This is a genomic window from Ruegeria sp. HKCCD7255 (assembly GCF_013031565.1).
Classification (GTDB): domain Bacteria; phylum Pseudomonadota; class Alphaproteobacteria; order Rhodobacterales; family Rhodobacteraceae; genus Ruegeria.
Window position 1 is genome coordinate 450,087 of record NZ_WQAG01000002.1, and the last position, 55,108, is coordinate 505,194.

The 55,108-nt window shown below is 57.6% G+C and carries 61 protein-coding genes and 1 tRNA gene (2 of these 62 only partly in view); 29 read left to right on the forward strand and 33 right to left on the reverse strand.

The window, feature by feature from the left end:
* The 9 genes from GOX45_RS05940 to GOX45_RS05980 form a co-directional block, all read right to left on the reverse strand.
* On the reverse strand, positions 1-30 hold the 5' end (the start) of the coding sequence (locus GOX45_RS05940) for an ABC transporter substrate-binding protein (RefSeq protein ID WP_171098938.1). The gene continues 1,122 nt to the left of window position 1, outside the view; 30 of the gene's 1,152 nt are visible here — the first part of the coding sequence; its start codon is at positions 28-30; the stop codon falls past the left edge of the window.
* A 29-nt stretch (positions 31-59) separates the two neighbouring features.
* The gene (locus GOX45_RS05945) at positions 60-1,943 is read right to left on the reverse strand and encodes a long-chain fatty acid--CoA ligase (protein ID WP_171098940.1); all 1,884 of its coding nucleotides are present in this window, start codon (positions 1,941-1,943) and stop codon (positions 60-62) included.
* Between the two features lie 5 nt (positions 1,944-1,948).
* The gene (locus tag GOX45_RS05950; protein WP_171098942.1) at positions 1,949-2,722 is read right to left on the reverse strand and encodes an ABC transporter ATP-binding protein; all 774 of its coding nucleotides are present in this window, start codon (positions 2,720-2,722) and stop codon (positions 1,949-1,951) included.
* Positions 2,719-3,483, reverse strand: coding sequence for an ABC transporter ATP-binding protein (locus tag GOX45_RS05955; RefSeq protein WP_171098944.1), 765 nt, complete (start codon positions 3,481-3,483; stop codon positions 2,719-2,721). The genes GOX45_RS05950 and GOX45_RS05955 overlap by 4 nt, the downstream gene beginning before the upstream one ends.
* Positions 3,480-4,577 carry a branched-chain amino acid ABC transporter permease gene (locus tag GOX45_RS05960; protein ID WP_171098946.1) on the reverse strand — a complete coding sequence of 366 codons (1,098 nt, stop codon included), beginning with the start codon at positions 4,575-4,577 and terminating at the stop codon, positions 3,480-3,482. The genes GOX45_RS05955 and GOX45_RS05960 overlap by 4 nt, the downstream gene beginning before the upstream one ends.
* A 4-nt stretch (positions 4,578-4,581) precedes the next feature.
* Positions 4,582-5,457 carry a branched-chain amino acid ABC transporter permease gene (locus tag GOX45_RS05965; protein ID WP_171098948.1) on the reverse strand — a complete coding sequence of 292 codons (876 nt, stop codon included), beginning with the start codon at positions 5,455-5,457 and terminating at the stop codon, positions 4,582-4,584.
* 42 nt (positions 5,458-5,499) lie between these two features.
* A complete protein-coding gene (locus GOX45_RS05970; protein WP_171098950.1) occupies positions 5,500-6,528 on the reverse strand; it encodes a zinc-binding dehydrogenase in 1,029 nt (342 codons plus the stop codon).
* A 167-nt stretch (positions 6,529-6,695) separates the two neighbouring features.
* A complete protein-coding gene (locus tag GOX45_RS05975; protein WP_171098952.1) occupies positions 6,696-7,253 on the reverse strand; it encodes a hypothetical protein in 558 nt (185 codons plus the stop codon).
* 214 nt (positions 7,254-7,467) lie between these two features.
* Positions 7,468-7,557, reverse strand: a tRNA-Ser gene (locus tag GOX45_RS05980).
* A gap of 123 nt (positions 7,558-7,680) precedes the next feature.
* Here GOX45_RS05980 and GOX45_RS05985 point away from each other — a divergent pair.
* From GOX45_RS05985 to GOX45_RS06030, 10 genes are all read left to right on the forward strand, one after another.
* Complete coding sequence (locus tag GOX45_RS05985; RefSeq protein ID WP_171098954.1) at positions 7,681-8,523, forward strand: DUF2059 domain-containing protein; 843 nt, start codon at positions 7,681-7,683, stop codon at positions 8,521-8,523.
* Positions 8,523-9,326 carry a DUF2059 domain-containing protein gene (locus GOX45_RS05990; RefSeq protein WP_171098956.1) on the forward strand — a complete coding sequence of 268 codons (804 nt, stop codon included), beginning with the start codon at positions 8,523-8,525 and terminating at the stop codon, positions 9,324-9,326. The genes GOX45_RS05985 and GOX45_RS05990 overlap by 1 nt, the downstream gene beginning before the upstream one ends.
* 209 nt (positions 9,327-9,535) lie before the next feature.
* Entirely contained in the window at positions 9,536-10,177 is a 642-nt protein-coding gene (locus tag GOX45_RS05995; protein ID WP_171098957.1) for a 50S ribosomal protein L21, read from the forward strand.
* An 11-nt stretch (positions 10,178-10,188) separates the two neighbouring features.
* Positions 10,189-10,458, forward strand: coding sequence for a 50S ribosomal protein L27 (gene rpmA / locus GOX45_RS06000; protein WP_171098959.1), 270 nt, complete (start codon positions 10,189-10,191; stop codon positions 10,456-10,458).
* An 84-nt stretch (positions 10,459-10,542) separates the two neighbouring features.
* Positions 10,543-11,046 (forward strand): GNAT family N-acetyltransferase, encoded by a 504-nt coding sequence (locus GOX45_RS06005; RefSeq protein ID WP_171098961.1) that lies wholly within the window; start codon positions 10,543-10,545, stop codon positions 11,044-11,046.
* The gene (locus GOX45_RS06010) at positions 11,043-11,651 is read left to right on the forward strand and encodes a LysE family translocator (protein ID WP_171098963.1); all 609 of its coding nucleotides are present in this window, start codon (positions 11,043-11,045) and stop codon (positions 11,649-11,651) included. Before GOX45_RS06005 ends, GOX45_RS06010 begins: the two co-directional genes overlap by 4 nt.
* Positions 11,648-12,184, forward strand: coding sequence for a GNAT family N-acetyltransferase (locus tag GOX45_RS06015; RefSeq protein WP_171098964.1), 537 nt, complete (start codon positions 11,648-11,650; stop codon positions 12,182-12,184). Before GOX45_RS06010 ends, GOX45_RS06015 begins: the two co-directional genes overlap by 4 nt.
* Before the next feature lie 37 nt (positions 12,185-12,221).
* Positions 12,222-13,256: a GTPase ObgE gene (gene obgE, locus GOX45_RS06020; RefSeq protein WP_171098967.1), complete on the forward strand. Its 1,035-nt coding sequence runs from the start codon at positions 12,222-12,224 to the stop codon at positions 13,254-13,256.
* Positions 13,244-14,350: a glutamate 5-kinase gene (proB, locus tag GOX45_RS06025; RefSeq protein WP_171098969.1), complete on the forward strand. Its 1,107-nt coding sequence runs from the start codon at positions 13,244-13,246 to the stop codon at positions 14,348-14,350. The genes obgE and proB overlap by 13 nt, the downstream gene beginning before the upstream one ends.
* A gap of 48 nt (positions 14,351-14,398) precedes the next feature.
* Positions 14,399-15,661 carry a glutamate-5-semialdehyde dehydrogenase gene (locus tag GOX45_RS06030; protein WP_171098971.1) on the forward strand — a complete coding sequence of 421 codons (1,263 nt, stop codon included), beginning with the start codon at positions 14,399-14,401 and terminating at the stop codon, positions 15,659-15,661.
* Here GOX45_RS06030 and GOX45_RS06035 read toward each other — a convergent pair.
* Positions 15,658-16,254: a histidine phosphotransferase family protein gene (locus GOX45_RS06035; protein WP_171098973.1), complete on the reverse strand. Its 597-nt coding sequence runs from the start codon at positions 16,252-16,254 to the stop codon at positions 15,658-15,660. The two genes, GOX45_RS06030 and GOX45_RS06035, sit on opposite strands and share 4 nt — an antisense overlap.
* Positions 16,255-16,296: 42 nt before the next feature.
* Between GOX45_RS06035 and GOX45_RS06040 the strand changes: the two genes are divergently transcribed.
* The 5 genes from GOX45_RS06040 to tsf all read left to right on the forward strand — a co-directional run bounded on the left by GOX45_RS06040 (position 16,297) and on the right by tsf (position 20,099).
* The gene (locus tag GOX45_RS06040; protein WP_008756567.1) at positions 16,297-16,479 is read left to right on the forward strand and encodes a DUF3553 domain-containing protein; all 183 of its coding nucleotides are present in this window, start codon (positions 16,297-16,299) and stop codon (positions 16,477-16,479) included.
* Between the two features lie 103 nt (positions 16,480-16,582).
* Positions 16,583-17,338 (forward strand): GNAT family N-acetyltransferase, encoded by a 756-nt coding sequence (locus tag GOX45_RS06045; protein WP_171098975.1) that lies wholly within the window; start codon positions 16,583-16,585, stop codon positions 17,336-17,338.
* Between the two features lie 4 nt (positions 17,339-17,342).
* Positions 17,343-18,179: a 1-acyl-sn-glycerol-3-phosphate acyltransferase gene (locus GOX45_RS06050; protein WP_171098977.1), complete on the forward strand. Its 837-nt coding sequence runs from the start codon at positions 17,343-17,345 to the stop codon at positions 18,177-18,179.
* A 166-nt stretch (positions 18,180-18,345) separates the two neighbouring features.
* Complete coding sequence (gene rpsB / locus GOX45_RS06055) at positions 18,346-19,146, forward strand: 30S ribosomal protein S2 (protein ID WP_171098979.1); 801 nt, start codon at positions 18,346-18,348, stop codon at positions 19,144-19,146.
* A 77-nt stretch (positions 19,147-19,223) separates the two neighbouring features.
* Positions 19,224-20,099, forward strand: a complete 876-nt coding sequence (gene tsf / locus GOX45_RS06060; RefSeq protein WP_171098981.1) for a translation elongation factor Ts — start codon at positions 19,224-19,226, stop codon at positions 20,097-20,099.
* 390 nt (positions 20,100-20,489) lie between these two features.
* Here the strand turns inward: tsf and GOX45_RS06065 are convergent, their stop codons facing one another.
* The 3 genes from GOX45_RS06065 to GOX45_RS06075 all read right to left on the reverse strand — a co-directional run bounded on the left by GOX45_RS06065 (position 20,490) and on the right by GOX45_RS06075 (position 22,819).
* Positions 20,490-21,245: a LuxR family transcriptional regulator gene (locus GOX45_RS06065; RefSeq protein ID WP_171098983.1), complete on the reverse strand. Its 756-nt coding sequence runs from the start codon at positions 21,243-21,245 to the stop codon at positions 20,490-20,492.
* Positions 21,242-21,691: a type II 3-dehydroquinate dehydratase gene (gene aroQ / locus GOX45_RS06070; RefSeq protein ID WP_171098986.1), complete on the reverse strand. Its 450-nt coding sequence runs from the start codon at positions 21,689-21,691 to the stop codon at positions 21,242-21,244. Before aroQ ends, GOX45_RS06065 begins: the two co-directional genes overlap by 4 nt.
* A 126-nt stretch (positions 21,692-21,817) precedes the next feature.
* Positions 21,818-22,819, reverse strand: coding sequence for an NADPH:quinone oxidoreductase family protein (locus GOX45_RS06075; RefSeq protein WP_171098987.1), 1,002 nt, complete (start codon positions 22,817-22,819; stop codon positions 21,818-21,820).
* Between the two features lie 123 nt (positions 22,820-22,942).
* Here GOX45_RS06075 and GOX45_RS06080 point away from each other — a divergent pair, with 123 nt between their 5' ends.
* Both GOX45_RS06080 and GOX45_RS06085 read left to right on the forward strand, forming a co-directional pair.
* Complete coding sequence (locus GOX45_RS06080; protein WP_171098989.1) at positions 22,943-23,761, forward strand: SDR family NAD(P)-dependent oxidoreductase; 819 nt, start codon at positions 22,943-22,945, stop codon at positions 23,759-23,761.
* An 11-nt stretch (positions 23,762-23,772) separates the two neighbouring features.
* Complete coding sequence (locus GOX45_RS06085) at positions 23,773-24,798, forward strand: phosphotransferase family protein (protein ID WP_171098991.1); 1,026 nt, start codon at positions 23,773-23,775, stop codon at positions 24,796-24,798.
* Here GOX45_RS06085 and GOX45_RS06090 read toward each other — a convergent pair.
* Positions 24,782-25,387, reverse strand: a complete 606-nt coding sequence (locus tag GOX45_RS06090) for a 2-hydroxychromene-2-carboxylate isomerase (protein ID WP_171098993.1) — start codon at positions 25,385-25,387, stop codon at positions 24,782-24,784. The genes GOX45_RS06085 and GOX45_RS06090 overlap by 17 nt on opposite strands.
* A gap of 120 nt (positions 25,388-25,507) precedes the next feature.
* Here GOX45_RS06090 and GOX45_RS06095 point away from each other — a divergent pair, with 120 nt between their 5' ends.
* Positions 25,508-26,713, forward strand: coding sequence for a serine hydrolase (locus GOX45_RS06095; RefSeq protein ID WP_171098995.1), 1,206 nt, complete (start codon positions 25,508-25,510; stop codon positions 26,711-26,713).
* Between the two features lie 35 nt (positions 26,714-26,748).
* Positions 26,749-27,618, forward strand: coding sequence for an acyl-CoA thioesterase II (locus GOX45_RS06100; protein WP_171098997.1), 870 nt, complete (start codon positions 26,749-26,751; stop codon positions 27,616-27,618).
* Here GOX45_RS06100 and GOX45_RS06105 read toward each other — a convergent pair.
* From GOX45_RS06105 to GOX45_RS06160, 12 genes are all read right to left on the reverse strand, one after another.
* Entirely contained in the window at positions 27,615-28,382 is a 768-nt protein-coding gene (locus GOX45_RS06105) for an SDR family oxidoreductase (protein WP_171098999.1), read from the reverse strand. The genes GOX45_RS06100 and GOX45_RS06105 overlap by 4 nt on opposite strands.
* Before the next feature lie 102 nt (positions 28,383-28,484).
* Complete coding sequence (locus GOX45_RS06110) at positions 28,485-29,714, reverse strand: acyl-CoA dehydrogenase (RefSeq protein WP_171099001.1); 1,230 nt, start codon at positions 29,712-29,714, stop codon at positions 28,485-28,487.
* A 122-nt stretch (positions 29,715-29,836) separates the two neighbouring features.
* Positions 29,837-30,526 carry a phosphate regulon transcriptional regulator PhoB gene (gene phoB / locus GOX45_RS06115; RefSeq protein ID WP_171099003.1) on the reverse strand — a complete coding sequence of 230 codons (690 nt, stop codon included), beginning with the start codon at positions 30,524-30,526 and terminating at the stop codon, positions 29,837-29,839.
* 11 nt (positions 30,527-30,537) lie between these two features.
* Positions 30,538-31,239: a phosphate signaling complex protein PhoU gene (phoU, locus tag GOX45_RS06120; RefSeq protein WP_171099005.1), complete on the reverse strand. Its 702-nt coding sequence runs from the start codon at positions 31,237-31,239 to the stop codon at positions 30,538-30,540.
* 16 nt (positions 31,240-31,255) lie between these two features.
* Positions 31,256-32,053, reverse strand: a complete 798-nt coding sequence (pstB, locus tag GOX45_RS06125) for a phosphate ABC transporter ATP-binding protein PstB (RefSeq protein WP_305851942.1) — start codon at positions 32,051-32,053, stop codon at positions 31,256-31,258.
* 12 nt (positions 32,054-32,065) lie between these two features.
* Entirely contained in the window at positions 32,066-33,397 is a 1,332-nt protein-coding gene (pstA, locus tag GOX45_RS06130) for a phosphate ABC transporter permease PstA (protein ID WP_171099008.1), read from the reverse strand.
* Positions 33,394-34,866: a phosphate ABC transporter permease subunit PstC gene (gene pstC, locus GOX45_RS06135; RefSeq protein ID WP_171099009.1), complete on the reverse strand. Its 1,473-nt coding sequence runs from the start codon at positions 34,864-34,866 to the stop codon at positions 33,394-33,396. Before pstC ends, pstA begins: the two co-directional genes overlap by 4 nt.
* Positions 34,867-34,958: 92 nt before the next feature.
* Positions 34,959-35,999, reverse strand: coding sequence for a substrate-binding domain-containing protein (locus GOX45_RS06140; protein WP_171099012.1), 1,041 nt, complete (start codon positions 35,997-35,999; stop codon positions 34,959-34,961).
* Between the two features lie 155 nt (positions 36,000-36,154).
* Positions 36,155-37,201 (reverse strand): ATP-binding protein, encoded by a 1,047-nt coding sequence (locus tag GOX45_RS06145; RefSeq protein WP_171099014.1) that lies wholly within the window; start codon positions 37,199-37,201, stop codon positions 36,155-36,157.
* Positions 37,202-37,219: 18 nt separating this feature from the next.
* The gene (locus tag GOX45_RS06150; protein WP_171099016.1) at positions 37,220-37,753 is read right to left on the reverse strand and encodes a gamma carbonic anhydrase family protein; all 534 of its coding nucleotides are present in this window, start codon (positions 37,751-37,753) and stop codon (positions 37,220-37,222) included.
* Entirely contained in the window at positions 37,750-38,391 is a 642-nt protein-coding gene (gene gmk / locus GOX45_RS06155; RefSeq protein ID WP_171099018.1) for a guanylate kinase, read from the reverse strand. Before gmk ends, GOX45_RS06150 begins: the two co-directional genes overlap by 4 nt.
* Before the next feature lie 17 nt (positions 38,392-38,408).
* A complete protein-coding gene (locus GOX45_RS06160) occupies positions 38,409-39,299 on the reverse strand; it encodes a YicC/YloC family endoribonuclease (protein ID WP_171099020.1) in 891 nt (296 codons plus the stop codon).
* Positions 39,300-39,595: 296 nt separating this feature from the next.
* Here GOX45_RS06160 and GOX45_RS06165 point away from each other — a divergent pair, with 296 nt between their 5' ends.
* Positions 39,596-40,216, forward strand: a complete 621-nt coding sequence (locus GOX45_RS06165; protein WP_171099022.1) for a PAS domain-containing protein — start codon at positions 39,596-39,598, stop codon at positions 40,214-40,216.
* Positions 40,217-40,269: 53 nt separating this feature from the next.
* Here the strand turns inward: GOX45_RS06165 and GOX45_RS06170 are convergent, their stop codons facing one another.
* Positions 40,270-41,640, reverse strand: a complete 1,371-nt coding sequence (locus GOX45_RS06170) for a class II 3-deoxy-7-phosphoheptulonate synthase (RefSeq protein ID WP_171099024.1) — start codon at positions 41,638-41,640, stop codon at positions 40,270-40,272.
* 167 nt (positions 41,641-41,807) lie between these two features.
* On the opposite strand from GOX45_RS06170, the gene GOX45_RS06175 reads away from it, so the two are divergent.
* Positions 41,808-42,812 carry a GlxA family transcriptional regulator gene (locus GOX45_RS06175; RefSeq protein WP_171099026.1) on the forward strand — a complete coding sequence of 335 codons (1,005 nt, stop codon included), beginning with the start codon at positions 41,808-41,810 and terminating at the stop codon, positions 42,810-42,812.
* A 5-nt stretch (positions 42,813-42,817) separates the two neighbouring features.
* Here the strand turns inward: GOX45_RS06175 and GOX45_RS06180 are convergent, their stop codons facing one another.
* Positions 42,818-43,345, reverse strand: coding sequence for a GNAT family N-acetyltransferase (locus GOX45_RS06180; protein ID WP_171099027.1), 528 nt, complete (start codon positions 43,343-43,345; stop codon positions 42,818-42,820).
* 81 nt (positions 43,346-43,426) lie between these two features.
* Entirely contained in the window at positions 43,427-44,518 is a 1,092-nt protein-coding gene (locus GOX45_RS06185) for a PQQ-dependent sugar dehydrogenase (RefSeq protein ID WP_171099029.1), read from the reverse strand.
* A 162-nt stretch (positions 44,519-44,680) separates the two neighbouring features.
* Between GOX45_RS06185 and GOX45_RS06190 the strand changes: the two genes are divergently transcribed.
* From GOX45_RS06190 to GOX45_RS06220, 7 genes are all read left to right on the forward strand, one after another.
* Positions 44,681-45,862: an ABC transporter substrate-binding protein gene (locus tag GOX45_RS06190; protein ID WP_171099031.1), complete on the forward strand. Its 1,182-nt coding sequence runs from the start codon at positions 44,681-44,683 to the stop codon at positions 45,860-45,862.
* A 127-nt stretch (positions 45,863-45,989) separates the two neighbouring features.
* The gene (locus tag GOX45_RS06195) at positions 45,990-46,778 is read left to right on the forward strand and encodes an ABC transporter ATP-binding protein (protein WP_171099033.1); all 789 of its coding nucleotides are present in this window, start codon (positions 45,990-45,992) and stop codon (positions 46,776-46,778) included.
* Between the two features lie 108 nt (positions 46,779-46,886).
* Positions 46,887-47,600, forward strand: coding sequence for an ABC transporter ATP-binding protein (locus tag GOX45_RS06200; protein WP_171099035.1), 714 nt, complete (start codon positions 46,887-46,889; stop codon positions 47,598-47,600).
* A gap of 2 nt (positions 47,601-47,602) precedes the next feature.
* Positions 47,603-48,025 (forward strand): hypothetical protein, encoded by a 423-nt coding sequence (locus GOX45_RS06205; protein ID WP_171099037.1) that lies wholly within the window; start codon positions 47,603-47,605, stop codon positions 48,023-48,025.
* Entirely contained in the window at positions 48,025-49,035 is a 1,011-nt protein-coding gene (locus GOX45_RS06210; protein ID WP_171099039.1) for a branched-chain amino acid ABC transporter permease, read from the forward strand. Before GOX45_RS06205 ends, GOX45_RS06210 begins: the two co-directional genes overlap by 1 nt.
* Positions 49,032-50,345 carry a branched-chain amino acid ABC transporter permease gene (locus GOX45_RS06215; protein WP_171099042.1) on the forward strand — a complete coding sequence of 438 codons (1,314 nt, stop codon included), beginning with the start codon at positions 49,032-49,034 and terminating at the stop codon, positions 50,343-50,345. Before GOX45_RS06210 ends, GOX45_RS06215 begins: the two co-directional genes overlap by 4 nt.
* Positions 50,346-50,507: 162 nt before the next feature.
* Complete coding sequence (locus tag GOX45_RS06220; RefSeq protein ID WP_171099044.1) at positions 50,508-50,759, forward strand: hypothetical protein; 252 nt, start codon at positions 50,508-50,510, stop codon at positions 50,757-50,759.
* A 14-nt stretch (positions 50,760-50,773) separates the two neighbouring features.
* Here the strand turns inward: GOX45_RS06220 and GOX45_RS06225 are convergent, their stop codons facing one another.
* Positions 50,774-52,321, reverse strand: coding sequence for a helicase HerA-like domain-containing protein (locus GOX45_RS06225; protein ID WP_171099045.1), 1,548 nt, complete (start codon positions 52,319-52,321; stop codon positions 50,774-50,776).
* Between the two features lie 462 nt (positions 52,322-52,783).
* Here GOX45_RS06225 and GOX45_RS06230 point away from each other — a divergent pair, with 462 nt between their 5' ends.
* Positions 52,784-53,356 (forward strand): invasion associated locus B family protein, encoded by a 573-nt coding sequence (locus GOX45_RS06230; RefSeq protein ID WP_171099047.1) that lies wholly within the window; start codon positions 52,784-52,786, stop codon positions 53,354-53,356.
* Positions 53,357-53,402: 46 nt separating this feature from the next.
* On the opposite strand, the gene GOX45_RS06235 is transcribed toward GOX45_RS06230, so the two are convergent.
* The 3 genes in view from GOX45_RS06235 to lpxD are tightly spaced (at most 32 nt apart) and all read right to left on the reverse strand, a layout consistent with a single transcriptional unit that may run on beyond the window.
* Positions 53,403-54,611 (reverse strand): beta-ketoacyl synthase, encoded by a 1,209-nt coding sequence (locus GOX45_RS06235; RefSeq protein ID WP_171099049.1) that lies wholly within the window; start codon positions 54,609-54,611, stop codon positions 53,403-53,405.
* An 8-nt stretch (positions 54,612-54,619) separates the two neighbouring features.
* Positions 54,620-54,877 carry an acyl carrier protein gene (locus GOX45_RS06240; RefSeq protein WP_171099051.1) on the reverse strand — a complete coding sequence of 86 codons (258 nt, stop codon included), beginning with the start codon at positions 54,875-54,877 and terminating at the stop codon, positions 54,620-54,622.
* A gap of 32 nt (positions 54,878-54,909) precedes the next feature.
* A protein-coding gene (gene lpxD, locus GOX45_RS06245; RefSeq protein ID WP_171099053.1) for a UDP-3-O-(3-hydroxymyristoyl)glucosamine N-acyltransferase crosses the window boundary here: on the reverse strand, positions 54,910-55,108 show its 3' portion. 893 nt of this gene lie beyond the right edge of the window; only the last 199 of its 1,092 coding nucleotides appear in the window; its start codon lies beyond the right edge, outside the window; its stop codon occupies positions 54,910-54,912.

Consider the following 55,108-nt stretch of genomic DNA (forward strand, 5'->3'; position numbering starts at 1 on the left):
AATGGCCAATCCTGAAATGATGTTTTTCATGTTTCTCCTCCCGTTGGGCAAAGCCCTGATTAATCGTACATGGTTTCGATCAATTCTGCGTTGTTCTTTTCCACCAAGCTCCGCTTGAGCTTCATTGTGGCGGTCAGTTCGTCGTCATCGGCGGTGAGCAATACGTCGATCAGGCGGAAATCCTTGATCTGTTCGACCCGCGCGAAATGCTTGTTAACTTGGGCAACTTCGGACGCGATCAGGTCACGTACCTCGTCGGCTGCACAGAGTGAGGCAAAGTTTGAGAAGGGGATCTTTTGCTCCTGCGCAAATTTCTCGACGTTTTCCTGATCGATCATGATCAGCGCCGTCAGGTATTTGCGGCGATCCCCGATCACAATGGCATCCGAGACATAGGGGCTGAATTTCATCCGGCTTTCGATTTCAGCCGGGGTGACGTTCTTACCGCCTGCGGTGATGATGATATCTTTGAGACGCCCGGTGATGGTGACAAATCCGTCTTCGTCCACATGGCCCATATCACCGGTACGCAACCAACCATCTGCGGTGAATGTCTCGGCTGTCTTGGCGTTGTTGCGCCAATAGCCCTGAAATATGTTCAGGCCTTTGATCTGAATCTCGCCATCTTCCGCAATGCGCAACTGATTGCCCGGGACAGGTCGGCCGATCGTACCCAGCTTGTTGTCGGTCAGCGTGTTGAGCGTGGCGACACCTGATGTTTCGGTCATGCCGAACCCTTCGACAATCGGCACACCGATGGCCCAAAACCATCGCAGCAAATCCGGTGAGATCGGTGCTGCCCCTGATCCACCACGCCGGAGTTTGTCCATGCCCAGCATACGCCGCAAATTGCGCAGAACCAGACGATCCCAAAGCCAGAACCGTGCTGCGACACCGGCAGGAACCGACTGGCCGGACATAATGTAGTCGGCCCGCGCGAGGCCTGCTTTCACAGCCAATCCAAAGGCCCCGCGCCCCGCGGGCGTCGCCTCTTTGGCCATGAACTGGACCTGTGAATAGATCTTCTCCCATACGCGGGGCACGGCTGTGAAGGTGGCGGGCGAAACCTCTTGCAGGTTGGCAAATACCGTTTCCGGGCTTTCGGCAAAGTTCACAGTGCTTTTGGACGCCAGAGGCAAGTAGATCGACACAACGCGTTCCAGGATGTGGCACAGCGGCAGAAAGCACAGCTGTTCATCGCTTGCTTGACTGGGCAGGGAATGCGCGCCCGCCTCAATGCTTGCCATGATGTTTTCGTTGCTGACCATCGCGCCTTTGGGCATGCCCGTCGTACCCGAGGTATAGACCAGGATCGCGGTATCCTGCGGCGTCGTGCTGGCGATTTCATCCTCGAACGCCTGCGGTGAGTCTTGATCGGCCTGTTGCCCCAAAGCATAGAGATCATCGATCATCATGCAGCGCGGATGGTTCAGATCGTGCAGCCCTTCGTCTTCCAGGATCACTACGCGCAACAGGTCGGGCAGGGCGTCTTCCACAGCCAGGAACTTATCCAGCTGTTCCTCGTCTTCAACAATCAGGAACCGGCTATCGCTGTCTTTGACGATGTATTCCAGCTGGCTGGCCGAATCCGTCGTATAGATGCCCGATGCGATCCCGCCGACGCCTTGGATCCCCATATCCAGCCAGGCCCATTCCTTACGGTCCTCAGACAGGATTGAGACGACCTCACCCCGTTTCAATCCAAGCTTGCGCAGGGCCAGACCGATCCATTTGGCGTGGGTCCAGTAATCGCCCCAGGAATAGGGTTTCCAGATGCCATAGTCTTTTTCGCGATGGGCGGTCCGATCGGTCAGATCGGCGCAGCGTTTCTGGAACAACTGACCAATCGTGGTGCAGCCATCCACGCAAACCGGGCGCTGACCGGGGGTGGCGTTGTAGGACACGCCATCGATCAGCTGTTGCGCAGGCAAGCTGTCATGCATCCCGGTCACCTCCACGTCTTTTTCCGCTTCCAGCGCCGGTTCTCGCGACTGCCTTCTTCCTGCACACCCAGATAGAAGTTCTGAATGTCCTCTGATGCCCGCAGCTCCTCTGCCGCGCCGTCCATGACGATGCGACCGACTTCCATCACATAGCCATGATGGGCCAGCTCAAGCGCTGCATTAGCGTTCTGTTCGACCAGCATCATGGTCATGTTCTGCTCGGCGTTCAGGCGTTTCAGGATGTCGAAAATCTCTTGCACCAAAAGGGGCGACAGGCCCAAAGATGGCTCGTCGAGTAGCATGATACGCGGGTTGCCCATCAAACCACGACCAATCGCCAGCATCTGTTGCTGCCCGCCGGACAGGGTTCCGGCCTCTTGGGTGCGGCGCTCTTTCAGGACAGGGAAATAGCTGAACACCAGCTCTCGGTCCCGCTCGACCTGCGCCTTGTCCGTCAGGGTATAGGCCCCGAGGCTGAGGTTTTCGTCGACAGTCATCAACGCAAAGACTTCACGGCCCTCGGGGACATGCACGATGCCACGCTGCACCACCTTATGCGGCTCGGATCCCTGTATCTGCGTGCCGTCAAAAGTAATCGTGCCCTTTTCTGGGTCCATCACGCCCGAGACGGTTTTCATCAGCGTCGTCTTGCCTGCGCCATTGGCGCCCAGGATCGATACGATCTGACCGGGATGCACATCCAGAGACACGCCACGAATGGCCATGATCGGGCCGTAGAAGCTTTCGATATTGCGGATTTTCAGGATTGGCTCGCTCATGAGGCCTTCCCCAGATAGGCCTCGACCACTGCCGGGTGTGACTGCACTTCGGATGGCGTGCCCAACGCCAGCATCGCCCCATCTGCCATGGCCAGAACACGGTCGGACACGCCAGACACCAGGCCCATGTCGTGCTCGACCATCAAAACGGTGATCCCCATTTGCCGCCTGATGTCGTCGATCCACCACCGCATATCGGTGGTTTCCTCGACCGACAGCCCCGAGGCGGGTTCGTCCAACAACAGCAGCTTGGGGTCGGTGGCCAATGCCCGCGCCACCTCGACCACCTTGCGCACGCCGTAAGGCAAGCCCGAGATCATCTTGTCGCGAAACGCCTGAAGATCCAGAAAATCTATGGTCTCTTCAACCTTTTCACGGTTCTCCAACTCCTGCTTGCGGGCTGCGCGTGTGAAAAGGATGTTCTGCACCAGGTTGGTATTGCGATGCCGGTGGCGTCCGACCAGAAGGTTTTGCAATACGGTCGCGTGCTCAAAGAGTTCGATGTTTTGAAAGGTGCGCGCAACGCCGAACGCCGCCACATCCGAGGGTTTGACCGCCAAAAGATCGTGCCCGTCAAAACAGATCTGGCCCGCAAACGGGTCGTAGAACCGCGAGATCAGGTTGAAGACCGTCGACTTCCCGGCCCCGTTGGGCCCGACAATGGAAAAAACCTCGCCTTCGTCGACTGAAAAGGACAGATCATCCACCGCAGTCAGCCCGCCGAATTTGAGCGTTACGTTTTCAAATTCCAACAGGCTCATCTCAGACGCTCCGTCTTGAGATAGGATTTCTGCCGTTTGAACATGTCCTTGCGGTAGAAGGGGAACAGCTCGAACCAGGTGCGGATTTTCAACCAGCGGCCATACATGCCCATCGGTTCAAACAGGATGAAGGCAATCAGGATCATGCCGAAAATCCCAAACTCCAAGCCGGGGATCGCAACCGTACTGCCCCCGAATACCGCACCGACGTATTCCTTTGAGATCGACAGGAATTGCGGCAGAAACCCAATCACGATGGCCCCCAGAAACGCGCCGTGGATTGATCCCAGCCCTCCGATCACTATCATCAGCAGCAGCTGGATCGAGATGAGGACGTTGAAGGTCTCATTGTTGAACGCCCCGGCATACATGCCCATCAAGGCCCCAGCCCATCCCGTGACGGCGCAAGACAACGCGAAAGAGATGGTCTTGGTGCGTGAGATATCGACCCCCATCGCTTGTGCAGACACCTCGGAATCGCGCACGGCGATGAAGCTGCGCCCCAGCGGTGTGCGCAGCAGGTTGATATAGCCCAGCGTCACCAATACCGCGACCGCCAGAACCAGCCAGAAGAACAAGTCTGGCGTGCCCCAGCGATCGACCGTCAGGCCCAGAATATCGACACCGCCCAGGTATTTGCCTGCAACACCTCCGGTGATCGGTTCGGCCAGAACGATGATGTCATCCATCAACACGGAAAGGGCCAGCGTGAAAATGGCTAGATAGATGCCGTGCAGGCGCAGGGCAGGGATGGCGACTGTTACTCCGGCAATTCCGGTCAGTAGACCGGCAACAGGGAAGGCGATCAGAAAGGGCACACCGGCTTCGATCAAAGCGACATTGGCGTAGCATCCAACCGCCAAAAAGGCCGCATGGCCCAGGCTGGCCTGACCCGTATGACCGGTCAGGATCATCAGGCCAAGACCGGCAATGGCCCAGATCAAAACATTGGTCAACTCGCCCAGATAGAAGTCATCCAGCCACCACGGGGCCGCGATCACGGCTGCCAGCAGGATCAGATAGAGGCTGAGTTGATAACCATCCTTCCAGGGGCGGATGTCTTGCATGTAGTCGGTTTTGAACACGATCCGCATGGGGTTAGACCTTCTTGATCCGAACCTGACTGAACAGGCCATGCGGGCGGAAGATCAACACGGCCAGCAGCAGGGCATAAGGTGCAATCTGGCTGTATCCGGCAGCGATATATCGGCTGGCAAAGGGCTCGATCACACCCACGATCAGCCCGCCGGCCAAGGCACCCGGCAGGCTGCCAAATCCGCCGATGACCGCCGCTGCAAAGGCCTTGATCCCCAACAGGCCTGTGGTCGGATCAACCGAGCCTTTGGCAGCAAAGAGGATCCCGGCGATCCCGGCGACCACTCCGGCCAGAGCCCAGATCAGACCCTGAACGCGCTTGACCGGAATACCCATGTAGTATGCCGCCAACTGGTTTTGCGAGGCACCCTGCATGGCAAGGCCCAGCTTGGTCTTGTTGAAAAAGACGTAAAGGCTCCAGGTCAGCAACACGGTGACAACAATCACCGCCACGTCCTCGAGCCCCAGCACCAGACCGCCAAACCGAATATCCTTGCCCGCCAGAGGGTTCTGCAAACTGTGCGGCTCGTGCCCCCAGATCAGACCCGCGACAAAGCGGATCACAAAACCCATGGCAATGGTCAGGATCACCACGGCTGTCTGACTTTCCCCAAACAAGCGGCGAATGATCAGGCGGTCAACCAGATATCCGAACAGCGCCATGATCCCCAACGAAATCGGCAGCGCCAACCAGAAAGGCAGACCCATATATTCGGTATTGGTCAGCCCGATGGTGACGAAAGCACCCAGCATCATGAAATCGCCCTGCGCGAAATTCACCGCTTCGGTCGCTTTGTAAATCAGCACAAACCCAAGAGCGATCAGCCCATAGACACAGCCATTGGCCAGCCCGCTGATCAGCAGCTGCGCATTGTCCAAATTTTTCCTCCCATTTGCCGGATTGCCCGGCCCTCGGGACTACTATGGCGTGATTATCACCTTGCCGTCACTCTTTTTCAGTGCAGAGACCAGATTTGACACAAGGTCACGCAGTCCAAGACGTTCCGAGATATCGGTTTTCCAGCGCCCATCGGCAAACCGCGCCTGAACTTCGCCCACCACACGCATCTGATCTGCGGGTGGCGTGGACATCATCCATTTGGTGAGCCAGAACCCCTCGATCTGCTTGCCCTGAAAGATCAACTGACCCATCTGGGTTAATTGCGGCATCTCGGTGCTGAGCTTGCCATAGCAAACCCAGCGTGCACCGTTGGGCATGGCGCAGAAGATCTGTTCGGACAGCTGATCTGCCACCGCATCCAGGAACACGCGGGGCTTTAGCGTGGCGCTGAGGGCTGCGAATTTCTGCGCCACGTCATCTACTGTCGTGACCAGCACTTTGGCGGCACCGAGGTCGCGCAGAGTGTCTGCGGCTTCGGCCCGACGTACCAATGCGATGGGTTTCAAACCCAGATCGCGCCCAAGACTGCACATCAGCTTGCCAAGCTGACTGGTCGCGGCGGAAACAACAAAAGCGTCGCCCGCATTGCGCGCAATATCGACCATCGCCATTGCGGTCAGCGGATTGACGATCTGCGCCGCGCCGTCTTCGTCGCTGATCTCGGGGCGCAGTGGGATGCACATCATCGCCTGTGTCACCACATATTCCGCCCAGGCGCCCGAGCCTGCCGCCACAAAGGCCACGCGCTGTCCGATCAGCCCTTCGGCGCCGTCTCCGGCTGCGACCACATCACCGCAGCCTTCAAACCCGGCAGGCATGCCTTTGACGCGGGGCTGCCCGTATTCGCCCTTGATGAAATGAATGTCTGACGGGTTGACCGAGGCCGCCCGCATCCGGATCAGAACCTGACCCGCCGCAGGCTCGGGCAGGGGAACCTCTGCCTCTGCCAACCAATCGGAGGCATCCTCAATCACTGGCCCGGTGGCCGAAGCGGAATATCCGTCATGGGTTTGAACAACAGCAAACATCGAAGCGGGCAGGGTGGTCATAGGGTGATCCTTCGTTTCTGACGTGACCGCACTCTCCGATGCACATCATATCGGACGGTTACGTTGGACAGGTTGAGAAGGAGTCAAACAAACGCGCTGCAGAGCGTCAACCGGTCAAGCGCGTGACCTGAAGGCAAGGACCGGCCGCACCGGCCGGCCCAAGTGATTTATTGCGGTTGCGTCAAAAGCTGCTGCAACTCCTGCATCTTTGTGACCAAGGTCTCGGGTGAGGCTTTGATCTCATCCAAAATCACAATCGCCTGGGTCTTGATCTCTTGCGCCAATGCGCTGTCCCGCACCGACGCGACCATGCTGTCATAGTCGAACTGTCCCGTTGTCAGCGTACCGTCTTCGATCCACGAATTGAACAGATCCTGACCCTGTTGCGACAGCGCTGCAATTTGGTCGCCTGCCTCGGTTGCGGCGTCTTCGACCTGCGTCGCAACAGATGACGCGCCTTCGCTGATCTGATCTGCTGCTGCATTTGCAGTATCGGTCACAGCGTCTTGCGCCGCCTCTGCGGTCTCGGTGGCCTGATCAACGGCACTGTCCAGCGCGTCGCTTACCGCCTGGCGCGCAGCTTCGGTCGTTTCACCAGCAGCTTCACCTGCGTCCTGCGCTGCGGATTGAATCTCTTCCGCCGGTGTTGGTTCGGGTTGGTTCAGGTAGTAATACGCGCCTGCGCCGATGGCAGCTATGGCGACAATCAAAAGTATGCGTGACATGGAAATGCTCCTTAGGGGTGAGTTGCGAGGGTTCCATCGCCCCAAAAGTAGCGAGTCGAAAGGGGAAAACCGATGCGCCGCACCCCTATGTCCGAATTGGGCCAGTGTCTGCTGATCACCCGGCAGCACAGCGGCAAAAACACGCCATGTCGCTCGCGGCATATTGAAACTGTCGTGCCATTGAAACAATCGCAGCGCACTCGCGCTGATCAAATGGCGGAGAGACAGGGATTCGAACCCTGGGTGGGCTTGCACCCACAACGGTTTTCGAGACCGCCCCGTTCGACCACTCCGGCACCTCTCCGCGGGGGTCTGTGAGGGGGGGATTTAGTGAGGAACGGGCAGGGGCGCAAGCAGAAAATTCCCCAAATTTCCCTTTGTGGGTTTTTCCATTGCCAGCCAGCCGAATAGGCCTAAGCTTGCCAGTATGACAAACCTTGCTCGCCACCTGCTTTCGCCCTTTATGCTCACCTGCGCCATAGTTTTTGCTCTGACCGTTCCAGTGTCAGCCGCAAATCGGGACAGGATCGAGGCCTTTCTGACCACCACCGGCTTTGACGTTGCTTTGGAAAGCATCGCGCTGGCCTCTGCCTCGGCGCCCGAGATGCTTGGCATTGATCCCGACGGGTTCGGATCGGATTGGGCCCGCCTGACCGAAGAAGTGTTCGACACGCAAGAGATGCATGAAACTGCCGTATCGATCCTAGAGCAAACCCTGAGCGACGAGGCCCTGAACCACGCGGTCGAGTTCTATGCCTCGGATCTGGGACAGCGGCTGGTCGTGGCTGAAAACGCCTCGCACATGCAAGAAGATGATGCAGCCACTCAGACGGAAGGGCAGAAGATCGTGGCCGATCTGATTCAACAAGGCTCGGACCGGGTGGAAAGCCTGAAACGGATGAACCGCGCGGTGGATGCCAGCGGGACGTCTCTTCGGGCGTTGCAGGAAATTCAAGTGCGGTTTTTGATGGCCGCAAGCGCCTCGGGCGTGATCGAGCTGCAACTAAGCGGCGATGAGCTGCGCGAGATGATGCGACAGAACGAGGGCGAAATGCGCCGGTCGCTGCAACTGTCGGCCCTGGCCGGTGCCGCCTATACCTATCAGGATTTCTCTGACGCCGATGTTGATGCCTATGTCGACGCATTGGAACAGCCGCTGATGCAAGAGGTCTATGAACTTCTGAACGCCATCCAGTACGAAATCATGGCGATGCGGTTCGAAGTTCTGGCCACACGGATGGCCGAACTGCGCCCGGCACAAGATATCTGATGCGGCTTGTCGCTTTACTGATCGCTGCGCTGCTTTGCGCCGGGCCGCTGGCCGCCAGTGACAATCTTGAGCGTTTGGCAAAAGCCATGCACTTGGCAGACGTGGCGGAAATTCTCCGGACCGAGGGGCTAGAGCAGGGAAAGGATCTGAACGAAACCCTGCTGAACGGGCGGGCCGGGCAATATTACGAGGAACAGATCGACCTTTTGTTCGATGAAACACGCCTGCATGATCAAATCGCGTCCGCTTTGGATCGAAAAATGACCGATGCGCAGATCGAAAAGGCTGCGATTTTCTTCGAATCCGAACTTGGGCAGTCCATCGTCACCCTCGAAAACGCGGCCCGGCGTGCGTTTTGGGATGAGCAGATCGAAGACTATGCGATTGCCTCTTATCGCGACGCTGACCGCGACAGCCCGTTCTATCGGCTGATCGAAGAGTACATCCGCCTGAACAATCTGATTGAACTGAACGTTCAAGGCTCGATGAGCGCGCATTACAACTTCTATCTCGGTCTGTCCGAGGGTCGCGACTCTTTTGCAAGCAGTGACAGTTTTCTGCTGGGGTTGCTGGACGATGAAGTTTCGAAAGCGGAAACGACAGAATGGCTCTTTTCCTTCCTACTGATGGCCTACCGTCCGCTGAGTGAGGCCGAACTGCGTGAGAACATCGCCTTTTCGCGGACCGAGACGGGGCGCGCTTTGAACAGGGCCTTGTTTGCAGGCTTCGATGACATATTCGACGGCATCTGGTACCAGCTGGGAACGGCCGTTTCGAAAGAGATCAACGCATCCGATCTGTGAGACCCATTTAGGGTTGACTTTACCCTCCAATCTCTGGATAAGCGCGCATCCCGGCCGGTTTTCCGCGCCGGGTAGCGTTATTATTTGACCCACGGCCATTAGGCCAAAGGTCAGTCACACAGCCCGAAAAGGGCGCGCTGTTCGAGGTGGCGAAAGCCGACAACACTCGTAAGGGGACCACAGAACGCGGTTTGGAAAAGGAAAGACGCATGTTTGCGGTCCTCAAGACTGGCGGCAAGCAGTACAAGGTTCAGGCGGGCGATATGCTCCGTGTTGAAAAGCTGGCTGCCGATGCAGGTGAAACAGTTCAATTCAACGATGTTCTGATGCTGGGCGGTGACGCTCCGGTTGTCGGTGCACCTTTCGTTGAAGGCGCAGGCGTTCAGGCCGAAGTGATCGAACAGATCAAAGGTGACAAGGTCATCAAATTCGTCAAACGCCGTCGTAAGCACAGCTCGAAGCGTACCGTTGGCCACCGTCAGAAGCTGACACTGGTCAAGATCACCGACATTCTGTCGTCGGGCGCTGACAAGTCGGGCGTCAAAGCCGCAACCGGTTCGGTCTCGGCCACTGCCGTCGAAGCTGCCGCTCCAAAGAAAGCGGCCCCCAAGAAAGCAACCAAGGCCGAAGCGCCTGCCGCTGCTGAAGCGGGTGCAGACGATCTGAAGAAATTGTCGGGCGTTGGACCCGCGCTTGAGAAAAAGCTTCTCGACGCAGGCGTGACCACATTTGCTCAGATTGCGGCATGGACGGAAGAAGACGTTGCTGCTATGGACGAGAAACTGTCGTTCAAAGGCCGGATCGAGCGTGAAGGCTGGATCGAACAGGCCAAAGAACTGGCTAAAGGCTAAGGAGAGAGAGAATGGCACATAAAAAAGCTGGCGGTTCCTCCCGTAACGGTCGCGACTCAGCGGGTCGTCGCCTTGGCGTGAAACTCTATGGTGGCCAGGCGGCCATCGCGGGCAACATCATCGTACGTCAGCGCGGCACCAAGTTTTGGCCGGGCGAAGGCGTAGGCATGGGCAAAGATCACACCATCTTTGCAACCACCAATGGCGCCGTGAAGTTCCACAAGGGACTGAAAAACCGCACCTTTATTTCGGTCCTGCCAGTGGCGGAGGCCGCAGAGTAAGCCGAAACCCATAAGGTTAGCAAAAAATTCATGGGGGACCGGCAGAACCAGCCGGTCCCCTTTCTCGTTTTCAGGAGCGGTCCTATGACCGAAGTGATCAAAACACAGCGTCTTGTCTTGCGTCGGTTCCGGCGCGAGGACGCATCGCGTTTGGTCGACCTCCTGAATGACCTGGATGTGGTACGTTGGGTGACCAGCATCCCTTTTCCATTCCGCATCGAGGACCCAGAAAACTTCGTCACCAATCTGGCTTCACAAGTTTATGATGCGTTTGCGATTGAAAAAGACGGTGACGTCATCGGCACTGTCTCGGGCGGCGAAGAACTTGGCTATTGGATCGGGCAACGGTATTGGGGCTTCGGCTACGCGACGGAAAGCGCGCGCGCCATCACCGCCCGGCACTTTGCGCAAAGCCGAAACGATCTGACTGCCTCATATCACTTGGGCAACACCCCGTCTTGTGCAGTCCTATCCAAACTCGGGTTCACCGACACCACGCGCAGCCAAGCGGTTGTGCGGTCGACAGGTGAAACCGTCACCCTGCAATGGATGGCGCTCTCGCGCGCAGATTGGGAGGCGGCGCAATGACGGTTGCCACCACCAGTTTCCTGATCTTTGCTGCCAGCCAGGTTGGCACGCCGGGACCCGCCAACATGGTTCTGCTGGGCACCGGTGCGCGTTATGGCTTTCGGGCGACGCTGCCATTTGTAGGCGGGGTCATCCTGGGCAAACAGCTGATCATCTGGCCTGTGGGTTTTGGCCTGCTGCAACTGGCCGAACAGGCACCGATTGTGTTTGCCGTTCTGAAATACGCGTCGGCGGCTTATATCATCTGGCTCGCTTGGAAGATCGCCAATACGCGATTGTCCAGACAAGCCTCAGAAGGTGGTGCGCCGGGCTTTTGGGCCGGGTTGATCGTGCATCCGCTGAATCCCAAGGCCTGGGCGATGATCATTGCCGGATTTACCGGCTTTGTGGCCACAGGAACGCCAAGTTTGCAAGCTACTATCACAATCGCTCTTTGTTTGTTGATTTGCCAGGTCGTGCTTCACCCGATCTGGACATTTGCGGGCGACAGGATCGCCCATGCGGTTGAAGGACGGCCTGCGGAAAAATATCTGATGTGGACCTTGGCTGGTCTCACAGTCGCGTCTGTATTTTTTGTGTTGTTCGGAGGAGGAACGCACTCATGAAACTTGAAGCCATCATAAATCAGCCGGTCATAGAAACCGAGCGGTTCGACCTGCGCCCACTGCGCCGGTCGGATATGGGGCTTATTGAACATTACGCCAGCGACGAGCGTGTCGCGCGGATGACGACAAAGATCCCGCATCCGCTGCCGCCGGGCTCGATCGAAGCAATGGTCACGCGCTCGATGGCCGAGGACCGCGATGAGGACGTCTGGGTCATTGATGACACCAAGGAAGGCGGGCCGGAACTGATCGGTCTGATCTCGCTGCAGCGGCTGGATCGCAATCAGTCCGAGGTCAGCTATTGGGTCGCGCCGCTCTATTGGAACACAGGCGTTGCGTCCAAAGCGGTTGAGGCTCTGGTGATGACCAACCCGCTGGACAATGCCAACATGTTTGCCAGCGTGTTTCAGGATAACCCGGCCTCGGCACGGGTGCTGACCCATTGTGGCTTTGAGTACCTGGGGGACGCCGAAAGCTATTCGGTGGCGCGCGACGCGAATGTGCCCACCTGGACCTATAGTAAAAAACTCTGACTTGTGGCCGGTGGGGCCTTTGCAGTAGGGGACAGTCATGAAATTTCTCGATCTTGCAAAGGTCTACATCCGGTCCGGGGCCGGGGGTAACGGCTGCGTCAGCTTTCGGCGCGAAAAATACATTGAATATGGTGGCCCCGATGGGGGTGATGGCGGCAAGGGCGGTTCGGTCTGGGCCGAGGTTGTGGATGGGCTGAACACCCTGATCGACTTCCGCTATCAACAACATTTCTTCGCCAAGAACGGCCAGCCGGGCCGGGGCCAGCAGCGCACCGGTAAGGATGGCGATGACATCATCCTGCGCGTGCCCGTGGGCACCGAGATTCTCGACGAAGACGAAGAAACCGTGATCTGCGACCTGACGCAGGTGGGCGAACGTTTCCTGCTGGCCAAGGGCGGCAATGGTGGCTTTGGCAACCTGCATTTCAAATCGGCCACCAACCAGGCACCGCGCCGCGCCAATCCGGGGCAGGCGGGGATCGACCGCACGATCTGGCTGCGGCTCAAGCTGATTGCCGATGTGGGGCTGTTGGGGATGCCCAATGCGGGCAAGTCGACCTTTCTGGCGGCCACCTCGAACGCACGGCCCAAGATCGCCGACTACCCGTTTACCACGCTGCACCCCAATCTGGGCGTTGTAGGTGTCGATAATGTGGAATTTGTTGTGGCCGATATCCCCGGTCTGATCGAAGGCGCGCATGAAGGGCGCGGCATTGGCGACCGGTTCCTTGGCCATGTGGAACGCTGCGCGGTGTTGTTGCATCTGGTGGATGGTACGTCTGAGACTGTGGCCGAGGATTACCGGACGATTATTCACGAGCTTGAGGCCTATGGTGGCGCGCTAGCGGAAAAACCCCGCATCACTGTTTTGAACAAGGTCGATGCGCTGGATGAGGAAGAAATGTCTCTGGCCAAGGCCGAGCTGGAAGAGGCGGTCGGCGGCCCTGTCATGACCATGTCCGGCGTGGCGCATCTGGGCGTGACTGAGGTGCTGCGGGCCTTGCGCGCGCAGATCGACGAGAACCGTTTGCGCCAGAAACCCGTCGAGGAGGCCGCGCCTTGGCAACCCTAACGTCGGCGCGCCGGCTTGTTGTCAAGATCGGCTCGGCGCTGCTTGTAGACCGTCATAGCGGCTTGTTGCGATCGGACTGGCTGAAGTCACTGGCAGAAGATGTCGCCTGGCTCAAAGGGCAGGGTACCGATGTCGTTCTTGTCTCGTCTGGATCCATCGCTTTGGGGCGTGAGGTTTTGGGCCTTCCGAGGGCAACCTTACCGCTAGAGCAATCGCAGGCCGCTGCCGCGGTTGGGCAAATCCGTCTGGCCGGCGCCTATGAAGAGGCGCTGACCCCGCATGACATCAAGACAGCGCAGGTTCTGGTGACGCTGGAAGACAGCGCGGATCGCCGCCGCTATCTGAACTCGCGCGCAACGCTAGAGACGTTGCTGAGCCTCGGCGTCGTGCCCATCGTGAACGAGAACGACACCGTTGCCACGGATGAGATCCGTTATGGCGACAATGATCGTCTGGCGGCTCAGATCGCGGTTACGGTTGGCGCGGATCAGTTGATCCTGTTGTCGGATGTAGACGGCTTCTATACCGGCAACCCCGTCGAGGATCCTTCTGCCACACGCTATGACCAGATCGACTCAATCACGCCCGAGATCGAAGCGATGGCGGGCGATGCCGGGTCTGGCCTGTCCAAAGGTGGGATGAAGACCAAACTTTTGGCGGCCAAGATGGCCACGGCGGCAGGCTGCACCATGGCGATCACCGAAGGTTCGCCTCTGAACCCTCTGAAATCACTTGAAAACGGCGCGAATTGCACCTGGTTCACGGCAGCGCTCGACCCGCATGCGGCGCGCAAACGCTGGATTTCAGCGATGAAGCCGCGCGGGGAAATCACGGTAGACGCGGGTGCGGCCAAGGCGCTGGCGAACGGAAAAAGCTTGTTGCCTGCCGGTATTGTCGAGGTGACGGGGGATTTTGAACGCGGAGATCCGGTTGCAATTCTCGACCCGGCAGCGCGACCGCTGGCGCAGGGCCTGACGCGATACACCGCGCAAGAGGCGGATGCCATCAAGGGGCGCAAATCCTCCGAGATCGAAGCCACCCTGGGTTATCCCGGGCGCGCGGTTCTGATCCACCGGGACGATCTGGCGCTTTGACCACCACAGGATTAGACTGAGACAGCCGTTAAGCGAAAGGCAGATGAGATGAAGGATCTAGACAATATTCCCGGCCTGATGGCCGATCTCGGTCAGCGCGCCAAGGCGGCGTCCAGCGAATTGGCATTTGCCAGCGCCGAACGCAAGCACGCAGCGTTGATTGCCGCCGCCGAGGCGGTCTGGGCCAATCGGGCGCAAATCATTGAAGCCAATCAGAAAGATCTGGAGTTTGGGCGCAACAAGGGCCTTAGCCGGGCAATGATGGATCGCCTGATGTTGGATGAAGGCCGCATCCAGGGCATGGTCGATGGCCTGCGTGCCGTGGCCGAACAAACCGACCCGGTCGGAGAGGTTATGGCAGAATGGGACATGCCCTCGGGCCTGAATATCCAGCGGGTGCGCACGCCTTTGGGCGTGATCGGAGTGATCTATGAAAGCCGTCCCAATGTGACAGCTGATGCAGGGGCACTGTGCCTGAAATCGGGCAACGCAGTAATCCTGCGCGGCGGGTCCGAGAGCTTTCATTCCTCAACCGCCATTCACGCCTGTCTGGTCGAAGGCCTGAAGGCTGCCAACCTGCCCGAAGACGCCATTCAACTGGTGCCCACCCGTGACCGGGCTGCGGTGCAGGAATTGCTGACCATGACCGAATATGTCGATGTCATCGTCCCGCGCGGCGGTAAGGGTCTGGTGGGGCTCGTGCAGCGCGAGGCGCGCGTGCCGGTCTTTGCGCATCTTGAGGGCATCGTTCATATCTATATCGATAAATCCGCTGATCTTCAAAAAACCCTGGACGTCGTGCTGAACGCCAAAACCCGCCGCACAGGTATCTGCGGTGCCGCAGAATGTCTGCTGGTGCATCAAGATGTCGCCGAAACGCTCGGACGCGACGTTGTCGCATCGCTTATTGCAGCAGGCGTCGAAGTTCATGCCGAAGGTGTGCTGGCTCTTGACGGTTCTGTGGGCGCAACCGGTGAAGATTGGGGCAAAGAGTTCCTGGACAGCATCATCGCTGCGAAACCCGTTGAAAATATCGACGCGGCCATTGCTCATATCCGCCGCTATGGTTCGAACCATACCGATTGCATCATGGCCGAAGATGACGCGGCGGCAGCCAAGTTCTTTGAGCAGCTTGACAGCGCCATTTTGATGCACAATGCCTCGACCCAGTTTGCCGATGGTGGTGAATTTGGGATGGGTGCCGAGATTGGGATTGCGACCGGCAAGATGCACGCGCGGGGCCCGGTTGGGGCCGCGCAGCTGACCAGCTTCAAATACCTTGTCCGGGGCGACGGAACGGTCCGCGCCTAAAACCGGATCACGATGCGCGTCGATGCGGTTTCCGCACTGACGCGCCACCCCATCCCGCGCGCGGTTTCTGGCAAAAGAGCGAACTGAACCTTTGCTGGGGTCACCGCCTCGGCAAAGCGCCCATTTGGCAGGCCCGACCAGAGGCCTGTGTCGATCTGGATCTTGTCGGACGTAGCGGTAATCGTCCAATCCTGGCCGTCTACGGTGACGGAAACAGATCCGCCCAAAGGCATCGCGGATTCACAGCATAACAAGGCCAGAAACGCCAGTTTCACCTGATTACGGGGGACCGGTTCCGTGACATGCCAATGCACCTTCACACGGCTGGCAATCTCGATATCGGCCAGCAAGCCATTGACCTCGGCCCGGCCCAGCGGTTGATCACTGGCTGCGCCAAATGCCACCCGAAAAAACCGGATCTTGGCACCCGCGCTTCCTACGCTGCCCGAGATTAACTCCATCTCGGGGCCCTGCATCGTGCCCACCATTTCCAACAGCTCCAACCCGTTGGTGATCGCCCCAATCGGGCTGATCAGATCGTGACAGATCCGAGAGCCGATCAACTCGGCAAGGTTGACGTCTGATGCGCCCATGCGTACCTCCTGCTGTATCTGCTGCCGGATCGGAGCCCTTGCATGACAGACCTCAATGCTATTCTTGCACCGGGCATGTATGTCCGCCACCCTGATTTCCCCGATTGGGGCGTCGGACAGGTGCAGTCCAACATTGCAGGCAAGATCACCGTTAACTTTCGCGAGCAGGGGAAAGTGGTAATCGACGGAACACGTATAGCCCTGATGCCCGTCTTTGATCCGTGAAACTGGTTTATGAATGGTTAACAAATCGCCGACGACAGCGCGGTTCTTGCGCTTGATCGGTCAATCGCGGTAACTGCGCGCAACTTTAAAACGGACACCGCCCATGCCAGAGGCTGGCTCTTCTTTCACAGTCAAACTCGCCGAAACAACCGAGGAACTGCGCGCTGCGCAAAGGCTGCGCTATGAGGTCTTTGTGCGCGAGTTGGGCGGTGGCGGCGACATGGTCGACCACGAACAGGGGTTGGAGCAAGATCGGTTTGATCCGTTTTTCGACCACATGCTTGCCATCGACAATGCGACCCAACAGGTGATCGGTGTCTACAGGCTGTTGCCCGGCGACAAGGCGGCTGAGATCGGGCAATTCTATTCCGAGGATGAATACAACCTGAGCATCCTCAAGCACAGCGGGCGCAAACTGCTGGAGCTGGGGCGGTCCTGCATACATCGCGACTATCGCGGAGGGATGGCGTTGTACCATCTGTGGAACGGGTTGGCCTCGTATGTCAGCGCACAGGACATCGAGGTTCTGTTTGGCGTTGCCAGCTTTCACGGTACCGATGTCGCTGCTTTGGCGCAGCCGCTGTCCATGCTGCACCACAACCATCTGGCACCCGAAGATCTGCGGGTGCGCGCGCAGCCTGACGTATTCCAATCAATGGACCTCGTGGCCCCGGACGCGCTGGACAGGCGTACAGCAATGGTTCAAGTGCCCGCTCTGATCAAAGCCTATCTGCGTTTGGGCGGTTTTGTGGGCGAGGGCGCCTATATCGACCATGCGTTCAACACCACCGATGTCTGCCTGATTCTAGACACCGCGCGGATGAACGAACGGCAGCGCCGTATGTATAGCGGAGCCTGAAAGCTTGAACAACGTTTCCTGGCAAAGCGAAGACGCGCCTGATCCCATCGAACTGGGCGTTCTGGGCTGGATTTTGGTGATCTTGCGCGGGCTGCCCCTGGCCATCTTGGTCTTTGGCGGGTTGATCGTCTTGTTGGCTGTCCGTCTCGTAGAACGTCCGCTCTATGGCCTGCACCGACCGGTCACGCCCTATATTTCGCAGTTTGTCTGCCGTAACGCGTTTCGCATCCTTGGCATCGGATTCAAGACTTCCGGTGCTTTGATGCAGCATCCCGGGGCCGTGGTCGCAAACCACACCTCGTGGCTGGATATTTTTGCCCTGAACGCACGCAAAAGGGTCTATTTCGTATCTAAGGCCGAAGTCGCGAACTGGCCCGGTATCGGCTGGTTGGCACGCGCCACAGGCACCGTATTCATCGAACGCAACCCCAAGAAAGCCCGAGAGCAGACCCAAATCTTTGAGGATCGCCTGAAGGCGGGACATAAGCTGTTGTTCTTCCCCGAAGGCACATCGACCGATGGCTTGCGCGTTTTACCATTTAAAACAACGCTCTTCGCGGCATTCTTCACAGAAGAGCTGCGTCAATCCATCTATGTGCAGCCTGTTTCCGTGATCTATCACGCACCCAAAGGGCAGCCGGATCGCTTTTACGGCTGGTGGGGCGACATGGATTTTGGCCCGCATCTGCTCAAGACGCTGGGGGCAAGGCGCCAAGGCTCGGTCGAGCTGATCTATCACGCGCCCGCCAGGGTCAGCGACTTTGAAAACCGAAAACTGCTAGCGGCCCATTGCGAAGAGGCCGTGCGCCACGCTCACAGCTGGGCCCGGCTTGAAAAATAAGGGCAAAAGGCCCTTGCGCTGCATGAAAACCTGCCGTATATGCGCGCCATTCAAACCCGCAGGCGGGGTTTGGGACTTTTGAGGGAGACATCCTCATCAGGACCGCCGGTTGGAGCATCCGCTTCTTTCACCCCCGCCCAGGCGTAAACCGGAAAAGGAAAATTGCATGGCTCTTCCCGAGTTCACCATGCGTCAGCTGCTGGAAGCTGGCGTTCACTTTGGTCACCAGACACAGCGTTGGAATCCCCGCATGGGCCCGTTCATCTACGGCTCGCGCAATGGCATCCACATCATGGACCTGACACAGACTGTTCCGATGCTGGACCAGGCTCTGCAGGCCGTCCGTGACACCGTTGCAAAAGGTGGCCGCGTTCTGTTTGTGGGCACCAAGCGTCAGGCCGCTGGCCCGATCGCTGAAGCTGCTGAAAAGTCGGCCCAGTACTTCATGAACCACCGTTGGCTGGGTGGCACGCTGACCAACTGGAAAACCGTTTCCCAGTCGATCAACCGTCTGAACCAGATTGATGAGGCGATGGAATCCGGCGCCGAAGGCCTGACCAAGAAAGAGCGTCTGGGCATGGAGCGTGACCAGGCCAAGCTGCAAGCCTCGCTGGGCGGTATCCGCGAGATGGGTGGCGTTCCTGACCTGCTGTTCGTCATCGACGTCAAGAAAGAGGCTCTGGCCATCGCCGAAGCCAACAAGCTGGGGATCCCGGTCGTGGCCGTGGTTGACACCAACTGCTCACCCGATGGTGTCGACTACATCATCCCCGGCAATGACGACGCAGCCCGCGCAATCGCTCTGTACTGCGACCTGGCCGCACGCGCCGCACTGGACGGTATGACCGCGCAGTTGGGTGCAGCGGGCGTTGACCTGGGCGAGTTCGAAGAAGCTCCGGTTGAAGAAGCGGTGGCAGAAGAAGAAGCCCCGGCCGAAGCAGCAGCAGAAACACCTGCCGAAGCGTAAGCTGCCCGTCACGTAAATGACATGTGGGGCAGGGTATGACCTGCCCCAATTCCGTTTGAATTGAGGAGAGCCTAAAGATGGCAATCACAGCAGCAATGGTAAAAGAACTGCGCGACTCGACCGGCGCAGGCATGATGGACGCAAAAAAGGCGCTGACCGAGACCGGTGGCAACATGGACGAGGCCGTTGATTGGCTGCGCACCAAAGGCCTGGCCAAAGCGGCCAAGAAATCGGGCCGTACCGCTGCCGAAGGTCTGGTGGCCGTGCACGTAAAAGGTGGCAACGGTGTTGCTGTTGAAGTGAACTCGGAAACCGACTTCGTTGCGAAGAACGCTGAGTTTCAGGAAATGGTTGGCAAGATCACCTATGCCGCCGAAGGCGTCGACGATGTCGAAGCTCTGCTGGCCGCAGATCTGGGCGGCAAATCGGTTGCTGACACCCTGACCGACAAGATCGCTACCATTGGCGAGAACATGTCGGTGCGCCGTATGTCGAAACTGTCAGGCGACACTGTTGTGTCTTACGTGCACAACGCAGCCACCAACGGTATGGGCAAAATCGGTGTTCTGGTTGCTTTGACCGGTGGGGACGAAGCCATCGGTAAGCAGATCGCGATGCATATCGCAGCTGTGAATCCGGCCGCTCTGTCCGAGGCAGACATGGACCCGGCGATTGTCGAGAAGGAAAAGCAGGTTCAGATGGACATCGCCCGCGAATCCGGCAAGCCGGAGCAGGTGATCGAAAAAATGATCATCGGTCGCATGAAGAAATTCGTGGCTGAATCGACTCTGCTGAACCAGCAGTTCGTCGTGAACCCTGATCTGACCGTCGAAGCTGCGGCCAAAGAAGCTGGCGCTACCGTCACCGGCTTTGTTCGCATGGAAGTTGGCGAAGGCATCGTGGTCGAAAAAGAAGACTTCGCAGCCGAAGTTGCTAAAGCGGCACAAGGCTAAGGCCTATGCGGCCTGTCTATTGATCAGGCCGCACATCTACCCAAACCGGCGACGTGGAAACGTGGCCGGTTTTTTGTTTTCAGAATCTCAGGATCACCGCACATCAGAATGGGGCTGATCCAGGACAGGGATGAAGGATAGGAAGAGGGGCCCCGCAGATGGGGATGGTCGGGACCCCTCAAAATTCCAGCCGTCGCACGCGGAAAAATACGCGCCCTAGTGCCAGATTGGTCAGAGAGCTCTGATATTGCAAAGATCCGACCGAAACGTTCCCTGGCAAAAAGCCACCACTCACGGAACATGGCCATATTGCATTGTCCCGCTGGGCGGGCCTAGTAGTGTATTCCTTACCTTAGGTAAATTAACGCTTTTTTGACGCTATTTTTGGATTTAGGCTTCAATAACGAACATTTGGTTCTGCAAAGAGGCCTTCAAAACCGCCTGTGCCGTGGTTTCGACGCTCAAAGCTTCGCGTGCCAGACGCAGGTGTTTCTCAACTGTTGCTGATGTAAGCCCCATCAGAATCGCGATGTCCTGAGTTGTTTTTCCGTCACCGACCCACTCAAGTGCCTCGCGCTGACGCTTGGTCAAAGCGCGGTTCGGAGGGTTGTAGGGCAGAGTGAGAATTTTCAGATGAGCCATATTGTTCATCAACAAAATTTCGTCACCATACTGCTGCCACATCTCGTCCAATTCTTCTTGTGACTTGTCTCCAAAATGGGCCATCGAGATCGCCCCTTTTGAACGTATCGACACCGAGGTAAAGCTGATCGTGTACCCAACTGTCGCGCCGAAAGACCTGTTGAAGTCATAAACCTCACGTTCTTTTTCGGTCATGGTGCCAGCTGACATCTTTTCCTGGATCAGCTTCCAGCTTGCAGCGCCTTCATTCTCAAGCGCCCAATGCAGCATCGGCGCATGAAAATAGAGGCCCGAACGTAGGAACCCATCCAAATATTCGGTGCAATGATTGGTGAGGATGATGAAGTCTTCAGGATCACCCAGCGACGTTTCGGTTCGGTATCGCGTATGGCCATAGAGCAGCCGGTCAAAACCATACTCAGCCATCTGCCCGCAATGGGCGGCCCAAAGCTCTTCCAGCGTTTTGGCGTAACTGATGAATTGCAGATATTCGTTCAGCTTCATGACCCATCACCTTCTGACAAGTGGACGGCCAAGGCGTCGAGCGCCATTTTGTAGCCCAGTGCTCCGAACCCGCAAATCTGTCCGATTGCGACCGGCGCAATGTAGGAGTGATGGCGGAAAGCTTCGCGTGCGTGGATATTGGACAAATGCACCTCCACCACGGGCACTTCAGCGGACGCAATCGCATCCATCAGGGCGACAGATGTGTGCGTGAAAGCCCCAGCGTTCAGAACGATGCCATCGTGAACTCCACGAGCGGCGTGAATCGCATCAATCAGCACACCCTCATGGTTGGATTGCAGATGAGAAACCTGCAGGCCCAGGCTCTGACCATGTGCAGCGCACATGTCTTCCACCATCTTCAACGTGGTGGTCCCGTAAACTTCGGGCTGGCGCGTGCCCAACAGATTCAGGTTCGGGCCATTCAGAACCAGGATTTTCTGCATTTTCACTGTCCCCATCTGTATTTTTATTAAACCTGAAACCTGAGGACGTCTAGATATCGCCGTAACAGCCTAAAATGTCTTTTTTGTTTCAGGGCAGCCGAGTTCAAACAGAATCGCGATGTCTGGTTATGTCGAATACATCGAAATGACAACTTTTCCGAGAGTTGACCTATCGGCAAGAAGCGTCAAAGCCTCACTTGCTTGTTCCAGCGGAAAACGAGCGGTGATTTTCGGTTTGATCTTTCCCTGAAGGTACAGATCGAACAATTCACCCACATTGGCTGCATGCGCCTTTGGATCACGGAACACTGACGATCCCCAGAACACTCCAACAATCTGGCAGCCTTTCAGCAGTGTCAGGTTCAACGGAATGCTCGGAATACCCGCAGGAAAGCCAACAACAAGGAAGCGTCCGTTCCAGGCCATGCAGCGCACAACAGGTTCTGCATAGTCGCCACCAACCGCATCATAGGCAACATCGACCCCTGAACCGCCTGTCAGGGACTTGATTTGTGCCGACAGTTCTTTCTGCGCCTCGCGCGTCATCTCGCGCGGGTAAATCAGCGTCTCATCAGCCCCGATGGACGTGCAGAATTCAGCCTTTTCTTTGGACGACACAGCCGCGATGACCCGCGCACCCATGGCTTTTCCCAACTCGATCGCTGCCGATCCAACGCCACCTGCGGCACCCAGAACCAAAAGTGTTTCTCGGGCCTGCAGCGCACCCCGGTCCTTTAGGGCGTGGTACGAGGTGCCATAGGTAAACAGGAAACATGCAGCCTCGTCATAGGGCATCGCTTCGGGGATTTTCACCGCAGTGGCGGCTTTCAGGCACAGATGAGTTGAAAAACCGCCATGCACCGTCAGGGCAAGCACGCGGTCACCGAGGTCAAAACCCGTAACACCCTCCCCAATCGCCACGACTTCGCCTGCGATCTCACCGCCGGGCGCGAAAGGGCGGGGCGGTTTGATCTGATAGAGATCCCGGATCACCAAAGTGTCGGGGAAATTGACACCAGCGGCGTGTACATGCACCAAAAGCTCACCGGGTTTTGGCTCCGGATCAGGTAGAGTTCTAAGCTCCAAAGTTTCCGGCCCGCCCGGTGTGACGCTGAGTAATGACTGCATCCGACCCTCTCGCCTCTTGCCTTGTATCCGTTGAACGCGTTGGATCAGACTAGAGGATAATACGGCGATTGCCAGCCAAGGGTCCGTGACGTCAATTTGGGCCCAACACAAGGAGGAGAGCACATGACACCCGAAGCCCTGTTTTCGTTGAACGGAAAAACCGCTTTGGTTACCGGTGGTGCCACAGGGATCGGGCGCATGGCCGCCGAAGCGCTGGTGCGGGCTGGAGCGCGCGTACTGATCGCGTCGCGCAAAGGCGAGGCCTGCGAAGCTGTCGCGGCTGAACTGAATGCGTTGGGCGCACCCGGTCAGGCCGAAGGTTTCGGTGGCGATGTCAGTTCTGAGGCAGGGATTGATGCGTTGGTGGAAGAGGTCAAGAGCCGCACGCAAACACTTGATATTTTAATGAATAATGCGGGCGTGTCGTGGGGTGCACCGATGGGGCAATTCCCCTATGATGCCTGGGACAAAGTCATGTCGGTCAATGTGGCGGGAATTTTCCACCTGACCCAGAAGCTGTTGCCTTTGCTGATGCAATCGGCCAGCGACGATGATCCCGCGCGGGTTGTCAATGTGGGCTCGGTCATGGGCGAAGTGCCTATGGGCGACGGGGCCTATAGCTATTCCGCGTCAAAAGCCGCCGTATTGCACCTGACCAAAATTATGGCCAAGGAATTGGCTTCGTACCGGGTCACCGTCAATGCTTTGGCGCCGGGGCCATTTGTATCGCGCATGACCGCCTTTGCGACCGCTGACGAAAAGACCCGCGAGAAGGTGGGCGACGCCGTGCCGCTGGGCCGGGTCGGGCGAGAAGAGGATATCGCAGGCTGCATGCTGTTTCTCTGCGGGCAGGGCGGCAGTTATGTTACAGGCGCGGTGATCCCGGTGTCGGGAGGGATAAATGTGCAAAGCGGCGGTAATATCTTTGCGGCAGCGCTTTAAGGGGCTGTGACATGACACAAGCCTTGGACGTTCAGGCCGTAGATGCCTATTTGCAGCACCACCTTGAGGGGTACAAAGGCCCGCTGGAGGCGGAGAAATTCGCGATTGGCCAATCCAACCCGACATTCCTGCTACGCACGCCCAAGGCGCAATACGTGCTGCGGCGTAAGCCCGAAGGCGTTTTGCTGAAATCTGCTCATGCCGTTGACCGCGAATACCGCGTGCAACGCGCGCTGGCAGACAGCAACGTACCGGTCCCCCGAATGCATCTGCTGTGCGAAGATGACAGTGTGATCGGATCTGCCTTTTACGTGATGCAGCATCTACCGGGTCGCATCTTCATGGAACCTGCGATGCAAGGCGAAACAGCTCGGACCCGCGCAGCCGTAATGGATGAGATGAACCGGGTTTTGGCCGAATTGCATATGGTCGATATCGACGCGGTGGGCCTTTCGGATTTTGGACCGCCCGGCAATTACTTCGAACGCCAGATTGCGCGCTGGACCAAGCAATACCGGGCGTCCGAGACGCAAACCATCCCGGTGATGGATCAGTTGATCACCGAGCTCGAGCAGCAGATCCCCGAGGATGACGGCCAACGCACCCTGGTGCATGGTGACTATCGGATCGACAACCTGATGTTCGAACAGGACGGCACTCGCTGCATCGGGGTTCTGGACTGGGAACTCTCGACCATCGGGCATCCCTATGCCGATCTGGCCGCCGTCATCATGCAATGGCAAATGCCGCCCGGAAAAGAAGGGCGCGGGCTGGCCGGTGTGGATCGCGAAAGCCTGGGATTGCCGTCAGATCAAGCCTTTATCGACGCATATTGCAGTAAACGCGGGCTAGCCGGGATCGACAATTTCGGCTTTTATCTGGGCTTCACCTTCTTCCGCATGGCCGGAATTCTTCAGGGCGTCTACAAGCGCGCCTTGGACGGTAACGCCTCGGATCCTGCACGAGCGCAAAAGTTCGGAAACTATGTGCCGATGTTCGCGCAGCATGCGGTTGCCGCGCTCAGATCGACTGTTTGATCTCAAGCTCGAGATTTCCAAGGCTGTTCTTGCCAAAAAACATCTCAGAACCCCAAAACAATGTCGGAACGCCAAACACACCGCGTCGCACGGCAGCCTTTGTTTCGTCTTTCACGCGCTGTTTGATCTCGGGATCAGTCATCGCGTCACGGATCTTGCGCACAGGTAACTCGTGTTCCTGCAACACATCGGTCAGAACGTTCAGATCATCAATCTTCTGCCCATGAACCCATATCGCATCAAATACGGCGTCTATATATTTGGATTCCCAAGATTTTCCTTGAGCAAAACTCGCCCCGCGCATTGCAAATTTTGTGTTTAATGGGAAATGCGGGCTCATGTGAAAACTCAAACCCCGACGCCGCGCGAACCGGTGCAGATCATGGGTCAGGTACGAGGTCTTTTGCCGGTTCTCGGAATAGGCCTGAAACGGGTTCTGATTGTTGGTCAACTTGAACACAAGGCTCAGCAGAACAGGCTGAAAAACAATCCCTGACTTTGGCCGCGGCTTCAGACCGGACAGCGCTTTATGGGCCAAATATGCGTTCGGACTGCAAAAGTCGTACATAAATTCAATGTGTTGCGACATCCTGCTTCTCCGGTTCAAGATTGTTGAGGGGCCGAATCTTTATATCCAACAGACTAGCATTTTTCATGACATGTGTTTTTGTCATGGTCACAGCAGAACACCAAACAGGCGGATTTCATAATGGGATTTGATGCTCAGAGATTGCAACTCATCCGTGCTTGGATGCAACGCTATGTCGACGAACGGAAATACGCAGGTTGCGCCCTGTTGCTAAACCGTTTTGGCACCGAAGGCTTCTTTCACAGTTGCGGTCAGCGCAGTGTTGAAAAGGATCTGCCATTTCAACGCGATACGATCGCACGGTTCTATTCTATGACCAAACCCGTCACCTCGGTTGCTCTGATGCAGCTTTTGGAGCGCGGGATTTTGCATCTGAGTGCGCCGGTCAGCGAATTTCTACCGGAATTCAAGGATATGCAGGCTCTGATTCCTGACGCGCGCAGCATCGATCAGACCGAAGCGGCCAATACGCCGACATTGGCGCAGTTGCTGACCCATACCAGCGGGCTGAGCTATCCGTTCAATTCCGGTATTCTGCCCGCCGCAATGGATGAACAAAACCTAAATTTTGCACCCGACCAGGGCCCGTTGTCGAAACGCATCCACGATCTGGCCCAGCTTCCGCTGGCGTTTCAGCCCGGAACGCGCTGGGAATATTCGGTCGGGATAGACGTGATCGGTCGCGTGATCGAAGTGGTGTCCGGCCAGACCCTAGATCGCTATTTCTCCACACATGTTTTCGACCCCTTAGGCATAAGTGAAACCGGGTTTTCGGTACCAGCCGGGGCAGGGGACCGGTTCGCTTCGCTCTATACGCCGCTGGATGGCGACGCGATGGACCTGAACACTGCTCAAAAAGGCTCGGATACGTTGCGCCTTGTGGATCGTGCTGGCGATTCCCCGTTCGAAGCCGCGACAACGTTTTCTGGCGGCGGCGGTCTTGTCGGCACCATCGACGACTACAGTCGTTTTGCCGAGATGTTGCGCGCCCCAAACAGCGACGTGCTGAGCGCAAGGATCAAAAACTTTATGATGCGCAATCACTTGCCAGGCGACATTGCCTCGATGGGACCGCGTAGCTTTGCAGAACAACCGATGGAGGGCATGGGTTTCGGCATTGGTGGGGCTGTTGTTCTGGATCCAGGGCGGCTTCAGGTGCCGGCCGCCATTGGCGATTTCAGCTGGGGCGGCATGGCGTCGACCTTTTTTTGGGTGGATCGTGCCAACGACATGACTGCCGTCTTTTTCACCCAATTGTCGCCCTCCAGCTCTTACCCGTCCCGCGCGCAGCTGCGAGCCCTTGTGCAGGCCGCTTTGGTGGACTAACGCAGACAACATACACCACGACCGGAGCGCGCCCGATGACCGAAGCTGAACGCATTCTGCTGGAATTGCTGAATCTCGAGCGGCTTGAGGTTGACCTGTTTCGAGGCGTCGGCTCCGGCGGCGAGACGCCCACGCGGATCTTTGGCGGACAGGTTATCGCCCAAGCTCTGTCAGCCGCCTACCGGACCGTTGAGTCGCGCAGTTGCCATTCGCTGCACGCTTATTTCATCCGGCCCGGAGACCCGGTCAAACCTGTTATTTATCAAGTGGATAGAGCACGGGATGGAGGCTCTTTCACCACCCGTCGGGTGGTGGCCATTCAGCATGGCAAACAGATCCTGAACATGTCGGCCTCGTTCCACATACAGGATGACGGCTGGGAACATCAGCACCCCATTCCCGATGTGAAGGGCCCGGAAGCGCACCCTCTCCGCAACACGTTGCAACAACAGTATCTGTCCCGCGTACCGGAAAAGATCCAGTCCGAACTGATGCGCGAACGACCTATCGAAGTGCGCGAAGTTGACCACCAGGACCTGTTTCACCCGGCAAAAACCGACGACCGCAACTCGATCTGGTTTCGAATGAATGCCGCCGATCAGGCCGAACCCGTAACTCAGCATCTGCTGTTGGCCTATGCCTCGGACATGAGCTTGCTGGGTTCGGGTCTGCGTCCACACGGGCTCAGCTGGTTCACCGGAGAGGTCAACGCCGCCAGCCTGGATCACGCGCTTTGGTTTCATGCACCGGTTCAGTTCCAGAACTGGCATCTTTATGCGATGGATTCACCGTGGACGGGGCAGGGGCGTAGTTTTAACCGGGGCTCTATCTATGCTCAAGATGGCACGCTAGTTGCGTCTGTGGCGCAGGAAGGCCTTATGCGTCGGGCAAAACCAAAAGGTTAGCTTTGAACGCCAAATCTTTGATTTAATTTATTCATTCCCTCGATCCAACGGTCATAGTCAGCTGTTTTCAACCGGATGTAGTCCAGAACCTGCGCGTGCGGCAGAATGAGGAACCGTTCTTCCTCGATCGCTTCAACACAGATTTGAGCGACAATTTCAGGCTCTAACATGCCGTCAATGGCCGCAACCGAGTTCTCATGACCCTTCGTCATCTCGGATCGTACCGCCTGAGGGCACAAAACAGACGTCTTGATGCCCTGATCGCTGTACGTCAAAGCGACCCATTCGGCAAAACCGACCGCTGCATGTTTGGTGACACCATAAGGCGCTGCACCCGGTTGGTTCAGCAAACCAGCGGCGGATGCCGTGGTCATGAAGTATCCGCCACCGCGTGCGATCATCCGCGGAATGACATGTCGTGCGGCCCAGACATGAGACATGACGTTCACACGCCAGATCCGATCCCAGTCTTCATTCGGAACGTCCAGACCGCCAAGCGTCAGAATTCCTGCATTGGCGCAAAACAGATCAATCGGACCAATCTCAGCTTCGACTTTGTCAATCAGCACCGCGGTGTGATCTTCGCTGGACACATCGCAATGAACTGCGTGTCCGCCAATCTGGTCCGCAACATCTTTCGCGCCGGTTTCGTCGATATCGGCACAAACGACACGCGCACCATCACGGGCAAAACGCTCAGCCAGGGCACGCCCAATCCCTTGAGCCGCACCTGTGATAACTGCGGTTTTGTCTTGTAACTGCATGATAAGCCGTAGTTTCTGACATTTACATAACCAAGATACACAAAGCGACGTCAGGTGTCTGCACTACTGTTAATATAACATAATACTGATTACACGCACTTCTCAATAAAAAGCCTGCAACCCTGTCTGCGCTCGGCCAAGGATCAAGGCGTGCACGTCGTGGGTTCCTTCATAGGTGTTCACAGTCTCCAGATTGATCATGTGGCGCACAACCTGAAATTCCAGAGAGATACCATTGCCCCCATGCATGTCCCGTGCCATCCGTGCGATGTCGAGCGCTTTGCCGCAATTGTTGCGTTTGACGATTGAGATCATCTCGGGCGCGGCCTGAGCTTGATCCATCAAACGGCCAACCCGCAGGCTGGCTTGCAGGCCCAAAGCGATCTCGGTTTGCATGTCGGCCAGTTTTTTCTGGTAAAGCTGCGTCTGGGCCAAGGGCTTTTCGAATTGCTTGCGGTCCAGCCCATACTGCCGGGCGGCGTGCCAGCAGGCTTCGGCGGCACCCATGGTGCCCCAGCTGATGCCATAGCGGGCGCGGTTTAGGCAGCCGAACGGGCCCTTCAAACCTTGCACATGGGGCAGCAAAGCGCCCTCGTCTACTTCGACACCGTCCAGAACGATCTCACCCGTGATCGAGGCGCGCAGGCTCAGTTTGTTTTCGATCTTCGGCGCGCTCAGACCTTTCAGGCCTTTGTCCAGAACAAATCCCCGGATCTTGCCGTCATGGGCGTCGGACTTGGCCCAGACCACAATCACATCTGCAATCGGCGCGTTCGAGATCCACATTTTGCTGCCGGTCAAACGGTAGCCGCCATCGATCTTTTCGGCGCGGGTTTTCATGCCTGCCGGGTCCGACCCGGCATCCGGTTCGGTCAGGCCAAAACAACCGATCCATTCGCCACTGGCCAGTTTCGGCAGGTATTTCCGGCGCTGCGCCTCGGATCCATAGGCATAGATCGGATACATCACCAGCGAGCTTTGGACCGACATCATAGACCGGTAACCTGAATCGACCCGTTCGACCTCGCGCGCGACAAGGCCGTAGCTGACATAGCCCGATCCAAGCCCGCCATATTCTTCGGGAACGGTGATCCCCAACAGCCCCATCTCGCCCATCTCGCGGAAGATTTCGGGGTCGGTTTCCTCATCCGCAAAGGCTTGGGTCACCCGCGGCTGCAGTTTTTCCTGCGCATAGCTGCGGGCACTTTCCGCGATCATGCGCTCGTCTTCTTCCAACTGGTCAGACAGGCGAAACGGATCGTCCCAGCTAAAGCTTCCCAGGTCGGGTTGATCCTTGGCGCGCAATGTCGGTTTGGTGTCGGGGGCGTTCATCTGTCTCTCCGCTGAAGCAGTCGTCGGAGATCATAATCCGACTTGCCCGCGAAGGACAGCAAGACATTCTCAAGATGGCATGACCAAACCGCATAAGTCGGGCTTTGGGCTCCCTGCCCCGGTCAGCCCAATGCGTATCCTGCACCGCGTACCGTGCGCACTGGATCCGCGCCGCCATGTTGGGTCAGCGCCTTGCGCAAACGCCCGATATGGACGTCCACAGTCCGCGTATCGACATAGATGTCGCGGCCCCAGACCCGGTCGAGCAATTGCTCGCGGCTCCAGACCCGGCCCGGTTTCTCCATGAATGTGCTCAGCAAGCGAAACTCAGTCGGGCCCAGTTTCAGCGGCTTGTCACTGCGACTGACCTTGTGAGTCTCGGAATCGAGGATGATGTCGTCAAACTCCAATCGCAGCCCAACAGTCGCCGGACGCACGCGCCGCAGCTGAGACCGCACCCGCGCCATCAGTTCGACCACCGAATAGGGTTTGACCACATAGTCATCGGCTCCCGTTTCCAGACCACGCACCTTGTCGACCTCTTCGGATCGCGCCGACAGCATAATGATCGGGATCGCGCGTGTATCGGGCCGGGTTTTCAACCGACGGCAGACTTCGATGCCGCTGAGATTGGGCATCATCCAGTCCAGAACGATGATGTCCGGGCTGTCTTCATCGACCAGCAGCAAGGCCTCATCCCCGCTGCCGGCTTTGGACACGCGAAAGCCTTCGGCCTCAAGGTTATAGGCCAACACTTCACGTTGGGCCAATTCGTCTTCGACCACCAGGACCGTTGGTTGATCAGCGGACATGTCGATGCCTCCTAGGCGGATTCTGCGGTCACGTCAGCCTTGGGCCGCGCTTCCGAGGGACGTTCGCCGGTGACCAGATAGACGACCTGTTCGGCAATCGCCGTCACATGATCACCCATCCGCTCGATATTCTTGGCGATGAAATGCAGATGCATACAGGCGGTGATGTTGCGCGGGTCTTCGGCCATGAAAGTCAGGAACTCACGGAAGAGACCGTTGTACATCTGATCAACCTCCTCATCCCGGTCGATCACGTCCGTGGCCAGTTCTGCATCGCGCTGGATATAGGCGTCCAGAGCGTCGCGCAGCATCAGCTCGACCTCACGCGCCATGCGACGCAAGGCGGCCGCGCTGCCGTTGATCTCACCCATACCCGCCAGAACAGTCGTGCGTTTGGCGATGTTTTTCGAGTAATCGCCAATCCGTTCAAGGTTGGCCGAGACTTTTAGGACCGACAGAACCAGTCGCAGGTCACTGGCCGTGGGCGCACGCAGAGCGATCAAACGGGCGGTTTCCTCGTTGATCAACTCTTCCAACGCGTCGATCGCCTTGTCGCCGTTTCGAACCTCTTGGGCCAGCTCTTCGTCGCGCGATTCAAGCGACCGGGCCGAGCTCATGATGGCGGCTTCGACAAGGCCGCCCATCTTCATGATATGGGCCTGGATCGCTTCCAGATCACGGTCGAATGCAGATGCAATATGTTGTTCGCTCATAGGAAAATACCTGTCCTCAGCCGATCCGGCCTGTGATGTAGCTTTCAGTGCGCGGGTCTTCGGGGTTGGTAAAGATCTGCCCGGTTTCACCGAACTCGACCAGGTTCCCCAGATGGAAAAACGCCGTCTTCTGGCTGACCCGTGCTGCCTGCTGCATCGAGTGGGTCACGATGACCACCGAATAGCGCGCGCGCAGCTCGTCAATCAGTTCCTCGACCTGTGCAGTTGCAATCGGGTCCAGCGCGGAACAGGGCTCGTCCATCAACAGCACTTCGGGCTCGGTCGCGACCGCACGGGCAATGCATAGACGCTGTTGCTGACCACCGGACAGTCCGGTGCCGGGGGCATCGAGGCGGTCTTTGACCTCATCCCAGATCGCTCCGCGACGCAGGGACTTTTCGACGATCTCGTCCAGCTCGGCTTTGTTCATGGCCAGCCCGTGGATGCGCGGGCCATAAGCCACGTTGTCATAGATCGACTTGGGGAACGGGTTGGGTTTTTGAAACACCATCCCCACCTTGGCGCGCAGCTGCACCGGATCGACCCGCTTGTCATAGATGTCTTCACCGTCCAGCAGAATGTCACCCTTGACCTTGCAGATGTCGATTGTGTCGTTCATCCGGTTCAGACAGCGCAGGAAGGTGGACTTCCCGCAGCCCGACGGGCCGATAAAGGCGGTGACGGTCTTGTCTTCGATATCGACATTCACGTCCTTGATCGCATGGGTCTCGCCATAAAACACCTGAACATTCTTGGCGTTGATTTTGATGTCTTGGGAGTCCACAGCTCTCTCCACTCGTGTCATGTCATTCATTGTAGCCTCCATTTACCAGCGGCGTTCAAAGCGGCGGCGCAGGATAATTGCGATGATATTCATGGTCAGCAGGAACATCAAAAGGATGATGATCCCGCCCCAGGCTTTTTCGTAAAAGCCCACATCGGCGCGGGCGGCCCAGGTATAGATCTGTGCGGGCATGGCCGAGTTCGGCTCGGTAAAGCCCGCCAGGAACCCATCAGGGTATCCACGGGCCACAAAGCCAACCATACCAATCAGCAACAGAGGTGCGGTTTCACCCAAGGCTTGCGCCAGACCAATGATTGTACCGGTTAGAATACCCGGTGCGGCCAGCGGCAGCACGTGGTGGAACACCGCCTGCATTTTCGAGGCCCCTACCCCAAGTGCTGCATCCCGGATCGATGGCGGCACCGCCTTGAGCGAGGCGCGGGTCGAGATGATGATTGTGGGCAGGGTCATCAGCGTCAGCACCAGCCCTCCGACCAGAGGTGCCGATTGCGGCAGGTGCATGAACTGGATGAACACGGCCAGACCCAGAATACCAAACACAATAGACGGAACTGCGGCCAGGTTCGAGATGTTCACCTCGATCAGATCGGTGAATTTATTCTGTGGCGCGAACTCTTCGAGATAGATTGATGCTGCAACGCCAATGGGCAAGGACAGGACCAACACAACCAGCATCATGAAGAACGAGCCCACAACCGAGGCCCCGATCCCCGCGCCGCCCGGGTTGTCCACACCTGAATCTGCACCGGTGATGAAGGGCCAGTTGAACCCCTGCTTGATGATTCCGGCCTCTTTCAGCGCATCGACCAGATCAAGGTCGCTCAGTTGCAGAAAGCGGCTGTCTTGCAGCGTGTCACGCGACACGCGGCCTTTGAAATATCCATCAACGCGGCTGGAGGCGGCCAGATCAAACTCGATCGGCTGCCCCAGTTGATCAGGGTTTTCGGCATAGAAGGTACGGATTGTACCGCCGACCTTACCCAACAGACGCTCAATTGCGGCATCGTCAAAATCCACTTCGACCCCACGTTCTGTCAGCTCTTTGTTGAGGGCCGCGATGAACAGATCGGAATAGGCTTTGGTTTTGAACAGGGTGCTTTCGGCCTCTTCCCGCTGCTGTTCGGTCAGCGTGAAGTCGACACTGACAACCGTGCGCTGAAAGGCCGGGATGCCCTGCGACAGGATCGAGGCGAAAAGAACCACCAGAAAGAACAGACCAGTTGTGATGGCAACGATGCCATAGGCGCGGAACCGTTTCTCGGCCTTCGCGCGTTTGATCGTACGCGCATCGGTTGCTGTAAGAGACGCTGCGTGGCGACCGGTTTCGGGGCTTTGCATGCTGGCGTCGGTCATTCGTACTGCTCCCGGTATTTGCGCACGATATAAAGGGCAAAGACATTCAGCCCCAAGGTCAGAACAAACAGTGTCATGCCCAGGGCAAAGGCCACCAGCGCCTCGGGCGAGGCAAAGTCGGCATCGCCTGTCAACTGGCTGACGATCTTGGCGGTCACGGTTGTCATCGCTTCAAACGGGTTGAGGCTGAGGCGCGCAGCCGCGCCCGCCCCCAGAACCACGATCATGGTCTCGCCGATGGCGCGTGATGCGGCCAACAGGATGGCACCGACGATGCCCGGCAAAGCTGCGGGCAGCACCACCTGACGAATGGTCTCGGACTGGGTGGCGCCCAAACCGTAAGACCCGTCGCGCATGGCCTGCGGAACCGCGTTGATGATGTCATCCGACAGCGACGACACAAACGGGATCAACATGATCCCCATGACGACACCCGCCGTCATCACCGCGGTCCCGGCTTTCATCCAGCCCAGACCATCGGCACCAAAGATGTTCAGCAGCAGCGGACCCACTGTCAGCAAGGCAAAAAGCCCGTAGACGATGGTGGGGATACCGGCCAGCACCTCAAGCATCGGCTTGGCGACCGAACGGACACGCGGCGAGGCGTATTCGCTGAGGTAGATCGCGGCGAACAAGCCGATGGGCACGGCCACCAGAAGCGCCACGAACGAGATATAGAGCGTACCCCACAGCAGCGGGATGATCCCCAACTCGGACAGGCCTCCGCGCCCTGAAAAGCTGGGCGACCAGGTCAGGCCAAAGAAGAAATCCGTGGCGGGGTAAAGCTTGAAGAACTCCCAGGTGTTGAACACCAGAGAAAGCACGATACCGACCGTTGTCAGAATGGCGATGGATGCAGCGGCCAGCAGCAAAACGCCCACACCCTGCTCGACCACGTTGCGGGCGCGATAGTCGGCATTGGTCTGCAACCAACCTGCAGCGGCGCCGATCAAAGCGACAAACAAAACCACGAAGGACATGATCGTATAGCCGGTTGCGTTCATCAGGCGATAGCGCTGAGCAGCATTCAAGACCGGCTGAGAAATATCCGAGGTAACGACCTGTCCCGCATCTTTCAAAATCTGCGTCAATTCGCTGACATCGGCATCTGCGTTGTTTGCTGCTGTTTCGGACAACGTGCCCTGGGCAACAGCATTGTCCAACCCAGACGCTGTGCGTCGAACTTCGGCCATAACCAGGCTACGCGATGAGCCTTCCTTGATGGCGCTTTCCGGGATCATGTCCGAGATCTGGGAATTCACCAAGAGAGGCTGTGCCAGCAGCCACAGGATCAACAACCCAATGGCGGGCACAATGGTTTTGAGTGCAACATTGGTGCCGTAAAAAACCGGCAGAGAATGCAAACCCCGGCTGTCCCCGCCGGCACTTTGCAAAGCGCGTGATCGTCCCAGAACATATCCGACCGCCGCAATCGCCAGCACGATTAGTATAAGCCAAGCTATTGGCATGACACCCCCGTTGCTCTCGGTTGAGAGACTTTAGAAAGACACAGAAGGGGGCGACTATCCGCCGCCCCCAAACCGTCAAACCATCATCAGGCTTAGCTGCCCGAACCCATGGTCACTTCGTTGTTGATCGCTTCCTGAGTTTTCGCCAGCTCAGGGTCTGCCACCAGGCCATAGTTGGCCAGAGGACCCGACGGACCTGCGATTTCGTCAGCAGTAAAGAACTGAGCGTATTCTTTCAGGCCTGGGATCACGCCGATATGCGCTTTCTTGACGTAGAAGAACAGCGGGCGCGAAACGGGGTATTCACCGGTCGAGATGGTCTCGGTCGAAGGCGCAACACCCGACATGGTGCCCACTTTCAGTTTGTCGGTGTTGTTCTCATAAAACGCCAGACCGAACACGCCGATGCCGTTGGGGTTGGTGTCGATGCGAGCCAGTGTCTCGGTATAGTCACCGTCGATATCGACCGACTTGCCATCGGTACGAACGGCCAGACATGCATCTTCCGCGTCATCTTCGCTCATGCCGCCATCGATCATGGCCTGCATCGCGCCGGTTGCTTCACAGCCGATCAGCAGAACTTTTTCTTCGAACACTTCACGAGTGCCGTGCTTGGTGCCCGGGATAAAGCCTGCGATTTCAACATCAGGCAGGTCCGGGTTGAACTCGGCCCAAGTGTTGTAAGGGTTATCAACAACTTCGCCGTCTTTCAGAACTTTCGCACCCAGGGCGTTGAAGATGTCCGAAGGCTCGAACGCGTTGAAGGCCGGACCGGTCTGCTGGCTGGCGAACACGATGCCGTCATAGCCGATGCGGACTTCCATGATGTCGGTCACACCGTTTTCGGCGCAGGCCTTGATCTCTTTTTCACGGATCGCACGCGATGCGTTTGCAACGTCGATGGTGTTCTCACCAACACCTTCGCAGAAACGCTTCAGACCAGCGGAAGAGCCACCCGATTCGACAACAGGTATCGGGAAGTCGGTGTTTTCACCAAACAGTTCCGCAACGATCGAAGCGTATGGCAGGACGGTCGACGAACCCGCGACTTGAACATTGTCACGCGCAGCAGCAGCAGTGGCCGAAACGGCAGCGATGGCCAGAGCCGAGGCCGACAGTTTTACAAAGGACATTCCAGTCTCCTTGATAGAAAAGTGTTGTGATCACCCCCATGATGATCTTGAGCGCAGCCCTAAATCGCGCTCGTAAGCCTTTTGTGACAGCTATGTAACAGTTTCATGACAGATCGCGTTTTTCGCGCATTTTTTGTCACAAAAGATGCAACGGCTCAGCGGGGCAGGATCACGGTGAAAACCGAACCCTTGCCCAGATCGCTTTCCACCCGCAACCGACCGCGATGTCGGTTGACGATATGTTTGACGATGGCCAACCCCAGACCGGTGCCGCCAAGTTGGCGTGACCGGTGGCTGTCGGCGCGATAGAAGCGTTCGGTCAGGCGCGGCAGATGGACAGAATCAATGCCCGGCCCCTTGTCGATGATCTGCACGCGCACCGCTGGGCCGCGCATCGCCGTGTCGCGGTCAAAGACGCGCAGCTTCAATTCGACGCTGCCGCCGGACCCACCATATTTGATCCCGTTTTCGATCAGGTTGGTGAAGACCTGGCGCAATTGATCGCTGTCGCCGGGGATCAGCACAGGATCATCGGGAGCGGTCAGGATCAGTTTAACGTCGGCGTCATCCGCCAAAGGCCGCAGCGTATTGATGGTGGATTGCAGCAAACCCGTCAGCTCAAGCTGTTCCTTCGGACGGACCCGTTCTTCGCTTTCGACCCGGTTGAGCGACAGAAGATCCCCAACCAGACGGTTCATCCGGTTCGCCTCATCTTCCATGATCTGCAAGAACCGCTCGCGCGCGACCGCGTCTTCTTTGGCCGGGCCGCGCAGGGTTTCGATAAACCCCATCAGCGCTGTCAGAGGCGTGCGCAACTCGTGGCTGACATTGGCCACGAAATCGCGCCGCATCTGGCTGGCCTGTTCCAGATGGGTCACATCCTGAAACACCACCAGCGCCGCCCCACCCGAAACCGCGCCAACACCGTTCAAATAGCGGCATTCGACCTCAAACGTTACATCCTGCGCCCCATCATTTGTCAGATGGCGCGCTTTCGCTTTACCCTTGCTGCGCAGGCTTTGTTCGATCGCCTCGATCACCAGAGGCTGACGCAGGATGGTGGCGAAATGGCGACCGGTGATGTTCTGCCCCAGAATGGTCGTCGCATCCGCATTGGCCGCGATGATGCGTTCGGTCTGGTCGACCATCAAAGCGGGCAACGGAAGCGCTGAAACAAATTCTTCGGTTAGGTCTTGGGACATGATTATGCCTTTGATGCGCTAGGCGTCTGTCGAGACCTTTGTGAGGGTGTCACGAAACTTCCGCATGTTCTGCTGATAATGCAGCGCGCTTTGCGTCAAGCGCTGGGCGGCGGCCTCGTCCAACTGACGCACGACCTTGCCCGGTGCTCCCATGACCAGCGAATTGTCAGGGATCTCTTTGCCTTCAGTAACCAGCGCCCCTGCCCCAATCAGGCAATTGCGCCCGATCCTGGCACCGTTCAGCACAATCGCACCCATGCCGATCAGGCTGTTATCGCCGATCGTGCAACCGTGCAACATGACCTTGTGACCGATGGTGCAGTTCTGGCCGATGCTCAGCGGATAGCCCGGATCGATATGCATTACGCAGTTTTCCTGAACGTTGCTGCCGGCGCCCACCCGGATCTCTTCATGGTCCGCGCGCAAGGTGCAGCCAAACCAGACCGAGGCGCCCTCCTCCAGCACCACTTTGCCGATCAGATTGGCGTCGGGCGCGACCCAAGTGTCGTCGTGTATCTGCGGCGCGTCATCGCCCAGAGCGTAAAGCGTCATGACTGTTCCTCGAATTCCATCTGCAGTTTGCGCACATGCTCTTGCAGCGCGGGTTGCTGGATCCGGCGCATCCGTTCGGCGCTGATGATGGTCTTCAGCTTTTCTTCGGTCGCGTCCAGATCATCATTCACCAGAACATAATCGTAATAGCCCCAATGGCTGATTTCGTCCCAGCTTTTGAGCATCCGCTTGCTGATCACATCTGCGCTGTCCTGGCCCCGGCTTTCCAGCCTGCGTTGCAATTCTGGAATCGAGGGCGGAAGAATAAAGATCGACAGCGCGTGTTTGCCAAGATCCGAATTGCGGATCTGCAAATCCCCTTGCCAGTCAACGTCGAACAGAACGTCCCGGCCGCTGTTGATCGAGTCGCGCACCGGAGCGACCGGCGATCCATAGAAATTGCCAAAAACATGCGCGTGTTCCAGCATCTGACCGTCGGTCACCTGCTGTTTGAACGCTTCTTCGGTCAAAAAGTAATATTCGCGTCCATGCTCTTCGCCCGGGCGCGGCGCGCGGGTGGTGGCCGAGATTGAGAACTCCAACCCATCGTCCCACTGCATCAGTCGCCGGGCCAAAGTGGATTTGCCCGCGCCCGAGGGCGAAGACAGAATGATTAAAAGACCTCGGCGATCAGCCATCGTTTCTGTTCCTGCTTCTATTCTACGTTCTGCACTTGCTCGCGCATCTGATCAATGACGGCCTTAAGCTCCAGACCAACGGCGGTCAGCTCGGCGTTTTGCGACTTTGAACACAGCGTGTTGGCCTCACGATTGAACTCCTGCATCAGGAAATCAAGCTTACGCCCCACCGGTCCGTCCTGCTGCAACAGATCCCGAGTGGCCTCCACATGGGCGGCCAGCCGGTCAATCTCTTCTGTGATGTCGGCTTTAACAGCGATCAGGGCAAGTTCCTGCGCCACCCGATCCTCATCCGCTCCCTGACTGTTGTCCAGAACGCGGGCCAGATTGGCGCGCAGGTTCTGTTCCATCTCGCCTCGTCGCTGTTCAGCCAGACCCGCAGCCGCCTGGGTGAGTTCGGCAATCCGGTTCAGTTGATCGGCGAGGATCGCGGCAAGCGCCTGCCCTTCGGTTTGGCGCATTTCAAGAAACGCCGCCAAAAGGGGCCCAAATTCAGACTTGAGCTGTTCCACCAACGGCGCTGCGTCATCGTCTTCGCTTCCAGCCTCCATCATGCCCCGCAGGGACAGAAGGTCGCTTGCCCGCGATTGCGCCAGCGTGACGCCATGGGCATTGGCCATCTGCTCGGTGCGCGCAACGGCCTCAAGCGCCGCTTCCATTGCAGGGATATTCAGCCGCAGATCAGTTGCAGTTTCTTCGCGGCTGACCCGCAAAGATAGAGTAACGTTACCGCGGCTGACATTGCGCGACAGCTCGGCCCGCAATGCTGCCTCCAGCCCGGTCAGCCAGTCGGGCAGACGCAAGCGCATATCCAGCCCTTTGCCGTTCACGCTGCGCAATTCCCAGCTCCAGGAATGAGGGCCAAACGCGCCTTTTCCAGCAGCAAAACCGGTCATGGATCTGATCATGTATGTCCCTTTTCGCAACGCATCGCCACGCATCGGACGCAACTAATGCCATCAGGCCACCAAGAGCAAGGCCCCGCTCAGTCTCTGCATTACCGTGTTGGGTTAACCATTCGTTAAAGATTTCCTCCAAAATTGTATTAACCCCTGTCAATCTGGTGGAAACCTATGCCGTACTGCCAAGACCTCTGACCAGTATGCGGCATTTTAGGAAAAACGGCTTGGATTGACGTAAAGGTTGGAAAATGAGTTCTTTTTTTGGGAGTGAGCCCCGACAGGAATCGGGAAAAATCGTTGCGATGGACCGCTTTGACAGTGGGCGTAGCCTGTCCCCAATTCGTCAGGCCGAAGCGTATTGGACCGCATTGCTAACCGGCAATGCGGTGCCGATGCGTTCCCAGATCGATCCGCGTGGGCTTGAGAATATTCTTGAATACACTTTCATTCTCGAACGCATCGCCCCCGGTCTCGCCCGGTTTCGCCTTGCGGGTAGCCATCTGAACAAACTGGCAGGGATGGAAGTGCGCGGCATGCCGATGACAGCCTTCTTCGACCCAGCATCGCGGGACCAGATTACAGCTCATCTGGAACGTGTTTTTGCCGCTCCCGCCGTGGCCGAGCTGAGCATGATCTCGAAAGGCAAACTTGGGCGCACCAGCTTGCAGGCGCGTATGATCCTGCTGCCTTTGAAAAGCGATTTGGGTGATATCAGCCGCATTCTGGGGGTGATGGTCAGTGACGGGGTTATCGGCACAACACCGCGCCGCTTCACCCTGACAGACGATCAAATTCGCAATGTCTCGGACGTGCAGCGCCCGCCGCAGAAGGTCAGTGAACCGGAACCAGGTTTTGCCGAAGACCAGAGCGAATTTCGCCCGGCAGGCCGCCATCTGAGACTGGTGGTGTCGCGCGACGACTGAAACAAAAAACGGCGGACCCAAGGCCCGCCGCTTTCAGTCACCAAGCGATCACACTAGCCTGTTGCGCGTTTGCTGCGATCACGGCGCAGGTTGGTCAGCTCTTCCGCCACCAGGAACGCCAGTTCCAGCGATTGCGAGGCGTTCAAGCGCGGATCACAGGCGGTATGGTACCGATCCGACAGATCCTCTTCGGTCACAGCGCGCACGCCGCCGGTGCATTCAGTCACGTCCAGACCGGTCATCTCGAAATGCACACCACCGGGGATGGTATCTTCGGACTGGTGCACGCCAAAGAAATCGCGCACTTCGCGCAGGACCGAGTCGAACGGGCGCGTCTTGTACCCGGTTGCCGACTTGATGGTGTTGCCATGCATCGGGTCGCAGACCCAGGTGACCTTGGCCCCCTCTTCCTTGACGGCCTTGATGAGCCGCGGCAGATGCTCACCCACATTGCCAGCGCCAAAGCGCGCGATCAGGGTCAGGCGTCCTTCTTCGTTCTTGGGGTTCAGCTTGGATATCAGAACCTTGAGGTCTTCAGCCGTGGTTGTCGGACCGCATTTCAGGCCAATCGGGTTCTGCACACCACGGCAAAACTCGACATGCGCACCATCGGGCTGACGGGTACGGTCACCGATCCAGATCATATGACCAGAACCCGCCAGCCATTTGCCCGAGGTAGAATCCAGACGCGTCAGCGCCTCTTCATATTCCAGCAACAGGCCTTCATGGCTCGTATAGAACTCGACGGTCGAGAACTCATGAGTCGTGTCCGCCGTGATTCCGGCCGCACCCATGAAATCGATGCTGTCCTGAATACGGTCTGCGATCTCCGAGTATTTCTGAACGTCCTGTTCATCGGCAAAACCGAGTGTCCAGGCGTGAACACGGCTCATATCTGCGAAGCCACCGGTTGAAAACGCGCGCAGCAGGTTCAGCGTGGCGGCTGCCTGCGTATAGGCCTGCAGCATCTTTTCCGGGTTCGGAATGCGCGCTTCGGGGGTGAAGGCCAGATCGTTGATGATGTCACCGCGATAGCTGGGCAGTTCCACGCCATCCACCGTCTCGGTCGGTGCGCTGCGTGGCTTGGCAAATTGCCCCGCCATGCGGCCCACTTTGACCACCGGCACTTTGGCACCATAGGTCAGAACCATGGCCATCTGCAGCATCACCTTGAACGTGTCGCGAATCGCATCCGCGCTGAATTGCTCAAAGCTTTCGGCACAATCGCCACCTTGCAGCAGGAAAGCCTCACCGCGCCCGGCAGCGCCCAGCTGCTGTTTCAGACGGCGCGCTTCACCGGCAAAGACCAGCGGAGGATATTGAGAAAGCTGAGACTCTACCTTGGCCAACGCAGCCGCGTCGGTATAGTCGGGCATCTGAACCCGGGGCTTGTTGCGCCAGTTCGATTTGTGCCACTCGGTCATAGCTTTGGTCTCCACTGAGGTAATTCAGGTGGTCTCTATACAAAAAGCAATTCAAGGACGCCATATCCGAATTGCGCCTCTTGACGTCGCAATCAAGCTTTGACCAAGGTGGCGGGCAAAACTTCTGCCTGGTGGGTACCGCAGGCACGCAGCAAGGACACGACGTCATGCAAGAGCAACGCCAAGTTGTCACAGTGGACGGCACCGACGCCAAGCCCAAGAATTTCGTTTTTGTCTTGCTCGAGGGCTTTTCACTTTTGTCCTTCGCATCGGCGCTGGACAGCCTTCGTATCGCCAACCGAATGGCCAACGAAACGATTTATACGTGGTCCCTGGCCGGTGAAGGTGGTGAAATCGCCAAATGCTCGGCCGGGACAACCTTCCAGCTGGATTCTGATTTGGATGAGTTGCAGCGGGACGAAGTTGTGCTGGTCTGCGGCGGTGTGGACGTACAGACCGCGACCACCAAGCGCGTATTGAATTGGCTGCGGCGCGAGGCGCGCAAAGGTGTCAAGATCGGCGGCTTGTGCACGGCTGCCTATACGCTGGCCAAGGCCGGGCTTCTGGACGGTAAAAACGCGACGATTCATTGGGAAAACTCGGACAGTTTCACCGAAGAGTTTGAAGACGTTCACCTGACCAAATCCGTGTTCCAGATCGACGGCAACCGGATGACAACAGCGGGTGGCACTTCCTCGATCGACCTGATGCTCAAACTGATCGCGGATGACTACGGCGAAGATCTGGCCAATGCTGTGGCTGACCAGATGATCTATTCCTCGATCCGGACAGATCAGGATACCCAACGCCTGTCCACGCCGACACGGATCGGCGTGCGCCATCCCAAGCTGAGCCAAGTCATCCTGATGATGGAAAAGAACATCGAAGAGCCGATCTCGCCTTCGATCCTGGCCAAAGATGTCGGCATGTCGACCCGCCAACTGGAACGTCTCTTCCGCCGGTACCTGAGCCGGTCGCCCAAGCGCTATTACATGGAGTTGCGCCTGCACAAAGCGCGCAACCTGTTGATGCAGACGGATATGAGCGTCATCAACGTGGCGCTGGCCTGCGGCTTTGCCAGCCCGTCACATTTCTCGAAATGCTATCGGGCGCATTACAACACCACGCCGTATCGTGAGCGTGGCGCACAAGGCGGACGCCTGTCGGTGTGACGCCTTTACAGGTGCTTTTCGAAGTAATGCAGATGCGGTCGCAGCATCGGCTGATCCAAATAAGTCGTTGTTTCAATCGGATCCTCTAACTCGACAAATCCGAGTTTGGGATAGAGATCGCGCATTTCGACATTGGGTGTAAGCGTATCGGCAATCAGTCGCGTCAGCCCCATATCCCGTGCAGCCTGCTCTCGCGCTTCGATCAGAGCCCGCCCCGTGCCGGTGCCCCGAGCGGCCTCAGTCACGAAAACCCGTTTCAATTCGCCCGTGGCGTCATCAAAGCGTTTCATCATGCCGCAACCGACGATCTCGCCGGTCCCATTGCGTGCCACAACCAGGCACCCTTTCGGAGGCAGGTAATCATCCGCATTCGCCCAAAACTCGGCCAATGCGCTTTTGGGGGCAGCCGGGTCGATATCGAAACCCATGGCGCCCATACGTTCTACGATCAGCCCGTAATACTGCAACAGAATGTCATTCAACGCCGCTTTGGGCGGCATTTCGGTGCAAAGTTCAATGTCAAAAGCGCTCATGACTGCAATCTGGCATAACGGGCCGCCGATGAGAAAGTCTTTCGTCTGAAACAGCCCTCGATCGCATCCATTTGGTGAAAATCACGGCGTCATGCGATAGACCGCGCCGTCGCCCACCGACAAGAACCAGATCGACCCGTCCGGGGCCTCGACGATGTCGCGCACCCGCGCGGTCTCAGGCCCTTTGATCTGCTCAACCTCACGCACAGGCGATCCGTCAAGTCGGGCGATATAGTCGAACTTCAACGACCCAACGAACAGGTTGTCTTTCCATTCGGGCCAGAGCTTGCCGGAATAGACCAGCAACCCAGACGGCGCGATGGACGGATCCCAGTAGTGTTTAGGCTGTTGCATCCCCGATTTCGAGGTGCCTTCACCGATTTTCTGGCCTGAGTAGTGCACGCCATAGGAGATCACCGGCCATCCGTAATTCGCGCCGGGTTCTACCAGATTCACCTCGTCACCGCCCCGCGCGCCATGTTCCGACACCCAAAGCCGCCCGCGCCCATCCAGACCCGCGCCTTGCGGGTTGCGGTGGCCATAAGACCAGATCTCGGGCCGAACGCTGCTTTCGCCGATGAACGGATTGTCTGTGGGCACCGATCCGTCCCGATTGATCCGGATCACCGATCCCATATGCGTCAGCAAATCCTGCGCCGAAGGCCGGTCGCCGCGGTCGCCGATGGTGACAAACAGGCTGCCATCCGGCGCTTCAACGACGCGCGATCCGAAGTGCCGGCCACCGGACCCGCCGGGTGTGGCCTCAAAGATCACCCGCAGGTTGGTCAGCCGCGCACCGCTTTCAGTAAGCCGCGCCACTGCCAGAGCGGTGCCCGCACCGCCACTTTGCGGCTTAGAGAAGGTCAGGAACACCTCGCGGCTCTGGGCAAAATCCCTTGGAATGGTCACGTCCAGCAACCCGCCCTGCCCGCGCGCTGCGACCTTGGGCACACCGCGTACCGCCTTGGCTTGGCCATCTTTGACATAGAGCAACTCGCCGTCTCGCTCGGTCACCAGGAAATCGCCATCCGGCAGGATGCCAATGGCCCAAGGCGTATCCAGGCCGCCGATCTGTTTGGTCAGAGTGACCGGCCCCGCGCTGGTTTGGAGCGTATCAGCCATGGCACCGGGGACGAACAGGATCAGAAGCAGTGACGAAACAAGTCGGAGCATTTCAAACCTCTTGCAAGCGGGACAGGCGTTCCAAAGAACAAACCTATCAAAGCAAATAGTTTTAGCCTGCGTAAAAGCACGTTTGCGTTAAGACTTTTCTTTTGCGAACGGCTTGCCTAGGGTCTGTCGCAGAAGAAGACTATGACAATAGGGAGTAACACAATGAAAAAGCTGCTGACAGCAACCGCAGCAACTGCTCTGCTGGCGGGCACCGCTATGGCAGACGATGTCAAACTGGGCATCCTTTTGGGCTTTACCGGTCCGATTGAGTCGCTGGCCCCGGCCATGGGATCAGGCGCCGAGATGGCGATTGCCGAGGTCACCGAATCCGGCAAGCTGCTGGACGGCACCACAGTGACCGGTGTGCGCGCCGATACAGGCTGTATTGATAATGGTCTGGCCACGTCCAATGGTGAACGCATGATCGCTGATGGTGTCGCAGGCATTATCGGGGGTGACTGCTCGGGCGTGACCGGGGCGATCCTGCAGAACGTGGCGATTCCGAACGGTATGGTGATGATCTCACCTTCGGCCACCTCACCGGGTCTTTCGACCATGGAAGACAATGGTCTGTTCTTCCGCACCGCTCCGTCGGATGCGCGTGAAGGTCAGGTGATGGCAGACATCCTGAATGATCGCGGCATCAGCTCAATCGCGCTGACCTATACCAATAACGACTACGGCAAGGGTCTGGCGGACGCGATCCAGTCCTCTTTCGAGGCATCGGGTGGTGAAGTGACCATCGTTGCCGCGCATGAGGACGGCAAGGCCGACTATTCCGCTGAAGTGGGCGCGCTGGCCTCGGCGGGTGGCGACATTCTGGTCGTCGCAGGCTATCTGGACCAGGGCGGTCTGGGCATCATCCAGTCGGCGTTGGACAGTGGCGCTTTTGACACTTTCGGTCTGCCCGGTGGCATGATCGGAGATTCGCTGCCAGCCAATGTCGGGCCTGACCTGAACGGCTCGTTCGGTCAGATCGCCGGTTCGGGCGGTGAAGGCGCTGAGAAGTATTTTGCCATGGCCGAAGCCGGTGGCTTTGACGGCTCGTCGCCCTATTCGCCGGAATCCTATGACGCGGCGGCGTTGTTCATGCTGGCCATGCAAGCCGCAGGATCGACCAACCCGGCCGATTATGCAGCCAAGGTCATGGACGTGGCCAACGCACCGGGCGAAAAGATCTATCCCGGTGAACTGGCCAAGGGGCTCGAACTGTTGGCCGCAGGTCAAGAGATCGACTATGTCGGTGCCTCGGGTGTAGAACTGATCGGCCCCGGTGAAAGCGCAGGCTCTTACCGCGAGATCGAAGTCACTGACGGTGAAAACACAACCGTCAACTTCCGTTGATCCTGCGTAAACGATCATAAACACAAGCAGCCCGGGCCTTGTGCCTGGGCTGTTTCAGTGACAAAAGGCGCCACCTTTCTCAGGGTCGGGGCAATAAGAACGCCAAACAGGGCGGCAAGGGGATATGATGATCGTCGTCGAAGACGTGCACAAGCATTTCGGCGGGTTTCATGCGGTGGATGGGGCATCGCTGGAAATCCAGGAAGGCTCGATCACCGGGTTGATCGGACCAAACGGGGCCGGGAAAACCACTCTGTTCAACGTAATCGCCGGGGTTCTGCCCCCCACCAGTGGCCGGGTCTTCATGGATGGCGAAGATATCACCGGCCTGCCACCGCATGATCTGTTTCACAAAGGTCTGCTGCGCACGTTTCAGATTGCGCATGAGTTTTCCTCGATGAGCTGTCGCGAAAACCTGATGATGGTGCCCGGCGCGCAATCGGGAGAGTCGCTGTGGAACACCTGGTTTGGTCGCAAACGCATCGCCGATGAAGAGCGCGCTTTGAAGGCCAAGGCCGATGAGGTGCTTGAGTTTCTGACCATCGAACATCTGGCCGATCACAAGGCCGGTCAGGTCTCGGGCGGGCAGAAAAAGCTGCTGGAGCTTGGCCGAACCATGATGGTTGACGCCAAGATCGTGTTTCTGGATGAGGTCGGCGCGGGTGTGAACCGCACCCTACTGATGACCATCGCCGACACGATCCTGCGTCTGAATGCCGAGCGAGGATATACCTTTGTGGTCATCGAGCATGACATGGATTTCATCGGCAAGATCTGTGATCCGGTGATCTGCATGGCCGAGGGCAAAGTGCTGGCCCAAGGCACGCTGGATGAGATCAAGGCCAATGAACACGTGATCGAGGCCTATCTGGGCACCGGTTTGAAAAACAAAGACAAACTGGAGGCCGGGGCGTGAAGATTGTGATCCAAATGAGCGCCTACGGCGCGCTTTGTTGTGCGGGATGGGGGCTCTGCCCCCAAAACCATTGGGATATTTCTGGCCAGATGACAGGGGATCCGGTTTATGGGTGAGCCTTTTTTGATCGGTGACACCATGACCGGTGGCTATGGCAAGGGGCCGGATATCCTGCATGACTGCACGATTGCGGTGGATGCCGGTGAAATTGCCGTGATTGTCGGGCCCAACGGGGCGGGCAAATCGACCGCGATGAAGGCGGTCTTTGGGATGCTGGACGTGCGCGCCGGTGCGGTGCGGCTGGATGGCGAGGATATCACCGGGCTGTCGCCGCAGGATCGGGTGGTCAAAGGGATGGGGTTTGTGCCGCAGACCTCGAATATCTTCACCTCGATGACTGTGGAAGAAAACCTTGAGATGGGCGCGTTTATCCGAACCGATGATTTCTCGGACACGATGGAGCAGGTGTTCGACCTATTCCCCATCCTGCGCGACAAGCGGCATCAGGCGGCGGGCGAGCTGTCGGGCGGGCAGCGTCAGCAAGTGGCAGTGGGCCGGGCGCTGATGACCCAGCCCAAGGTGTTGATGCTGGATGAACCCACGGCCGGGGTTTCCCCCATCGTGATGGACGAGCTGTTTGACCGGATCATCGAAGTGTCGCGCACGGGTTTGCCGATCCTGATGGTCGAACAGAACGCGCGGCAGGCGTTGGAGATTGCCGACAAGGGCTATGTGCTGGTGCAGGGGCGGAATGCCTATACCGGCACCGGTAAAGAGCTGTTGGCCGATCCCGAAGTGCGCAAGAGTTTCTTGGGGGGGTGAGGATGAAAGCCAGCTTTCTAAGTGTCTTTCTTTCCTGTTTTCTTGCTTGCGTCGTCTATGCCGAAAACTCGACTCCCGAAGCGACGCGTTCAGACACTCAAGTTGTTCTCCGTTGCGAGTTCGAGGATCAGCGAACGATTCTGCTATCAGCTTCTGATCATGAGGTAACTTGGAGTGAGAAGGGCATTGAATCCCCGACAAGTGATTTGACGCATGTACGGATTACGCATGACCCATTGTTGACAGTATTTACCTATGGTGTGGGCATTGGAAGCCAGAGGCTCGATGTATTCCAAGGCGTTTTCCACGCAGAGAAGCCCAGCTATGAAGTTGGTACTGCGATCCTGAGCGAAACTCTTGTTGGGAGGGATAAGCTGTTTGTAAGGAGCGTTGAGGGATTTTGCCAAACGGAGGAACACAACTAATGGACTTCCTCAACGCCCTTGTGGCGCTCTCCAACTTCGTTCTTGTTCCCGCGATCGCCTATGGCAGTCAGTTGGCGCTGGGCGCGTTGGGGGTGACGCTGATCTATGGCATTCTGCGGTTTTCGAACTTTGCCCATGGCGACACGATGGCTTTTGGGGCGATGATCGCGGTTCTGGTCACCTGGGGGCTGCAAGCCGCCGGGGTCAGTTTCGGGCCGTTACCTACCGCGCTGCTCGCCCTGCCCTTTGCGATTCTGGGTTGTATCATTCTGGTGCTGATCACGGACCGGCTGGTTTACAGGTTCTACCGCGAACAAAAGGCCAAGCCCGTCATTCTGGTGATCGTGTCGATGGGCGTGATGTTCATCATGAACGGGTTGGTGCGTTTTGTGATCGGGCCGGATGATCAGCGGTTCTCGGACGGGGCGCGGTTCATCGTGTCGGCGCGGGATTTCAAGGAAATGACCGGGCTGCGTGAGGGGTTGGCGATCAAGACCTCTCAGGGCATTACGGTGATCGTGGCCGTTCTGGCGGTGGCGTTGTTGTTCTGGTTTCTCAACAAGACGCGCACCGGCAAATCGATGCGGGCCTATTCCGACAATGAGGATTTGGCGCTGCTGTCGGGCATCAATCCCGAGCGCGTGGTGATGATCACCTGGATCATCGTGGCGGCGCTGGCGACCACGGCAGGTGTGCTTTACGGGCTGGATAAGAGTTTCAAACCTTTCGTTTATTTCCAACTGCTGCTGCCGATCTTTGCCTCAGCCATTGTGGGCGGGTTGGGCAACCCTCTGGGCGCCATTGCGGGCGGGTTCATCATCGCCTTTTCCGAGGTGACGATCACCTATGCCTGGAAGAAAGTGCTGACCTATCTGGCCCCCGAAAGCCTTGAGCCTTCGGGATTGGTGCAGTTCCTGTCGACCGATTACAAATTTGCGGTCAGCTTTGTGATCCTTCTGATCGTGCTGCTGTTCAAGCCCACGGGTCTGTTCAAAGGGAAAGTGATATGAGCGAGCCCGTCAAAAACACGCTTCTCTTTGTCGTGGTTGGTGCGCTGATCCTGTTGACCGGGTTCACGCAGAGCTGGAACGCAGCGATCCTGATCCTGAATATGGGGCTGATCTCGGCCATCATGGCGATCGGGGTGAACCTGCAATGGGGGTTTGCGGGGCTCTTTAACGTGGGTGTCATGGGCTTTGTGGCGCTGGGCGGGCTGGCAGTTGTGCTGGTTTCGACGCCACCAACACCCGGCGCATGGTCATCCGGTGGGTATGGCATTGTGCTGGCCCTGCTGTTGGGGGCCGCGACCGTGGTGGCGGCTGTTCTTGTTGCGACGCGGATGGCTACGGGCCGTATGCGGACGCTGACCATCATCGGAATTCTGATCGCGGGGTTCTTTATTTATCGTGCCGTGTTCGACCCCAGCGTTGCAGGCGTTGAAGCCATAGATCCTGCGATTGCGGGCAATCTGGGCGGGTTGAACCTGCCAGTGCTGCTGGCCTGGCCTGCGGGCGGCTTGTTGGCTGCCGGGGCGGCGTGGCTGATCGGTAAAACCGCGCTGGGGCTGCGCTCGGACTATCTGGCGATCGCAACGCTGGGCATTGCTGAGATCATCATCGCCATCATGAAAAACGAAGACTGGCTGGCCCGGGGCGTAAAGAATGTTTACGGCATTCCGCGCCCGGCCCCCGTGGTCGGCTATGAGGTTGAACTACAACAAGACCCGGCCTTCCTGGCGCGGGCCGAGTGGTTCGGGCTGGATCCGGTCACCGCGTCGACCCTGTCGGTCAAGCTGGGCTATTCGCTGCTGTTCATGATCGTTCTGCTGGTGTTGCTGTGGATGGCGCAAATGGCATTGAAAAGCCCGTGGGGCCGGATGATGCGGGCCATTCGCGACAATGAGGTCGCGGCCGAGGCGATGGGCAAGGATGTCACCCGCCGCCATTTGCAGATCTTTGTTCTGGGCTCGGCCATTTGCGGCATCGCGGGTGCGATGATGACCACGCTGGATGGCCAGTTGACCCCAAGCGCCTACCAGCCCTTGCGGTTCACCTTCCTGGTCTGGGTGATGGTGATCGTTGGGGGATCGGGCAACAACTTTGGTGCGGTTCTGGGTGCGTTTCTGATCTGGTTCCTTTGGGTTCAGGTCGAACCCATTGGGCTGTGGCTGATGAACCTGATCACGGCAGGCCTGCCGGATGGAAGCGCGTTGAAAGCGCATCTGGTGGAAAGCGCTGCGCATATGCGCCTGTTCACCATGGGACTGATCTTGCTGATTGTCCTTCGATTCAGCCCACGGGGCCTTATCCCCGAAAAATAGACGAAACATCGCCTCAGTCATACCAGCCGCGCCGATCAACGGCGCGGTTTCTTGCTATTTGGTTAATAAAATACTAATGCAGGAACGCACCACTCAACGGCTCTGGCCTATTTGGCCAGTTGTTAAAGATCGCCCTGTTAACTTGGAAAGCCTTGTTTCGTGATGAAGAAATCGCTCACCTTCTCTCTTCTGGCATCGGCTGCTGTCCTGATGGCTGCATGTGTCCCCAGCCCGTCCGACTTTGAGACAACACCCGTTCAGGTTTCAACATCCAAGGGCGTCGTGACCTGTCAGCTCTATCGCCTGGATCGCGTAGACTGGGATCGCGCGATTGATTTCCCGGCGACCAAAATGACGGTGCCCGAAGCGGATCAGATCTGCCGGGATGAAGGCCTGCGGATCAAGAATTCCTAAGCTCTCAGGCTCGCCTATCGGTTCTTGAACAATCCCCCCAGAATGCCGCGAACTATGCGGCGTCCGGTTGTGCCTTTCAGCTCTTTGATCACAGCCTCACTCATGGCGGTGGCGAACGTGTCCTTTTTCCGGCTGACACGAGACGAAGACCGTCCGACGCGGCTGCCGGAATAACGCCTTGCCGAGGCGTATTCGCGTTCTGCAGGCGATTGGCGTTCGAATATGTCGTCAGCCTCAGCCGCCTCGGCCTCTTTTGCGGCGGCATCCGCACGGGCCTGAAGGATTTCAAAGGCTGAATTACGGTCTTTCACGGCATCGTATTTTCCGGCCATCGCAGAGCCTGCCATGATTGCGGCCCGGTCTTTCTGCGTGATCGGACCAAGCTGCGACCCCGGAGGACGGATAAGCGTACGCTCGACCATACCTGGGATCCCCTTTTTCTCGAGCATCGAAGTCACGGCTTCGCCGACTCCCACTTCGCGGATGGCCGTTTCGGTATCGAAGGCCGGGTTCTCGCGATAGGTCTCGGCAGCCAAGCGCAGGTTCTTGCGATCCTTGGCTGTAAAGGCGCGCAGCGCGTGTTGAACACGATTGCCCAGCTGTCCCAGAATATCTTCTGGAATATCTGCCGGGTTCTGCGAGATGAAATAGACCCCAACACCTTTGGATCGGATCAGACGCGCCACTTGCTCGACCTTGTCGACCAGCACTTTGGGCGCGTCTTCGAACAGCAGATGAGCTTCATCAAAGAAAAAGACCAGTTTTGGTTTTTCCGGGTCGCCGACTTCGGGCAATTCTTCGAACAACTCGCTGAGCAACCACAGCAGGAACGTCGCATAAAGACGCGGTGCGCCCATCAGCTTGTCGGACGCCAGAATATTGACCATTCCATGCCCGTTTTCATCTGTCCGCATCAGATCTGACAACTCCAGCGCCGGCTCACCGAACAACCGCGTCCCGCCCTGGTTTTCAAGCACCAGCAACCGTCGCTGGATTGCCCCGATTGATGCGGTGGACACATTCCCGTATCGCAGCGACAGCTGAGACCGGTTCTCGCCGATCCAGACCAACAATGCCTGCAAGTCTTTCAGGTCCAGCAGCGGCAGACCGTCCTCATCAGCGACGCGGAAGGCAATGTTCAGAATACCCTCTTGTGCCTCCGACAGCTCGAGCAGACGAGACAGCAGCAACGGGCCCATTTCTGTGACAGTTGTACGCACCGGGTGGCCCTGCTCGCCGAACAGATCCCAGAACGTGACCGGGCAGGCAGAATAAGCAAAATCAGGCAGACCGATCCGTGTTACGCGATCCATGAATGCTTGATGCAACTTATGCGTTTCACTCCCGGCAAGGGCCAAGCCGGACAGGTCTCCTTTGATGTCCGACAGGAAGACAGGAACGCCTGCTTTCGAAAAGCCTTCGGCCAAAATTTGCAGCGTTACCGTTTTGCCGGTTCCTGTTGCCCCGGCGATCAAACCGTGGCGGTTGGCATAGTTCAAAGACAGCCCTTGCGGCTGCCCATAGTCCTGACCAGCGCCGCCCACAAAAATCTTGTTTTCCATACTATTCTGTCCCAAAGCTCAACGGTTTGGTGCAAGCATACAAAGTTAACCTTTGCCTGCGATAGTCATTTTGTTTTCTTGCGGGGTTACCCCCCAAAAGAAGGCAAACTTCCTCCCTGTCGACTGGCCGTGTCTTCGGGCGCGGCTTTTTTCTGCCCTGAACCCTAAAAACCTCTGTAACAACAGATTAAATTTCGAGGATAACAGTTGACCGAGCGCCGCCCCTTTCGTAACGTCTGCGCATAAACAAGTCGGCCAGTCCGACGGGGAGAACTATTATCGAAAAGGGGGCTGGTCGAACGGCTCCCTTTTTGGCGTTTTTGAAGGCAGCTCGCGTAGCGCAGGATTCAATTTGCCGAGCGAAAAACGTTCATTTTTACCAGCTGTGCACGGTTTGAACCTGACACCGCCCCGCCGCGATGGTAGACCGAAAAAAACAGAGATCAGCAGCATGAGGCAATTATGATCAGGACCCTTCTCCCACTCTCGGTGGTCGCCACAGTGGTTTGCACTGGAATTGCTACCGCACAGGAAGCTTCCGACAACGGAACCGGCCTGGACCTTGGTCAAACAGGTCCACGAATTGGCGAGCAATACGTAAAAGAAGAATCCGGTTCATGGAACATTTCTTGCATCAAAGCAGAAACCGGCGAAGATCCCTGCGCCATGGTTCAAATCCTGAACGGGCCACGGGATGAACCGATCGCAGAGGTGACGATTGGCAAGCTGCCTGAAGGCAATGCCGCCGTCGCTTGGGCCAATGTCATTGTGCCCCTAGAAACACTCTTGCAAGCTCAACTGGCCATGTCGATCGATGGTGCTCCGCGCAAGCTTTACAATTATCACCACTGCATCCCGGTTGGGTGTGTCGCGCAACTGGGTCTGACCCAGGGTGATATTGATGCGATGCGGTCCGGGTCTTCCGCCATACTCTCGCTGGTGCCGGCGCGCGCGCCCGATCAAATTCTGGATATGGAGATGTCTTTGTCCGGCTTCACCGCCGCATTTGATCAGATCGGCGTATCGCTCAACTGATTCAACCCATCTGAACAGAAAGCCGTCAGCCTATCTGACGGCTTTCTTATATTCGTTTGAGCGCAAGCACCGCGTTCAAGCCACCAAACGCGAACGCGTTGCTGATCGCAACATCAACTTTTGCCTCTCGCGCATCGTTGGGAACAACATCAAGCGCACATTCCGGGTCAGGCTCTTCATAGCCGATAGTGGGAGCGATGACCCCTTCACGCAGCGCCATGATACAGGCCAAAAGCTCGACCGCGCCGGTACCACCGATCAGATGTCCATGCATGGATTTGGTCGATGAAATCATCAGATCGTCCGCGTGCTGGCCAAAGACATCCGCCACCGCAGCACATTCGGTCTTGTCATTGGCCGCCGTGCCTGTGCCATGGGCGTTGATATACCCGACCTGACTGGCGTCCAAACGCGCATCCGCCAAGGCGCCGGCCATCGCGCGTGAGGCGCCTTGCTTGCTGGGCATTACGATGTCGGCCGCATCCGAGGACATGGCAAACCCCGCAATCTCGCACAGAATATCTGCCCCGCGAGCACGCGCATGTTCGTACTCTTCGAAGACAAAAACGCCCGCGCCTTCACCCTGCACCATGCCGTTGCGATTCGCACTGAAGGGGCGGCAGGCGTCTTTGGACATCACCCGTAGCCCCTCCCACGCTTTGACCCCACCAAAGCAGAGCATCGACTCGGATCCGCCAGTCAACATGGCCGGTGCGGCACCGCTGCGCACCATCTGAAACGCCAGAGCCATGGCATGGTTTGACGAGGCGCAGGCGGTCGAAACGGTAAAGCTGGGCCCTTTGAGGTTGTATTCCATCGACACATGGCTGGCGGCCGCGTTGTTCATCAGCTTTGGAACAACAAAAGGATGCACCCGGTTTTTACCATCCTCATAGACCGAGCGGTAATTGTCGTCCCAAGTCGAAACACCGCCCCCGGCAGTCCCCAGAACCACGCCGGACCGCGCGGCCAAATCGCCATGGAACACAAGGCCCGATTGCTCAATCGCCTCTTTGGCTGCGGTCAGCGTGAACTGCGTGAACCGATCATAGAGCGACATTTGCTGGCGGTTGAAACGGCCCTCGGCTTCGAACCCGCGCACCTGACCGCCGATCTTGATCGCCAGACGTTCAACATCGCGAAACTCAAGCTCGGTGATCCCGCAGCGACCTTCCCGCATCGCTTCAAGCGTGTCCGGCACCGAATGGCCCAGCGAATTGATCGTGCCGGCGCCTGTGATGACAACGCGTTTCATCGTCTATGTCAGACCTTTTCCGCCACAAGCTTTTCTATGCCTGCGATAATGGCCGCCACATTTGTGATGTCAAAATCGCTGGCGCTGGGTTCGTTGGCGTTGAAGGGGATCGAAATATCGAACTCTTCCTCAATAGCGAAAATGCTTTCGACCAGACCAAGACTGTCGATGCCCAGATCTTCCAGCGTGCTGTCGGGGGTCACATCCGATGGCTCCAAAACGGCCTGCTCTGCAATGATTGCGATAACGCGGTCGCTGATGCTCATGTCGATACCCTGATTTTCTTGTTGGGGATGATTTAATCGCTCGTGCCCGGTTTGAAAACAGCCTTTTTGAGCGCTTCGATGTCGCGGGCCAGCCGAGGCAGTCTGCGTTGCGACTTATAAATCTCGGTATGGCTTTCCATTTTGATACCCGGATACCCCATGATGACGCGGCCCGCAGGTACGTTGGACAGGATCTTTGTACCACCACCGGAAATCACACCGTCACCGATA

Excerpts from the sequence above, each read along its gene's own strand:
- GOX45_RS06090 (WP_171098993.1), bottom strand. The coding sequence starts at position 25,387 with ATGTCGCAACACATTGAATTTATGTACGACTTTTGCAGTCCGAACGCA.
- GOX45_RS06030 (WP_171098971.1), top strand. The coding sequence starts at position 14,399 with ATGAAGGATCTAGACAATATTCCCGGCCTGATGGCCGATCTCGGTCAG.
- pstA (WP_171099008.1), bottom strand. The coding sequence starts at position 33,397 with ATGACCGACGCCAGCATGCAAAGCCCCGAAACCGGTCGCCACGCAGCG.
- GOX45_RS05970 (WP_171098950.1), bottom strand. The coding sequence starts at position 6,528 with ATGACCACCCTGCCCGCTTCGATGTTTGCTGTTGTTCAAACCCATGAC.
- GOX45_RS06105 (WP_171098999.1), bottom strand. The coding sequence starts at position 28,382 with ATGCAGTTACAAGACAAAACCGCAGTTATCACAGGTGCGGCTCAAGGG.
- GOX45_RS06235 (WP_171099049.1), bottom strand. The coding sequence starts at position 54,611 with ATGAAACGCGTTGTCATCACAGGCGCCGGCACGATCAATTCGCTGGGC.
- pstC (WP_171099009.1), bottom strand. The coding sequence starts at position 34,866 with ATGCCAATAGCTTGGCTTATACTAATCGTGCTGGCGATTGCGGCGGTC.
- GOX45_RS06200 (WP_171099035.1), top strand. The coding sequence starts at position 46,887 with ATGGGTGAGCCTTTTTTGATCGGTGACACCATGACCGGTGGCTATGGC.
- GOX45_RS06005 (WP_171098961.1), top strand. The coding sequence starts at position 10,543 with ATGACCGAAGTGATCAAAACACAGCGTCTTGTCTTGCGTCGGTTCCGG.
- GOX45_RS06040 (WP_008756567.1), top strand. The coding sequence starts at position 16,297 with ATGACAGACCTCAATGCTATTCTTGCACCGGGCATGTATGTCCGCCAC.
- GOX45_RS06205 (WP_171099037.1), top strand. The coding sequence starts at position 47,603 with ATGAAAGCCAGCTTTCTAAGTGTCTTTCTTTCCTGTTTTCTTGCTTGC.
- pstB (WP_305851942.1), bottom strand. The coding sequence starts at position 32,053 with ATGAATGACATGACACGAGTGGAGAGAGCTGTGGACTCCCAAGACATC.
- GOX45_RS06175 (WP_171099026.1), top strand. The coding sequence starts at position 41,808 with ATGCAAGAGCAACGCCAAGTTGTCACAGTGGACGGCACCGACGCCAAG.
- GOX45_RS06145 (WP_171099014.1), bottom strand. The coding sequence starts at position 37,201 with ATGTCCCAAGACCTAACCGAAGAATTTGTTTCAGCGCTTCCGTTGCCC.
- GOX45_RS06185 (WP_171099029.1), bottom strand. The coding sequence starts at position 44,518 with ATGCTCCGACTTGTTTCGTCACTGCTTCTGATCCTGTTCGTCCCCGGT.
- GOX45_RS06100 (WP_171098997.1), top strand. The coding sequence starts at position 26,749 with ATGACCGAAGCTGAACGCATTCTGCTGGAATTGCTGAATCTCGAGCGG.
- GOX45_RS06230 (WP_171099047.1), top strand. The coding sequence starts at position 52,784 with ATGATCAGGACCCTTCTCCCACTCTCGGTGGTCGCCACAGTGGTTTGC.
- rpsB (WP_171098979.1), top strand. The coding sequence starts at position 18,346 with ATGGCTCTTCCCGAGTTCACCATGCGTCAGCTGCTGGAAGCTGGCGTT.
- tsf (WP_171098981.1), top strand. The coding sequence starts at position 19,224 with ATGGCAATCACAGCAGCAATGGTAAAAGAACTGCGCGACTCGACCGGC.
- GOX45_RS06065 (WP_171098983.1), bottom strand. The coding sequence starts at position 21,245 with ATGAAGCTGAACGAATATCTGCAATTCATCAGTTACGCCAAAACGCTG.
- GOX45_RS06010 (WP_171098963.1), top strand. The coding sequence starts at position 11,043 with ATGACGGTTGCCACCACCAGTTTCCTGATCTTTGCTGCCAGCCAGGTT.
- GOX45_RS06220 (WP_171099044.1), top strand. The coding sequence starts at position 50,508 with ATGAAGAAATCGCTCACCTTCTCTCTTCTGGCATCGGCTGCTGTCCTG.
- GOX45_RS05945 (WP_171098940.1), bottom strand. The coding sequence starts at position 1,943 with ATGCATGACAGCTTGCCTGCGCAACAGCTGATCGATGGCGTGTCCTAC.
- GOX45_RS06190 (WP_171099031.1), top strand. The coding sequence starts at position 44,681 with ATGAAAAAGCTGCTGACAGCAACCGCAGCAACTGCTCTGCTGGCGGGC.
- GOX45_RS06215 (WP_171099042.1), top strand. The coding sequence starts at position 49,032 with ATGAGCGAGCCCGTCAAAAACACGCTTCTCTTTGTCGTGGTTGGTGCG.
- GOX45_RS06035 (WP_171098973.1), bottom strand. The coding sequence starts at position 16,254 with ATGGGCGCATCAGACGTCAACCTTGCCGAGTTGATCGGCTCTCGGATC.
- GOX45_RS06195 (WP_171099033.1), top strand. The coding sequence starts at position 45,990 with ATGATCGTCGTCGAAGACGTGCACAAGCATTTCGGCGGGTTTCATGCG.
- GOX45_RS06080 (WP_171098989.1), top strand. The coding sequence starts at position 22,943 with ATGACACCCGAAGCCCTGTTTTCGTTGAACGGAAAAACCGCTTTGGTT.
- gmk (WP_171099018.1), bottom strand. The coding sequence starts at position 38,391 with ATGGCTGATCGCCGAGGTCTTTTAATCATTCTGTCTTCGCCCTCGGGC.
- aroQ (WP_171098986.1), bottom strand. The coding sequence starts at position 21,691 with ATGCAGAAAATCCTGGTTCTGAATGGCCCGAACCTGAATCTGTTGGGC.
- GOX45_RS06140 (WP_171099012.1), bottom strand. The coding sequence starts at position 35,999 with ATGTCCTTTGTAAAACTGTCGGCCTCGGCTCTGGCCATCGCTGCCGTT.
- GOX45_RS06015 (WP_171098964.1), top strand. The coding sequence starts at position 11,648 with ATGAAACTTGAAGCCATCATAAATCAGCCGGTCATAGAAACCGAGCGG.
- GOX45_RS06045 (WP_171098975.1), top strand. The coding sequence starts at position 16,583 with ATGCCAGAGGCTGGCTCTTCTTTCACAGTCAAACTCGCCGAAACAACC.
- GOX45_RS05960 (WP_171098946.1), bottom strand. The coding sequence starts at position 4,577 with ATGCGGATCGTGTTCAAAACCGACTACATGCAAGACATCCGCCCCTGG.
- GOX45_RS06165 (WP_171099022.1), top strand. The coding sequence starts at position 39,596 with ATGGACCGCTTTGACAGTGGGCGTAGCCTGTCCCCAATTCGTCAGGCC.
- GOX45_RS05975 (WP_171098952.1), bottom strand. The coding sequence starts at position 7,253 with ATGTCACGCATACTTTTGATTGTCGCCATAGCTGCCATCGGCGCAGGC.
- GOX45_RS05985 (WP_171098954.1), top strand. The coding sequence starts at position 7,681 with ATGACAAACCTTGCTCGCCACCTGCTTTCGCCCTTTATGCTCACCTGC.
- GOX45_RS06225 (WP_171099045.1), bottom strand. The coding sequence starts at position 52,321 with ATGGAAAACAAGATTTTTGTGGGCGGCGCTGGTCAGGACTATGGGCAG.
- GOX45_RS06210 (WP_171099039.1), top strand. The coding sequence starts at position 48,025 with ATGGACTTCCTCAACGCCCTTGTGGCGCTCTCCAACTTCGTTCTTGTT.
- obgE (WP_171098967.1), top strand. The coding sequence starts at position 12,222 with ATGAAATTTCTCGATCTTGCAAAGGTCTACATCCGGTCCGGGGCCGGG.
- GOX45_RS06075 (WP_171098987.1), bottom strand. The coding sequence starts at position 22,819 with ATGCAGTCATTACTCAGCGTCACACCGGGCGGGCCGGAAACTTTGGAG.
- GOX45_RS05995 (WP_171098957.1), top strand. The coding sequence starts at position 9,536 with ATGTTTGCGGTCCTCAAGACTGGCGGCAAGCAGTACAAGGTTCAGGCG.
- GOX45_RS06180 (WP_171099027.1), bottom strand. The coding sequence starts at position 43,345 with ATGAGCGCTTTTGACATTGAACTTTGCACCGAAATGCCGCCCAAAGCG.
- GOX45_RS06150 (WP_171099016.1), bottom strand. The coding sequence starts at position 37,753 with ATGACGCTTTACGCTCTGGGCGATGACGCGCCGCAGATACACGACGAC.
- GOX45_RS06170 (WP_171099024.1), bottom strand. The coding sequence starts at position 41,640 with ATGACCGAGTGGCACAAATCGAACTGGCGCAACAAGCCCCGGGTTCAG.
- GOX45_RS06095 (WP_171098995.1), top strand. The coding sequence starts at position 25,508 with ATGGGATTTGATGCTCAGAGATTGCAACTCATCCGTGCTTGGATGCAA.
- GOX45_RS06160 (WP_171099020.1), bottom strand. The coding sequence starts at position 39,299 with ATGATCAGATCCATGACCGGTTTTGCTGCTGGAAAAGGCGCGTTTGGC.
- GOX45_RS06240 (WP_171099051.1), bottom strand. The coding sequence starts at position 54,877 with ATGAGCATCAGCGACCGCGTTATCGCAATCATTGCAGAGCAGGCCGTT.
- GOX45_RS05990 (WP_171098956.1), top strand. The coding sequence starts at position 8,523 with ATGCGGCTTGTCGCTTTACTGATCGCTGCGCTGCTTTGCGCCGGGCCG.
- GOX45_RS06085 (WP_171098991.1), top strand. The coding sequence starts at position 23,773 with ATGACACAAGCCTTGGACGTTCAGGCCGTAGATGCCTATTTGCAGCAC.
- phoB (WP_171099003.1), bottom strand. The coding sequence starts at position 30,526 with ATGTCCGCTGATCAACCAACGGTCCTGGTGGTCGAAGACGAATTGGCC.
- phoU (WP_171099005.1), bottom strand. The coding sequence starts at position 31,239 with ATGAGCGAACAACATATTGCATCTGCATTCGACCGTGATCTGGAAGCG.
- rpmA (WP_171098959.1), top strand. The coding sequence starts at position 10,189 with ATGGCACATAAAAAAGCTGGCGGTTCCTCCCGTAACGGTCGCGACTCA.
- GOX45_RS06110 (WP_171099001.1), bottom strand. The coding sequence starts at position 29,714 with ATGAACGCCCCCGACACCAAACCGACATTGCGCGCCAAGGATCAACCC.
- GOX45_RS05950 (WP_171098942.1), bottom strand. The coding sequence starts at position 2,722 with ATGAGCGAGCCAATCCTGAAAATCCGCAATATCGAAAGCTTCTACGGC.
- GOX45_RS05955 (WP_171098944.1), bottom strand. The coding sequence starts at position 3,483 with ATGAGCCTGTTGGAATTTGAAAACGTAACGCTCAAATTCGGCGGGCTG.